The sequence below is a fragment of the Geminocystis sp. genome (assembly GCF_041753295.1).
In the GTDB taxonomy this organism is placed as follows: domain Bacteria; phylum Cyanobacteriota; class Cyanobacteriia; order Cyanobacteriales; family Cyanobacteriaceae; genus Geminocystis.
Window position 1 is genome coordinate 57,672 of sequence record NZ_JBGSUU010000064.1, and the last position, 41,886, is coordinate 99,557.

Genomic DNA, 41,886 nt, shown 5'->3' on the forward strand with positions numbered 1-41,886 from the left:
AATATAATTGTCAGTTTTTTGAGGTAGAATTTATCACAGAGGAAGAACCGCAAATTGTTAAGTTTAAGTCCGACAATGCTTTGTCTGTAGATTTTGGAATCAATAATTTAGCGACTTGCGTTAGTACCAATGGGGCATCGTTTATTATCGATGGCAGAAGATTAAAAAGTTATAACCAGTGGTACAACAAAGAAAATACTAGGTTGCAATCCATCAAAGATAAACAAGGGATAAAAGGATTAACCAAAAGACAAGTACAATTGCTCTTGAAGCGAGGTAATCAAGTTCGAGATTATCTAAACAAGACAGCTAAGTATATTGTTGATAATTGTCTAAGATTAGACATCGGCACTTTAATTGTAGGAGTTAACAAGGGTTGGAAACAAGAAGCCAATATCGGACGCAGAAACAATCAAAATTTTGTTCAGATTCCTCATTATTCTCTTAGAGAAAAGCTAAAGGCTTTATGTGAAAACTATGGGATTCAATATATAGAACAAGAAGAATCTTATACCAGCAAAGCGAGTGCCTTAGATAACGATGACATCCCTACCTATAATCCAGATATTTCTACTAAATACACTTTTAGTGGGAAAAGAATTAAGCGTGGTTTGTATCGCTCAAAAGATGGTACTGTTACTAATTCCGACAGCAATGGTGCATGGAATATAGGACGTAAAAGTAAGCACAAGGGTTTCTCCCAAGTGTCTAGTGGGCTTTTGACTAGCCCGTTGAGAATAAGTTACTTAAACGTAAGTTTAGGCTAATTTCTTAAGTATCCTCTCGCCTTTAGGCAGAGGAGTGTCAATGTTATTGTTGATTATAAATAGATTTATTCAATGTAGTTACATGGATATAGTGATAACGGTAGAGGAATTGAGTATCCACTATAAGCTAATACACTCCCGTCTGGATTATACCAAGTTGCACTAGAGTTACCAGCATTATGAGTCATTACTTGACCATTAGAATAATACCAAGTTGCACCAGGATTACCAGCACTATAAGTCATAACTTGACCATTTTCATAACGCAGACTTTGTCCATTTCCTTTTTGTGCAGAAAAGCACATTTTTTGAGATGGATTTAGTTTTGTTTTTTTATCGTCATGGGTGACTTTTGAACAGGCTTCCCGTGCATCTCTAGCGCGCATACCTTGATCAACTAAATAGTCTATACAATTATCAACATCAGCAGATACTTTGCTTGTTATACCGCTATTGATACTGAAAAAAATAAAAAAAACAATAGCTTTCCCAATTCCCGTTTTAGTAATTTTTATCATTGGTGAGAAGTTTCGCTCCCTAACCCCCAATTTTGGGGGAAATTTAACTTATTATTTTCTTAAGACTCAAATAGGATTACTATAATACTATTTATATATAAAAATTATCAAAATTGAATGCTTTTAATTTAACAGTTTTTATTTAACTGAGATCTTGCATCAGATCAAAAATACTTAATCAGCAAAAATCAATTTTAGAATCTAAAATGTAGGGTGGGTAATGCCCACAAACCACCATAAAGAGTATTTAAACCTGATAAAAATAGTTGTTTTTGGTAACTTCTATAATTATGATGTTTTTCTTAAAATACAAATGGAATCTCATAAAAAATAGCATAAGACAATAGCTATTAAAAAAACCATCCGTAGGAGTGCAAACCTTTACCGAGTAAATTGACTCCTAAATAACAAACCCAAACCACCACAAAACCACTAGCGGCTAAAATTGCAGGTTTTTTGCCTTGCCAACCTTTAGTAATTCTTGAGTGTAAATAAGCGGCAAATACTAACCATGTAATCAATGCCCATGTTTCTTTAGGATCCCAACTCCAGTATGATCCCCATGCTTCATTTGCCCATACACCTCCTGAAATAATACCGATGGTAAGCAAGGGAAAACCTAAACCGATAATACGATAACTGATATTGTCTAGGGTATCGATTAAACTCAGTCTTTCAGGAGATAAAGAAATAACTTCTGTGGTAGGTTGAGTTAAAACAGCAGTATTTCCTGAAGATTTATCCCTGTCGAAGGTTACAGACTCCACTTTATAGTTAAGATTCAGTTTTTTAACATTACGGTAAGCTCCTGTACCGACAGAACTTCCTCTCAATTGAATTTCTTTGCCTTGAGTTAGAATTAAAAATGCGATCGCCATTAAAGATCCTACCATCAAAGCTGAATAGCTAAACATCATTACGCTAACGTGCATCATCAACCAGTTAGATTTCAAAGCAGGTACAAGGGGTTCACTGTGTTGCATTTCAGGAGGTAAAGATAAGGCTGCAAAAGCAGTAATGCCCATAGCTACAGGAGCAGTAACCACCCCGACTAAACGACTACTACTCATATTCTCAGCGATTAAATGTACTGCGGTAATTCCCCATGTTAAGAAGAATAAAGATTCATAAAGATTACTTAAAGGAAAATATCCAGCTTCAATCCAACGGGCAATTAACAACGTAGCCATGGCTAAATTAGCGATAATCATACCAGAAGTGCCAATTTTAGGTAAAACGGTAAAATTAGGAAACGCCGTACCTATCCAGTAACATAACATCGTCAGGAAAAGGACAGCGAAAGAAAGATTATCTAAAGTACTTTGTAAATTAATTAAATCCATAAGTTTGAAATATTGAGATTATTAATAATTAGAAAATTTTTTACCTGACAAAGTCGAAAGGAATTAACTCACTAATCTAATGTAAATTATAGCTATTAAGAATTATTAAGGAATAGATTAATAAATATCATGGTCATTTATCTTGTCAAACGTACCATGCTTGTTTATGCTTATTTTAGATAGATTAAAAAATATCTTGAATCCTCGTCAATTTACGAATCAACAAAGTAAAAATACTCATTATTTACTGATTAACTAAGTTGATTTGTTAGTCTTGGAAGTTTATGAGTAGATAAAAACTTTTTAATCGTAGGTTCGGATTCAATTTTAAGTAGATTTAGTGTATCAAGGAAAAAACAAAATGTCAATTGCAGTAGGGATGATCGAAACCTTAGGGTTTCCAGCAGTAGTAGAAGCCGCCGATGCTATGGTAAAAGCCGCTCGTGTAACTCTTGTGGGTTATGAAAAAATCGGCAGTGGTCGTGTTACGGTTATTATTCGTGGTGACGTATCTGAAGTACAAGCCTCTATCTCCGCAGGAATCGATGCGGCAAACAGAGTAAGTGGTGGTGAAGTCTTATCAACTCACATCATTGCACGTCCTCATGAAAACCTCGAATACGTTTTACCCATTCGTTACACCGAAGAAGTAGAGCAATTTCGTAGCTATTAATAATTAGCTTATAGTTGACTAAATCGATGATCAAAATTAAAGACATAAAACTCTTAGTTATTGATTTATAAGTTTCCAAACATAAAATATCAAAAAAAAATATGTCAATTGCAGTAGGAATGGTAGAAACTTTAGGGTTTCCCGCCGTGGTAGAAGCCGCTGATGCTATGGTAAAAGCCGCTCGTGTAACCCGTGTGGGTTATGAAAAAATTGGAACAGGTCGTGTTACCGTTATTGTCAGAGGAGATGTCTCTGAAGTACAAGCATCTGTAGCCGCAGGAATTGAAAACGTCAAACGAGTAAAAGGTGGACAAGTTTTATCCCATCATATTATTGCTCGTCCTCACGAAAACCTTGAATATGTATTACCTATTCGTTATACCGAAGAAGTAGAACAATTCAGAGAAAGTATCAATCCTCGTCCTTTGCGCCGACCATAATCAGGAATTAAATTAATGCAAATGGCCAAAGTGTGTGGTACAGTTGTTAGTAATCACAAATCACGGACGTTAACTGGTGTCAAGTTACTTTTAGTACAATTTTTAGATGCTAGTGGTAATCTTCTCCCGAACTATGAAGTAGCAGGAGATATAGTAGGCGCTGGAATCAATGAGTGGGTTCTTGTAACTCGTGGCAGTTCAGCTAGAAAGGAAACTGGACAAGAAGAACGCCCGGTAGATGCGATGGTAATAGGCATTATAGATACTGTAACGGTGGCATCGGATAAGCTCTATAGTAAGAAAGATGCAGAAAGAATGTATTAAATACTTTATTTAGTATTTTAATTTTAATCTGTAACAACTAAAACAAAATCAATCTATCAGGACAAATTAGGACGAAAGTATTATTTACTAAAGATATTCTTAACATCCTAATCAGTGTCCTTGAGAGATTAAGTCAAAAAATTATAGTGGAGGTTTATTGTGAGCGTCCCGACAATGGCTGCTCCTCCTACTCCTTGGTCAAAAAATTTGGCACAACCAAGAGTAGATGATAGTGCTTATGTTCATTCCTTCTCTAATTTAATTGGAGATGTGAAAGTAGGAGCAAATGTTTTAATCGCCCCGGGTACTTCTATTCGTGCGGATGAAGGTACGCCTTTTTCTATTGGTGACAGTAGCAATATTCAAGACGGGGTGGTAATTCATGGACTAGAGCAAGGTAGAGTTAAAGGTGATGATGGTCAAGACTATTCCGTTTGGATTGGTGAAGATACTTGCATTACCCACTTAGCCTTAATTCATGGCCCAGCTTATGTAGGTAATCACTGTTTTATCGGTTTTCGCTCCACGGTATTTAATGCCAGAATTGGAGATGGTTGTATTGTCATGATGCACGTTCTGATTCAAGATGTAGAAATACCTGCTGGAAAATATGTGCCTTCTGGTTCGGTGATTACTAATCAACAACAAGCAGATCGCCTTCCTGATGTGCAACCTGAAGATCGAGAATTTGCCGCCCATGTAGTCCATATCAATGAAACATTAGCCGCTGGTTATCATTGTGCTGATAATCATGCTTGTATTAATTCTATTAAACAAAGTAATAACGGGGAAGTTAAAACCTCAACCCATAATAAAACTAATGGTTCTCAACCAGTAACTAATATGAGTTTAAATACAGATATTATCAATCAAGTCAAGTCTCTATTAAGACAAGGTTCTACCATTGGGGTGGAATACGCTAACACTCGTCGTTTTAAAAGTAAATCTTGGTTAAGTGCCTCTTTAAATGCGACTAATGAAAGCGGAATTTTAGCAGAATTAGGCAATATATTAAATGAACATCAAGGGGAATATGTCCGTTTAATTGGGGTTGATCCTCAAGCCAAACGTAGAATTGCTGAAACCATTATTCAACGTCCGGGAGATACCCCAGCACCAGTACAAGTAAGTAATGGTAACACGGCTAAAGTAAATGGTAATGGTAACGGTCATGTTAGTAAAGGCAATAGTGATTTAGCTCACGAAATTAAATCATTAATTCAAGGGGGTTATAATATCGGTGTGGAATATGCCGATACTCGTCGCTTTAAAACCAAGTCATGGTTAACTGCTCCTAGCATTAAAACTCATTCTGTTAACGAAGCTATTAACACCATTCAAGGTTATTTGACAGATTTGAGTGGTAATTATGTGCAATTAGTGGGAGTTGATCCTCAAGCTAAACGCCGTGTGTCTCAAGTGATTATTCAACGTCCGGGAGAAACTGCTACTATTTCTAGCAATGGTAATGGTGCAAGTTCTACTTATCAACCACCCGCAAATAACGGTAACGGTGTTAGTTTTGGTAATAGTACTTTAAGTGCTGAAGCCATTGCCCAAGTTCGTTCTTTATTATCTCAAGGGTATCAAGTAGGTACTGAACACGCAGATATACGTCGTTTTAAAAGCAAATCTTGGCAAAGCTGTTCCCCCATCAAAGGTACTAGCGAAGGTCAGGTTATCTCCGCTTTAAACGCTTGTGTGCAAGATCATGCAGGGGAGTATGTTCGTTTAATCGGTATCGATACTAAGGCAAAACGCCGAGTATTAGAGATGATTATTCAACGCCCAGGGCAAACTAATCAAGCTCAACCCGTCACCAGTAATGGTAATTCTACTAATCATAGCAACTTGAAGGGGCTATCTCTTGAGTCAGGAGGGTGGCCGAATAACAGTGCAAAAAGTAATGCTTATACCCAAACTCAAAATGGTAGTAGTTCTCTCGATGCTAATACTTTAGCTCAAGTGCGTTCTCTCTTATCTCAAGGGTATCGTATCGGCACTGAACACGCAGATATACGTCGTTTTAAAAGCAAATCTTGGCAAAGTTGTTCTCCCATCGAGAGTAAGAATGAAAGTCAGGTAATTTCAGCTTTAGAGGCTTGTGTAAAAGATCATAGTGGTGAATATGTCCGTTTAATTGGTATTGATACCCAAGCTAAACGTCGTGTTTTAGAAGCCATCATTCAAAGACCTTAATTTAATGAGGAATTAGGAATGAGGAATTAGGAATGACAAATCTTCTCCTCTCCTCTTTTTCCTTTTCTCCTCCCTTTTTCCTTATCAATAATTTATTGTTAATTGATTAAATGTCACTACCCATTCTTCAACCTAGTACTATTGATACAACCCAAATACGAGGCGATGTCACTATCGATCAAAGTGTTATTATTGCTAGGGGTGTAATTTTAAATGCTACCAACGGTAATAAAATTGTTCTGTGTGAGGGGGTCTGTGTGGGCATGGGGACAATCATTACGGCTTCTGAAGGAGATATTTATATTCAAGAAAATACTATTTTAGGTTCAGGAAGTTTGATTTTTGGTAGTTGTATTATTGGGCAACAAGTTTCTTTAGGGGCTTCGGTAACGGTTTATAATGCAAAAGTAGAAGCTATGAGCGTTATTCCAGCAGGTTCAATTATTGGCGATCGCTCTCGTCAAGTAGATTCAAAAGAAGAAGAAGTAAATTCTCAGACTCAGACGATTATTGACGATATTAAAAAAGGCTTTTCTCAAAATATAAAAACCGATAATCCATCAGTTACAGAAGAAAATAATAACCAAGGAAAAGATTATAAAAATGTCTTAGAAGAAAATGAGCAAAAATCTTCAACGGGCAAAGAAATAGAAACAGAAATTTTCAATACCGATGTTTGGGAAGAAAAAACACCTCAAGGGAATACTGTAGTCGGTCAAGTTTATATAAATAAATTATTATTTACTCTTTTCCCTGAAAAACAAAATAAACCTAAATAGGAGATAGGAGATAGGAGATAGGAAGAATATTGAATAATCTATAAACTCATTCTTTGAAACCTGAAACCTGAAACCTGAAACCTGAAACCTGAAACCTGAAACCTGAAACCTGAAACCGATATTCAAAGCATCAAACTGAGGTTAAATAAAGCATGAAAAAAGACAGGTTAAATAAATGAATAACCTGCCTCTATGGATTTTATAACTCTAAGAGAAAAAAATCATGGTGATGTTATTTAACAGATGCTTTTGCACCAGCTTCTTCTAACTGTTTCTTAATAGCTTCGGCTTCTTCTTTACCAACAGCTTCTTTAACAGCTTTAGGTGCAGCTTCTACTAATTCTTTGGTTTCTTTCAAGCCTAAACCAGTGATAGTACGAACGACTTTAAGAACGTCCATTTTCTTCTCACCGAAACTTTCTAAGATAACGTCGAACTCGGTTTGTTCTTCAACTTCTTCCACAGCAACAGGTGCAGCAGCCATCATCATGCCACCCACAGGAGCAGCCGCACTTACGCCGAATACGTCTTCGATTTGTTTAACTAATTCAGATGCTTCTAAGAGGGTTAAAGTTTTTAACTCTTCAACAATATTTAGTACTTTATCAGACATAATTAAGATGAATCTCCTTTGTAAAATTAATGAAATAAATTATATTGCCGAATGTAATTAAGCGGCTTCTTTTTGAGATTTGACAGCATCGATAGCACGAGCTAAAGAAGTAGGTACTTCGTTGATGCCACGAGCGACTTTTGCTGTAATAGCGTTGATTGAACCAGCAATTTGAGCAATGAGTTGTTCTTTTGTAGGTAAATCAGCTAAGGCTTTAACTTGTGCTTCACTGAGGATTTGTCCTTCCATGACACCGCCTCGTAATTCACTTTTTTTCAGCTCTTTTTGGAATGCTTGATAAGCGCGTACAGCACTACCAATATTTTCCTCATCAGCTAAGACAAAAGCAGAAGTACCTTTTAAGAGAGGATTAATGGCTTCCCATTTTTCGTTACCCTCTACGGCTTTACTCATTAAGGTATTTTTTGTTACCTTACAAAGATTTCCACCTTCTCTTAAACGAGTACGCAAATTGGTTAGATCTGCAACAGTAAGACCTTCATAATTAACGACAAAAGCCAGTTGAGACTTCTCAAGTAACTGTTTAATTTCAGCTACTTCTTGTTTTTTACTCTCTAGGGATTTAGATATTGTTCTCACCTCCTTAGGTGTTGAATTTTGTGATTTTCTAATTTGATTTTTCGTCAAACTAAAAGTTTTTATCGACCAACGGACACTAAAAAACCCTAGCTATATTGATTCAGCTGGGTTCTGGGGTTGATGAATTAAGATAATTTTTAATAATAAAAAGCGTACTAAGAAAAGATAAACTCTGTTCTAAATTACTTTTAATCAGTATCTGCATCAACCTCGGCAGGAAACATTAAGCTAATTATTAGCTCCCGCTGTCTTCGGCTTTTTGCCAAATTTTAATATATATTTTGACCTAAGTTAATTAATATAACTTAAAACTTCTTTTTTTGCAAGAATTTTGTCATTATTTTAACTTAAAATCTTTGCTTATTTTTTTTACTTAGAAGAAAAAAAATCAACCTTAAGAGTAACGGTGCAAACATAACTTATAATTAGTGATGAGCAAAATCAAAAAGTAATGACTAATTGTTCATTGTTAATTATTAATTGTTAATTATTATTTATGCCTTTCCAAGCTAATCCGATAAAATTTGGTACTGATGGTTGGCGTGGAGTTATTGCCGCCGATTTCACTTTTGAGCGTGTCGCTAAATTAGCACCTCTAGCCGCTACAGTTTTACAAGAATCGAACCCTAATTCTAACCTCATTATAGTGGGTTATGATCGCCGTTTTATGGCAGAAGATTTTGCACAAATTACCGCAGAAGCTCTACAAGATGCTGGTTTTGATGTGTTATTATCAGACAACTTCGCTCCTACTCCTGCTTTTAGTTGGGCGGCATTTGCTCAGAAGGCTTTAGGTGCATTAGTCTTAACCGCTAGTCATAATCCTGCTAAATATCTCGGTTTAAAAATCAAAGGTGGTTTTGGTGGTTCGGTTTCGGAAGATGTTACATCTAAAGTTGAATCCCGATTAGAAGAATATATCCCTAAAGCTGATAAAAAAGGTACTTTACAGTTATTTGATCCTTGGGAAAGTTATTGTAATCAACTGCGTTCTCAAGTCGATATTGAATTAATTAAAAATGCCATTACTTCGGGTAAGTTAAAGATTTTAGTGGATGTAATGCACGGTGCGGCTTCTACGGGTTTAAGTCGCTTATTAGGTTGTGATATTCCTGAAATTAATGCTCAAAGAGATCCTTTATTTGGTGGTGCTGCTCCTGAGCCTCTAGCCCGTTATATTCCTGAGTTATTTCGTCAGATCAAAGAAGCAGCAAAAAGTTATCCTGATGCTCTTAGAATCGGTTTAGTGTTTGATGGAGACTGCGATCGCATTGCTAGTATTGACGGTAACGGAAATTTTTGTAGTACTCAAATTTTAATTCCCATTTTAATCGAACATTTAGCCACAAGAAGAAACCTAGAAGGAGAAATAGTAAAAACAGTAAGCGGTTCAGATTTAATTCCAAAGATAGCACAATTATTTAAGATTCCTTTATCAGAAACCGCCATCGGATATAAATATATTGCAGAAAGAATGTTGACTCATCAGGTGTTAGTAGGAGGAGAAGAATCAGGAGGAGTGGGTTATAGTAACCATATTCCTGAGCGTGATGCCTTATTATCAGCGTTATATGTGTTAGAAGCGGTGGTAAAATCTGGAAAAGATATTACAGAACTTTACGAAAATTTACGACAACAAGTTAATTTTACTTCTGATTATGATCGTATTGATTTAACTTTAGCAAATATCGAGCAAAAAAATCAATTACAAGAAAGATTAGAAAATACTCCTTTAACAGAAATTGCGGGGAAAAAAGTAGTTAATTGTCTAGCTATAGATGGTTATAAATATCGTATGGAGGATGATAGTTGGTTGTTAATTCGTTTCAGTGGTACAGAGCCATTATTACGCTTATATTCCGAAGCACCTACTTTAAAAATTGTTCAAGAAAATTTAACTTGGGCAAAAAAATGGGCGACAGAATAATTAGTTATTAGTAGCCTTTAGTTTATTAAAGATTGTCATGTTTAAAATTTTCTGTTAAGATTACTTTTATTTATTAATTAATGCCAATTTTAGTTATTAAAAATTATAGTTTTAAGGTAAAAATTTATCTTCTAATTGAGTGTTTAATTCTGGTTTTATTTGAGTATTTTTATAGTTTCTAACGGAGCTCATTGTCTTCATTAATATTAATGCTTGGGTGGTAATTTCTCTTGAAGTATTTTGATTTAAGATACTAAATAATGCAATACCACTTAAAATGCTACCCATAATAAAAATAAGCAGAAGAATAATACTTTATTTTTGTCCTAGTCTCAATTTATCTTAAAATCTTAAGATGTTGTTATGAATAATATTCATTTTTATCATGATTATTAGTGTTTATTAATATTGAATATATGAAAAAATTAGTTGTTGCTACTGGTAATGAAAATAAGCTCAAAGAAATACTCGAATATTTAGAAGAATTTAACCTAGAATTAGCTTTAAAACCTCCTGAATTAGAGGTGGAAGAAACGGGCAAAACTTTTATGGAAAATGCCATTCTTAAAGCCTCACAAATTGCTAAAACTGTAAAACAATGGGCTATCGCTGATGATTCTGGTTTAATGGTAGATGCTTTAAATGGGCAACCCGGTATTTTTTCTTCTCGATATGGTAAAACAGATCATGATCGCATTAGTCGTTTATTACGAGAGTTAGAGGGAGAAACCAACCGTAATGCTCAATTTGTTTGTGCAGTGGCGATCGCCAATCCTGATGGAGAAATAATGATTAAGACTGAAGGAATTTGTCAGGGAGAAATATTGACACAAGTCATAGGGGACAATGGTTTTGGCTATGATCCCATTTTTTTTGTACCAGAAATTCAGCAAACTTTTGCTCAAATGTCACCACTATTGAAAGGTAAAATAAGCCATCGAGGAAAAGCCTTTGCTAACTTAACACCGTTATTAAAATCTTTTGACTTTACCTCCTAAGAGAGTAATATTATAAATATAATGGAGTAAATAAACGAAAATGACAGAAAAAGAAGTAATTGGGGTAGATTTAGGAGGAACTGCCATAAAATTAGGCAGATTTCTCGAAAATGGTACTTGTTTAGAATCCGTTACTATTCCTACCCCTCAACCTGCTACCCCTGAAGCCGTAATAGATGCGATCGCTAACACAGTATTACAATTAAACTCAAATAAAAAAGCTGTAGCATTAGGTATAGGTACACCAGGTCCTGCCGATGTTCATGGTAGAATTGCCTTAGTAGCCATTAACTTATCAGGTTGGCATAATGTAGCATTAGCCGATGAATTAGAGAAAAAAACAGGATTAAAAACTGTCATCGCCAATGATGCTAATTGTGCAGGGTTAGGAGAAGCATGGTTAGGTGCAGGAAAAAACTATCAAAATTTGATTATGTTAACTTTAGGTACAGGAGTAGGAGGTGCAATAATACTTGATGGTAAAGTATTTACAGGACGTTTAGGATCTGCTGCGGAATTAGGTTTAATCACCCTAAACCCTGAAGGACATCCGTGTAACAGTGGTAATCAAGGTTCATTAGAGCAATATGTATCAGCTACAGCAATTTATCGAGATACTAAAAAAACTCCTGCCGAATTAGGACAGTTAGCCGAAAATAATAACCATGAAGCCTTGACATTTTGGGAAAATTATGGTAAAAAATTAGCCTATGGATTAGCTAGTTTAATTTATATCCTGACACCCGAAGTTATTATTATTGGAGGAGGTGTCTGTGGGAGTAGTAAATTTTTTCTACCTTCAACGGAAGCGGAAATTAATCGTAGAGTGTTAGAAAGCTCTCGTATAGGATTAAAATTAATGGTAGCAGAGTTAGGTAATCAAGCAGGGATGGTAGGTGCGGCTAAATTAGCTTGGCAACAGTGGGTAAATTAAGTTAAGTCTTCCTATTTCCGCCCCCAATTTTGGGAATCGCCTCCCTCCCCCCAACTTTGGGGAGTAAAATAAGAAAAGTCCCCAGTATTGTGGATTTAGGGGATTATTGACTTACTTTTTTCTTGAAGATTGTACCGAATCCTAAAGCGATTGCTGTACCAAGGATGGTTAAAGGTTCAGGTACTGATTGAGCTTCCCCTAGCAAACGATAAGAAGCATTCAAAGTATTTGGTAGAGTATTATTAGTGAAACCGAAACTACCACCTGGGTTTACTTGGAATTGATTATTTGCAGTAGTATCAGCTAATGTACTAGAACTTACGAATACTTGATCAAATGGATCAAAATTCAAACTAGGGAAAATTCCTAGCCAATAAGTTCCAGCATTGTTTAAGCTAATATTAATGGGAATATTTACTAGAGTATCATTATTAGCATTAAATCCAGAGGTTAAAGAAACGTTATTAGTCGCTACAACTACGTTAGCTATGTCGCCGATAAGACTACTAGCACCAGCATTTACAGAACTAAAAATTCCTACATTCCACCCAGTTACATTAGCTAAAGCACCAACTTGTTGTGTTGAAAATACAGCACTAGCCTGAGAAAGATTAACCCCAGTGGTTGTTACGAAATCATCAATTACAGCTATATCAGCACCATTAAATATAGGTTCAAAATCTTGACTTGCAAAAGTACCATTACCTGAAGTGGGAGTACCGTCACCAATTTGATCAAAGATTATACCTATAGCTTGGGCTGAAGTTGTATTATAAAAAAAACAGACGTACTCAAGACCGTAGTGCTTAAGATTATATTGCGTTTTGTTTGTTTAATCATTTTAACTCTTTTATTTTCGCAAAATTTTCAATAATCATAGCAAAAATTAAGAAGTATGGATAAGATTTTTTCCATTATCTAACTCTAAACTTAGACGATTAAGGAAATCAAGTGGGTAACTTCTAATTAATTATTAATTTTTCCTTAACCTTAACCAAGCAATAAATTAGTTATGATCTTTATAACAACAAAAATTTAACCTTTATTTATGGTTTCAAATTTTAAATTAATTTTTCCTTTAATAATTACACCCTTATTAATTAGTGGATGTAATGGAGCGAATACTAATAATAATCAACCTTCTGGCATTCCCATTAAGTTTTTAGTGGGTAGTGGTTTTGAAGAATTTTGTCAACAAACTGCCACTAAGTTTAATGCCACGAAGCCAAAATTAAGTAGCGGTAAAGCCTTTTATTTAACTTGTGAAGCTAAAGGTAGTGGTGATGTCATCACTGAAGTTGTTTCTCTTAGTCAACAATTATCAACGGGGGGAATTACTGCCGATGATGCCAGATTTCCATCTTTAATCGCCGTAGATGGTGAAATTTATCATAGTCAATTAATTTATCAAATTGATAAGATTTTTCCTAGTAAAAACTATATTCCAGCTATTACCGATTCTCCTTTATTAGTCTTTAGCCCTATGGTATTTATGACTACAAAAGAGTTGGCTCCGACTTTGGAAAAAGCAGGAGATATTTATACGGCGTTATCGAAGTATGAAAACTATCAAAAATTAGATGCTAATGCGTCACCTTTACCTATTTATTTTGTACAAACGTCTCCTATTCGCTCTAATTCTGGGTTACAGACTTTAGTTGCTCAATTTTCCTCCGTAGCTAATAAACCGCCTCAAGATTTAACCATTGATGATATTAAGAAATATCAAGAGCAAGTTAAAGCTATTCAGAGTAAAGTAACTCGTTATGGTATTTCTACCGCTTCTTTAGCTGATTCCATGGTAAAAAATGGCGTATTTTGGGCAAATGTTGGCTCTGTTTATGAATCTTCTGTTATTCATGCCAATAGTCAAGGTGATGCAAACCAAACAAAATATCAAGCAGTATATCCGAAATCAACTTTTAGCTCAAATATTCGAGGAATTTTGCCTAACGCTTCTTGGGTATCTCCTGAAGAAAAAGAAGGTGCTGGGAAGGTGTTAGATTTTATGCTTACTCCTGAGTTGCAAACTTTTGCCAGTGAATTGGGATTACGCCCTGCTATTGCTGGTGTTTCTATTGAAAATAAATTTAACGCTCAATTTGGAGTAAATTCTAATCCACAATATGAATCTTATCGCCCTCCTAAACCTGAAGTTGTGGAAGCTATGCTTAAAAATTGGCAAAATTATGCCAAAAAACCTTCTCAAGTTGCAGTAGTTGTTGATGTTTCAGGTTCGATGGCAGGGCAAAAAATAACGGCGGTGCAAAATACTTTACTTAATTATGTCAATAATTTAGGTATAAAAGAGGAAATTATTTTAATTACTTTTAGTGATAGGATTAACGAGCCTGTGATTATAAAAGGTACTCCTGAAGGTAAAAATAAAGGTATTAAATATATCAGTAGTTTACAGGCAAAAGGTGGTACAAAATTATATGATAGTGCTTTATTTGCTCGTGATTGGTTACGCAAAAATTTGAAACCAAATGCTATTAATGCGGTGTTAATTCTCACTGATGGAGAAGATTCTGATAGTAAAATAACGATACAACAATTAGAGCAAGAATTAAAAAAAAGTGGTTTTAATAGTGATGAAAGAATTGCTTTTTTTACTGTAGGTTATGGTAAAGAAGGGGAATTTAATCCTCAAATTTTAGAACAAATTGCTAATATCAATAATGGTTATTATAAACAAGGTGATCCTAATACCATTGATAAATTAATGAATGATTTACAAGTAGAATTTTAACTAAAATTAGAAGTTTTAAAACATGAAAATAGTTAACCCTCTTAATTATCCTTTAGCCATTTTAATCGCTGGAATTTCTTTATTTTTAGGAGTAAAAATTGTTAAATTATCTAATTTTATTATATTACCTTCTAGTATAGCTATTGCTGTTATAGGATCAACTTTTTTAGCTTATAATAATCAACAAAATAATAGTAATATTGATTTAGATAATAAAGCCTTAGAAACTGAATTAAATCAAGCAAAAAAAGAAGCTCAATTATTAGTTAATAAAGCTGAAAATTTACGGTTAGAAGCGAAAAAATTATTACATGATTCATGGCAAATGGACTTATTAACGGCGGTAGAATATTCTTGCGATCGCGCCTTAGAATTACCTCAAAAAATAGAAGATTTAAGTCGTAAGTTATCGGGAGGAGATTCTTTATTATCAGTGGAAGAATTGCAGGAAAAATTAGCAAATATTAAAAAGAAAAAAAAATCTGCTGATGGAGTGGCTTTAGAGAAATTACAGCAAATAGAATTGAGTTTAATTCGTAATATTACTTTAGCAAAAGAAGGTCAATCCGCACGAGAAGCGCAAGTATTTTCTTTGACAAATATTATTACTGAATCTGCTGGAATTTTACAACAATTGCAGAATAAATTACGCACAGCAGATTTAACTAATTCTCAGGAATTAAATGCTTTACAAGTCTTAAGTCAAGAGTTAGTTATCTTACAAGAAAATGCTTATTTATTGTAAAAATAATTAGTAACAATATAAAAATCATAAAATGTCAGTAGTAAAGGTTTTAGTCTTAATTGTGTAAAAAAAATAACTCTAAAGAGTTTACTACAAACTTTATTAAATATTTCGATTAAAAAAAGTTATGGATAGGTTAACACAAAAATTTTTATCAATCTTGAAAATTCCTTCTTCATCGGAAGCAATTATCTCTAGTAATAATCAAGATAATTATTCTGCTAATAAAGCGATTTCTGTAGGGATTATTTTGGCTTCTTTAGGTATAACTTATTTACTGCCTATTTTTGGTTTAAAAAATACTGTTACTATTGTTAGTGGAAGTGAATTAAAAGAAGTATTAGAAGAGATAGAAAAAAAATTTGAGGAAGAAAATCCTAATATTAATTTAGATTTAAAATTTCAAGGTTCACAGGATATTATTAATAATTATACTGAGGAAAAAAATGACTTTCAACCAACTATTTTACTCCCCGCTAATAGTGAATTAATTACAGAATTAGAAACACAATTAAAAGCCCAAGGAGAAACTGATATTTTTTATGATACCCCAAAAGCCATCGCTAAAACTATGTTAGTTGCTATTGCATGGGAAGAAAGAGGAAAGGTTTTATTTCCCGATAATAAATTCAATTGGCAAAGATTAGAAACAGCTTTACAAACAAAAAATTGGGATAAATTAGGAGGTAAAAAAGAATGGGGTAGTTTTGATTTTATCACAACAGATCCCACTCGTTCAAATAGTGGTCAATTAACCCTAAATTTATGGGCAAAAAGTCAACTTAATCAAAATAATTTGACATTAAATGATGTTAATAATCCTAAAATAAGCACACTTTTTCAACTTATTAAAAATTCTGTTTATCAACCTCCAAGATCTACCGATATTTTACTACAAGAATTTATTGCTAGAGGGAAAAATGATGCTGATGTCGCTACAGTTTACGAAAGTATCGCTTTACATCGTTGGTTACAAGCAAAGGAAAATCAAAAACAAGGCTATCAAATTTATTATCCAAATCCTACCATTGAAACAACCATTATGGGTGCAATTGTGAAGAAAAATATAAGTAAATCAGAAGCAAAAGCAGGTAAAAAATTTATCGACTTTTTAACAGAAAATGAACAACAAATAATTTTCGCTAAATATGGTTTTCGTCCTATGATTAATTTAGACTTAAAATCTTTGCCAAATACTCCATGGAATCAAAATATTATGGGAGTAGAAATTAACCCTTCTATTAAAATTAATTCTAGCCCAAATCCAGAGATAATGAATGAAATTCAAAAAATTTGGTATCGCTCATAATTTAGAATCAATAACTATAATGAAATTCTATTTTAGTGAAAATAAAAACCATCACAACTATTTAATGAGGCTTATAATAAAATTAAGATGTTAATTATGGTGATAAATTATGACAGTAAGTGAAAAAATTAATTTACAAGATTTATACGAAATTGATGATTATTTATGGATACAAGAAACAGTAAAATTATTAAAAGAAAAAGAATTTAATGAATTAGATTTAGAGAATTTAATTGAGGAGTTAGAAGACTTCGGTAACGAAAAAAAACATCGAGTTGAAAGTTTATTAGAGCAAATTATTAGACATTTATTATTAGAGTATTGGCATAGTGAATATGAGAGAAATGCTAATCATTGGGAATCTGAAATTATCAGTTTTCGGATTCAATTAAGAAGGTATTTAACAACTAATTTATATAAACACCTAAATAACGAAATATTAAATCTTTATCAAGATGCGTTAAGGTTTGTCAAACGAAAAAGTAAACTTGATAATTTACCGTCAGAATGCCCTTATAATTTAGAACAATTATTAAATGAAGATTGGTTTCCAAAACACTAAATTTAATTAAATTATATTGAATTTGAAATAAAAAAACACAGCTATTTAATGAGGCTTATAATAAAATTAAGATGTTAATTATGGTGATAAATTATGACAGCAAAAACTAAAATTAATTTACAAGATTTATACGAAATTGATGATTATTTATGGATACAAGAAACGGTAAAATTACTAAAAGAAAAGCAATTTAATGAATTAGATTTAGAGAATTTAATTGAGGAGTTAGAAGACTTGGGTAACGAAAAAAAACATCGAGTTAGAAGTTTATTAGAGCAAATTATTAGGCATCTATTATTATTAGAGTATTGGGATAGTGAATATGAGAGAAATGCTAATCATTGGGAAGCGGAGGTTATCGGATTTCGCAATCAATTAAATGACAGAATGACAAGTAATTTTTACAAATATTTAGAAACAGATTTACATTCTATTTATCAAAATGCTTTACGATATGCTAAACGAAAAAGTAAACTTAATAATTTACCGTCAGAATGTCCTTATAATATAGATCAATTATTAGATGAAGATTGGTTTCCAAAACAATAAATTTTAATTTTACATAAATTTTATTCTAATATTGCAAAATTATCCTTATGGAGGGTATTGCTAAAGTTAATAGGATAATGATAATATAAAATATATTTTGTTAAATGTAGGATAAAATAATGTTTAAAAAATCTTTTTTAAAAGGGCTATTTATTTTTTTTTAGTATTATTAGGAATAATCTATTTTTCTTTTATAATAAGAGGAAATAATAATCCACAAATTTTAATAGGTGCGGCTACTAGTCTTCAACCAGCTTTAGAAGAATTTAGTAAAAAATATCCCCAAAATGTTGATTATAATTTTGCCGCTTCTGGTATTTTACAACAACAAATTGAACAAGGTGCACCCATTGATGTATTTATTTCTGCTTCATTTAAACAAATGAATACTTTAGAGAAAAAGAATTTATTAGTATTTAATACTAAAAAAAATTTATTACTTAATCAAATTGCTTTAATTACTCCTAAAAATAATCCTTTATCTTTAACTAATTTTCCTCAATTAGCACAACTAAAAATAAAATTAATTGCCATTGGTGAACCACGAAGTGTACCTGCTGGACAATACGCAGTAGAAGTGTTTAAAAATTTAGGAATTTTAGCCTCTTTAGAATCTAAATTTGTATATGGAAATAATGTCAGAGAAACTTTAACTTATGTCGAAACTGGCAATGCCGATGCTGGAATTGTCTATTTGACTGATGCTAAAAGCTCTGATAAAATAAAAGTAATTGCCCTCGCAGATAAAAAATTACATACACCAATTATTTATCCTGTAGCAGTTATTAAAAATAGTAAATCTCAACAAATAGCAAAAAAATATTTAGAATCTTTACAAAGTGAAACTGCTAAAAAAATTTTTCAAAAATATGGATTTGGCATAGCTAAATGACAATTAATTTATCTCCTTTATGGATTTCTTTAAAAGTATCATTATTAGCCACTATAATTACTTTTATTTTAGGGGTTATTATTGCTTATCAAGTATATCAATATAAAGGAAAATGGCGATCGCTTATTGAAACAATTTTACTTATTCCCCTTGTTTTACCACCAACAATAGTAGGTTTTTTAATATTAATATTACTAGGAAAAAACAGTCTTATTGGTAAAATATTATCACAATGGAATTTTAACATTATTTTTACATGGTATGGTGCTGTAATTGCCTGTATAATTATTGGTTTTCCCTTGATGTTTCGGGCAACTTTAGGCACATTTGAGCAAATTGATTCATTGTTATTAGATGCGGCGAGAATTGAAGGTGCATCAGAAATTGCGGTATTTTATTATATTAGTTTACCCTTAGCTTTTCGGGGTATTTTGGCAGGAATAATCTTGTCTTTTACCCGTGTTTTAGGAGAATTTGGGGCAACTTTAATGGTGGCAGGAAATATCCCGAATAAAACTCAAACAATTCCGATGGCAATTTATTTTGCAGTACAGGCTGGGGAATTTGAAGAAGGTTGGTTTTGGGTTATAATTCTTTTATTCTTTTCTTTTTTTACTATTTTTCTTCTCAATAATTTATCACGATAAAACTAACTTTAATTATGAATAACTATTGACAAAAATCTGTAAAATTATTACCTAACATTGACAATTTTGATAAAAACTTTTCTATGTTTGCCTCTTTACGAGAAAAAATAAATATTTAAAATATAATCTAATATTTTTATACAAAATTAAATGATAAATCATAGTAATTACTGGCTCAAAAATGCTCATATTCCTACTTGTTTAATAGTCGATAATCAATTTATTCCGCAAACTAAAGAAAATTTATGTTTATGTGATATACAAATTCAAGAAGGAAAAATAAATCAAATTATTCCTGCTAGTAATACCATTGGTATTGATTTACAAAAAGGAATAGTTTTGCCTTGTTTTGTTGATATTCATACTCATCTTGATAAAGGACATATTTTTGAGCGATCACCGAACTTACAAGGTGATTTCAAAACTGCTTTAGAAACAGTAAAAAAAGACTCTATTTTGTGGAATGAAGAAGACTTATATCAACGGATGGAATTTAGTTTGAAATGTAGTTATGCTCATGGTACAATTGCCATTAGAACCCATTTAGATTGTCATGAAAACCAAGCTGATACTAGCCTTAAAGTTTGGCAAAAATTACAACAAAAATGGCAAAATAAAATTAATTTACAAGCAGTTTCCTTAGTTAGTTTAGATTATTTTTTAACAGAAAATGGTGTGAAATTAGCCGATAAAATTGCAGAAATTGGCGGAATTTTAGGCGGTGTTGCTTATACAAATCCAGAGTTAGAAATTCAGTTAGAAAAAGTTTTTCAATTAGCAAAACAAAGAAATTTAGATTTAGATTTTCACGCCGACGAAAACGGCGAAATAGACTCAATTTGTTTGCAAAAAATCGCTGAAATTGCTATTAAAACTAATTTTACTGGTAATATTCTTTGCGGACATTGCTGTAGCTTATCTGTACAACCTGAAGGAGTAGTACAAAAAACAATTAACTTAGTAAAAGAAGCGAATATTAATATTGTCAGTTTGCCGATGTGTAATTTATATTTGCAGGATAGGCAAGAAAATATAACTCCTTTTTGGAGGGGAATAACTAAAGTTAAAGAATTAAAAAAAGCAGGAGTTAAAGTCACTTTTGCCAGTGATAATTGTCGAGATCCTTTTTTCGGTTTCGGAGATCATGATCTATTAGAAGTGTTTAACCAGTCTGTGAGAATTGCTCATTTAGATACACCTTACAGCGATTGGATTACCTCTATTTCTAAAATTCCTGCTGATTTGATGAAATTACCAGAATTAGGGCGAATAGGCGTAAATTTACCAGCTAATTTAGTTATTTTTAAAGCTCGTTATTTTAGTGAATTATTATCTCGAAATCAAAGCGATCGCCTTGTAATTAGAAATGGTAAAATAATTAAAAATAAATTGCCAAAATATAAACAATTAGATCAATTAAATCATTAATTATAGTTGTTTTTAAATAGTATTTTCTGGGAATAAATATATTCTAACCAAATTTAATGTTAGTGATTGATAATTTCAGAAATCGCCTTATTGATATATTTAGCTAAAATAACCCCATCGACACCCATTTGAGTATGTTTTTTTGCGGCTAAAATTGCTCCTTGTTGATGTAACCATGCCGCAGTAGCAACAACTTCTTCTATGGGATATTGAGTTAAGTTTCTTTGTGCTACTAAACCTCCGATAAATCCGCTTAAAACATCTCCGCTTCCTCCCCTAGCTAATGCGGGAGTACCCTCTTTAATAATCCAAGTGTTTTTTCCTTGATGACTAATCATGGTTTTTTCACCTTTTAGCAATATAGTACTATTAGTTCTTTTTGCTGCTTTTTGAAGTGCCATAAAACGATTTTTAGTTAAGTCTAAATCAGGAAATAATCGTTTAAATTCTCCTTCATGGGGCGTTAAAATAGTAGGTGATTTACGATTTGATAATATGTCCATAAAATTTTTGTTTAATAAATAGTTAAAACCATCAGCATCAATAATTAATGTTGTGTTTATTGTTAGTAATTTTTCAATAAACTTGTCTGTTAATAATAGATTATTTTTAGAAATTCCCATACCAAAAGCAATGACATCGTAATTATTTAAAGATAAACAATCAAGATCTTTTATTTCTGATAAACCAACAACTAAAGCAAAAGGAAAATGATTAATTATTGTTAATTTTAAAGATTCAGGCACGGCTAAAGTTACCATTCCCACACCGCTACTTTTTGCCCCATATCCTGATAATAAAGCAGCTCCTGCATATTGACAAGAACCACAAATAAGGAGTAAATTTCCTTGGTGATATTTATGGGTATTAATGGTACGAGGTAAAGGTAAAATTTCTTTAACTTTCTTCTTACTCATTAATGTAATAGGATTAGATTTATTAATGGTTTCTTCAATTAAATTATGAGGAATACCGATGTCAATTATCTCTATTTTTCCTGTATATTCTGTTACGGAAGATTGAAATAAACCTAATTTCCATAATCCTAAACATAAAGTTTTAGTTGCCTTAATTACTACTCCTAAAACTTCCCCTGTATCCGTATCTATTCCTGATGGTAAATCAATGCTTATTAAAGGTTTTTGCCAACTATTAACTCTTAAAATATTATCATATAAAAAATTATCAATAACCCGATTTAAACCGAAACCAAATAAACAATCAATAATTAAATTACAATACTTTAACTCATCAATATTATTAACAAAATTAAGAGTTAAAAACTTAGCATATTGTAAATGTTGAGCGGTTAAATCTTTCGATTTTTCAGCAAAAGGTGTATATACTTTTATTTGATAACCTTTGAAAAATAATTCCCTAGCAATAACTAAACCATCACCTCCATTATGACCATTTCCGATGATAATTCCTACAGTTAAATATTGATTTAAAGGATAATCTTGATTAATTTTTTGACTACATAAAAGTGCCGCTTTTTCCATTAAACTAGCCACAGGCATTCCTTGAGTAAACATTTGCTTTTCAATATCTTGCATCTGTTTTGTTGTCACAATCACGGTGTTTTGAATTTCGTCAATATTATTCATGATTACGTTTTAATCCTTGCAGTATATTATTGTTTTTTGTTAAGAAAACCAACAAATTAACCTTTTATGTTCTCTGTATCTTAAAATATTTATGATATAGCAGTTCTAAATCACTGTTAAATAATGATTCATCAACTTAAAATACATTTAAGTCAGATAGTGAAGGGGAAGAAATGATTAGTTCAGGAGTACTAAAAGAGAAACTACAATCCCTCCAAGGAAAAAAGTTTACAGGCAGAATAGATATAAAAAAGCCAAACGGAGAAGAATGGCGTTTATATTTCTGTCTCAGTCGTTTAATTTGGGCCGATGGAGGTTATCATCCTTATAGAGCATGGGAAAGATTATTAGCTAAATATTGTTCTAATTTAGATCCTCATCTGATTGATATTAACAAAGCTAAAGAATTTGAGTGTTGGAATTATTATTTAATTGTCTCTTTATTACAAAGATTTTTAATTACAAAAGAACAGGCTTTATTATTAGTAAATGAAAGAATTAAACAGATATTATTTGACATTTATCAAGGAGAAAATCAACAAAAATTAACCTATGATTTAGTTAATGTTGAAGATAATTTTCCTGAAGAATCAGGATTAAAAAACTCTATTACACTACTAAAAATAGAAACAGTATTAGAAGAAGTTGAATGTCAATGGCAACAGTGGGAAAATTTAGGTTTAACTTCTTGGAATCCTAACTTTGCACCTATCATTAAAAATCCTGTACTTTTACAACAAAAATTTAGAGGAAAAGAAAATACCTACCGAAAATTAATCTCTTTATTAAATGGTAAATATCCATTAATAGAGTTAGCTGATACCCTTAATTTAACAGTTTTAAAAATTACTGTATGGTTAAAACCTTATTTTCAACAAGGATTAATTGCTTTAATAGAAATCAAAGATAAACCTTTAGATATAACTTTAATTGGGGTTACTAATCAAAACTATAAACTCACAAAAACCACTCATCAACAACTAATTATTTGTGTCGATGATAGTTTACAAATTTGTCAAATCATGCAACATATTGTCTGTGAAGCTGGTTATCAATATATAGGCATACAAGATCCCCTTAAAGCATTACCACAAATTCTGAAAAAAAAACCAGATTTAATTTTTTTAGATTTAGTCATGCCTATTGTTAACGGTTATGAAATTTGTTCTCAAATTCGACGAGTTTCAGGCTTTAAAGATACTCCCATAATTATTTTGACCAGTAATGATGGTATGATAGATCGAGTAAGAAGTAAAATTGTCGGTGCTAGTGGTTTTTTAGGTAAACCAATAGATCAAGAAAAAGTTTTAGCTAAAATTAAGTCAAGTTTACGCTCCAATAAATCTCTCAAATCTCATAATTCATCTGTTTTTGAACTCAGTAGTGACACTGATACTTAATATGATCATATTTATCCTCTCAAGGTAAATAAGATTGCTATAGTCAGTTAACTATGGTTAAAATAGTAAAATTGTCCGATAATCAAATTATTATTTAAAGTTTATGGCAGTACCTAAAAAGAAAACATCAAAATCAAAAAGAGATCAACGTAAAGCTCATTGGATTAAAAAAGCTGAATTACAAGCTCAAAAAGCTCTATCTTTAGGCAAATCAGTCTTAACTGGTAAATCTAATAGCTTTGTTTATCCTGTTAAAGAGGAAGACGAGGAGTAATTGATACTTAACAGTTGACAGCAAAAAATGTTGTTAATTGTTAAATTCCTGTTAAAGCGGTGGAAATTGTCCAAATATCCATCAACCACAGGAAAAAAGTGAATACCAACAAAAAAAGATACATCCAAGGTTGTGCTAAAGGTTTAATATCTGTTGTATCAATGTTAGTTTTCTCTTGGACTTTTTTCACCATCAAGTTAAATCCAGCAATTCTCATGGGTAATAAATAGGCTTTATCTTTGGTTTTAGTTACAAAATAATATACTAATCCCCCTTGACCTGTAGTACGCATTCTTAAGCTATCAATTTCTGTCCATTTCAAACTCCATTCTTTGCGCCACAACCATGATACCCATTGAGGATAAGAAACTTTAATTCCCTCTTCATTAACCGTTACTCTTTCACTCAAAATCCCCACAATAGCCATCGCCCCTATAAATAAAAATAGGAAAAAAACCTCCATAGAAATATTTACCGAAGCAAATTTAGCTAGAAAAGGAAGAGGTATTGTTAAGGCAAAATAAAGATTAAGAAGAGTAATTTTAATCAGAGGAGAAATAGGAAAAATAGACTCAGAAATCGAAGGATTATTCATATAATATGACTCATAGGTAAAATAAAAGAATTATTTGTATAATAAAAAACTTTTTTTAGCATTTGATGACATCACAAATTGTACAATTAAATAGATTAAAAAAATTGAGAATATCCCATGAAAATAGCTATTTTATCTCAAGATAGTAGCCTTTATTCCACTACAAGATTAAAAGAAGCTGGAGAAAAACGAGGACATCAAATGAAGGTAGTAAACTATCTTAGATGCTATATGAATATAACTTCCCATAAACCAACGGTAGTGTATGGGGGAAAAACCTTAGAAAACTTTGACGCTATAATACCTCGCATTGGTGCTTCAAAAACTTTTTATGGTTTAGCAGTAGTCCGACAGTTTGAAGTCATGGGAGTGTTTAGTGCCAATGAATCTCAAGCCATTTCTCGCTCTCGGGATAAATTGCGTTGCGTTCAAATTTTAGCTAAAGAAGGTATAGGATTACCCGTGACAGGTTTTGCCCATGATACAGAGGATATAGACGGTTTAATTGAAACTGTAGGAGGAGCCCCTCTGGTGATTAAATTATTAGAAGGCACTCAGGGGATAGGTGTAGTTTTAGCAGAAACCTATCAAGCCGCAAAATCTGTAATTCAAGCATTTAAAGGACTAAATGCCAATATTTTAGTACAAGAATTCATCAAAGAAGCAGGAGGAGCTGATATTCGTTGTTTTGTTGTAGGTAACAAAGTTGTAGCCGCTATGAAAAGACAAGGCCCTGAAGGTGATTTTCGCTCTAATCTTCATCGAGGTGGTATCGCAGAGAAAATTAAGTTAACCCCTGAAGAGAGGAGTACAGCTATTCGCTCCGCTAAGGCTATGGGGTTGAGGGTAGCAGGAGTTGATTTATTGCGCTCAAATCATGGCCCTGTAGTCATGGAGGTTAATTCTTCCCCCGGATTAGAAGGCATCGAAAAAGCTAGTCAAGTAGATGTTGCCGACAAAATTATTGATTTTCTGGAAAAAAATGTAGAATTAGGAAATAGTAATCGAGATCGTATTCAATTTTAATTACTGATGTTACGCAAAAGAGAATTAATTGTTGATTTGAGGTGGCAGTTGTCGGGTTTTAGGTTTTAAATAATAAGTTTAGGGTGAAACCAATTCACCCCTACAATAATCCCTGTTTAAATTTTAGCGAAGAAAAATAATTAAATAAAGGTAAATAATTGCCAAAAATTAATTTTGTATAAGTTTAAATCAATTCTTCTTTACTATCCCCTCTCTCATCTCTCCTATCTCCTAACCTTGAAGAATTAAAAATTAGAAATTAGAAATTAGGAATTAATTACTCATTACTCATTACTCATTACTCCTATTCCACTAAAAATGTTATGACTCACTGAGGTGTAATTAACTTCGCCAGTCACTGCCAGAGTTTTCGCCACCAAGGAGTATTTTCCGTTTGAGTTTCTAAAAAATTAATTCTCTTTTCAATGTCAATTAATTTCCAATTTGTTAAATTAGCTAAAGTTTGCGCTTCTTTTTGCTGTCTTTGTCTTACCTGTTGGGGATAATTTTTTCCTGCATCGCAACTAATATTCCCCCGAAAAGGACGACGAATAACGTAACGCCCTTGAAATAATTGTTGATTAGCTGTATTTTGAAACTTCAAATCTTCAGGGAAATGAGCTTTATCGTATCTGATATGTAATCTAGTTATAAATAAATTATTGTCATAGGGTGAATTTTGCCAAAAAACTCCTGCTTGTCTTAATTCATCAGGGTTTAAAGGTTCAGCAGAACAAGGATCACAGTTTGCCATATTCCAAGCATATTCTAAAAATGCCACTTTACGCCCTTCTTTTTCATGACTACGACTAAACATAGATTTATAAAAACCACTAAATTCTTGTTGCACAAATTCGGGTATATCCACATCAGAAGGCACTTTCACGGTACGATAATTAGTTAATTCCGTTTCACCTTTAGAAGATAGTAGATAAACTATCAAATCTTGCTCTTTTTGGCTGTTTACCATGCCTAAACGTATGGGTAACATGAACTTTGGCGATTCATAGGCTATCATTAACGGGCGCAAAGACTGAAAATCTGATTTTGCTAACTCCGTTAAATTTACTTTCGCTACAAAAAACTTCATCTGTTGTTTAATATATGGCTGTAACAATTCACTAGCTCCTTTAGGAATGTTATAACCTTCTCGAATCAACCATTTTTCTAAGCCGTTAGATTCTTTCGCACTTAAAATTAAAATGTCATATTCCCCCACCGTAAATTTACTCTCCACCGTGACACCAAAAGACTGATTTTTTTCTTGTCTTCTTCCCTGTGTCATTTCATTACTTCGGGCAGCACTGGGTATGGCATCCATGTAACCAATTGGCTGACAAGGATCACTATCAAAATATTCTACTAATCTTGGCGCACTAAATGCGTCTAATCTTTCCAAAATTTTCGGATTGCCAACGTTTACCTGATCTTCTTTAATCGGTACTGGTACTGGTACAATTAAGGCAAAATCTTTGACATTTCCTTGATAATCATTAGCCATGGTTAAAACAGTTTTTTCTCCATTTCTGGCTAAAATTACTTGAGAGGCTTGGTTATATAATTTACTATCTGCTTTCGCTACATAAAAGCCACAAAATGCTAAGGCTGACGCTTGAAAACAAAATAAAAATGTTAGAAAACAAGCAATTATTATTAGGTATTTTTTCATGATTTTTTATGTTATTAATAACTCTTTTAGGAGTGAAGGAATTAAGAGAAACTACTCAACAAAACTAGAATGTTACATTGTTTTTTTTGCCAACAAAAACGATTTTCTTTCCAGATTAAATCTAGTAAAATTGTTAAGGGTGACATCATAAATAACGCTAGAAATATTCCACTATTTATATAAAAAACTTCCTTTAAAATAAAGCTCAAAAAAGCAATAGCGATCGCCCACAGAATGCGACTATTTTTAGCATTAGGAATAGAACGAGGATCCGTTAACATAAAGAAGGTAAAAACTAATAAACTTCCACTGGTTAATTGATGGGTTAAAACCTCAAAATTCCAACCTAAATAATAGTTATAAATTCCTTCTAAAGCAATAAAAACACTAAGAAAAATAGCACTGGTTTCCCATCTTCCCACCTTATTTAATACCATCGCACCTACACAAATAAATAAGAGTAAATACCACCAATCACTGCCCCATTGCCCAGGAGATACCCATGCTGATTTAGTTAAAAATATTGTAATTATAATACCAAAATTAGCAGGATTAAAAAAGTGTTTTTGATGATAGTTAAAAATGAATTTAGAACTGATGGCTAAAAACCCAGCTAACATTAAAATATTAGAACTATTTGCTCTTAATAATAAACTCAAACCTAACCCCGTAATTAAAGCACTTTTTACCCCAGAAAAATCTAATAAATTGTTTAGATAAAACCCTTGCTTTTTTTTGAAATTTATGTTAATAAATTCTGAGTTAAATTTAAGAAAAGAACTTAAAATAATTTGAGTAACTAAACAAGTAATAATAATGAGCAAAATGCTATTAATTTGTAAAGTCCAATCTCGCAGAAAAATACCTAAAACTAGAAATAAACCCAGACAGATAATTTGATAATCCCGTGCATCCTTAAATAAATTCATCATAATTACCTTATTGGTTGAGTTAAAGAATAAAATTTAATCATCAAAATCATTACGATTTAGTTAGGTTACATTGTCCGTAACTCAAGGAATTTTTACTACAAAAAAAGACTATTGATTTTTTAATGATGTTCCATAAATCAGGTTTGAGATTTTTTACTGTAACAATTCTTTACGTTTTCTAAGATTAGATGCCGTTGTCGATTATGCTAATGATTGTAGAAAAAACATTTAAAATAATTTTAAGATACGGAGGTCTTAACGTTGGCTATTCCTCTTTTAAATTACGCACCTAACTCTCAAAATACCCGTGTAGCTGGTTATGAAGTAGGTGGCGATGAACAAGCAAGAATCTATAATGCTGAATGTCTTTATAGTGCATCTGATATGGATGTATTAATTGAAGCAGCTTATCGTCAAATCTTTTTCCATGCTTTTAAATCTGATCGTGAACCTGCTTTAGAATCACAATTACGCAACAAACAAATTACTGTGCGTGATTTCATTCGTGGCTTATTATTATCAGAAACTTTTAGAAATAGTTTTTACGAAAAAAATAGTAACTATCGTTTTGTAGAACATTGTATTCAAAAAGTGTTGGGTCGTGTGCCTTACAGCGAAAAAGAAAAAATTGCTTGGTCTATCGTTGTAGTAAACAAAGGTATCAAAGGCTTCGTTGATGAGTTATTAAACTCCGATGAATACTTAGAAAACTTTGGTTATGACATCGTACCCTATCAACGCCGTCGTAATTTACCTTCTCGTGAACTAGGAGAAAGACCATTTAATATTACTTCTCCTCGTTATGATGCTTATCATCGTGGCATTCTTGGTTTCCCTCAAATTATTTGGCAAAATCAAGTTCGTCGCTTTATACCTCAAGACAAACAAGCCAAAGCTGGAGATCCTTCTCTCTATCTAAATATGGCTCGTAGTATTAATGCTAAACCTGCGGCTACACCTCGTGTATCGGCTGGAAACATCGGTTTAGATAAAGTTCCCTACCGTAAATAATTAACCATCATACAAAGTTGATAAATTTAAACCCCTTCTCTTTTTTTATTAGAGGGGGTTTTTTTGAAAATCCGTAATTTACTTTTCTGTAAAAGGCAGTGAGGAATGATGCACAATAATCCTCAATTTACCATTATCATCTTTGAAAAATTGCCAAGTTTTGTCCACGGTGGTGATATTCCCATCTTTATCCGTAAGAATCACATTCCCCATAGTTGTAGCGGTGTTACCCGCAATGAAAATACCAGCGTTTTTAATCTCCACTTTACGCCAACCTTTCAACGCAAAACCATCGTCATTGGGAAATGCTGGATCATTACCGACAAAATAAGCTAAAGCCCCTTCACGAGTAGTACGAAAAGTTTGAGGACGAACCGTAAGGGTAGGGTTAAAAAGTACAATACCAAATTGATAGCCATAGGCTTCGTCAATTACTTTTCCTGCTAAGGCTTTAGCCCCTTCGATACCTTTATTTTCATAGGTTGTAGCAATAGCTATTAATGCTTCACCCCAAGCCTTTTGAGCTGCTAATACTTCACTTTCCGTAATCGCTCTATTGACAATGGGGGTTTTGACATCATTTATTATATTTACGGGTGTCTGAGCAAAAATAATTCGAGGAATAGATACAAATGTTACTGTAGCAAATAATACTGAAATACTTGTTCTTAAAAGTTTCATCGGTAGTAATTTTTTTTACTTGTTGGTCTTTTTACAAATTGTAATTGCTAATTGCTAATGGCTAATTTCTAATTATTTTTCCAGATTTGTTCTAAAATTTTGTCCGTAGGTATATCTGCAATTTGATCACTTAAAGATTGAATACCAATATAGCGATCGCTATTAGGGGGTAATAACTTTTTAGCTCTAGTTGGTCCAAAAAGAGCGATAGTATAAGTACCTACAGCAACAGCTAACTGCATAGGCGCGCTATCAGTACATAACATCAGATTTGCACCAGCAATAATTCCTGCTAACTTTCCAATATCAGGGGGGCTAACCACTTTTACGGTAGGACACAAATTTAATACATCTGTAGTCCATTTAAGATCATCAGGACCACATAGTAAAACTACTGGTAAATTAGGCTGTTTTTTTTGTATATCTTCAATAATTCTTTGCCATTGAGGTACAGGATAAATTTTATAAATACCTTGACTAGCAGTTAAAGGACTAGCTCCACCATGAATTAAAATATAACCAGTATTTTTTATGTTAAGGCGTTTTTGTTCTGATTCTGCCCAATCAATATCTTCTTTAGGTACATTTATACTTAACTCAGGAGCAGAAGAATGAATATTTAAAGCTTTAAGCAAGTCATGATACATAGAAACAGTATATTGTTCGGTTTTTTGCTCTACAACATTGCTCAAAAACCATGAATTTTTGGTTTTATAACCGATACGAGTAGGAATGCCATCAAGCCATAATAAAAAGGATACTATCCAATTTTTTTCCCCCGTGATAACTAATTCATATTCTCTATCTCTAATAATGCCTAGTAAGTTGAGATAGTCAGCTAAACCGTTATTATCTTGAAAATCAAACATTAACACTTCATTAACAGACTTACATACTCGATAAGTGTTTTTTGAGCGTGGTTCAACAATAACATCAATAATCGCCTCTGGATATTCTTCTTTCAAGGTTTTCAGAGTAGGGAAAAAAAGAATTTGATCACTAATACCGCCCGGAATAAGAGTTAAAATGCGCATGGTAATAACTTTATTAAATTACTTATATTCAGCTTAATTTTAAAGGATCAATTGTTTATCACAACGTTTTTGTAAAGTTTGTTTAGAGAATATTTAAAGCAGACAACACTTTACCAAAGTTTTTTTTATGGGTTTCAGGTTTCAGGTGTCAGGTGTCAGGTTTCAGGTGTCAGGTTTTAAATAATGACTTTATAAATTATTCAACTTCTTCCCCGTTTCCTAACTCCTAACTCCTAACTCCTATCTCCTCTCTCCTCTCTCCTTTCTCCTAATTCCTTGATTTGATTGATTTTATGGAGGAATTTAGAGCATCATAACGAATACCAGCACGGTGAGTCACCATAACTCCTAATGCTTCTAAATAGGATTTTACTCGAATAACTTTCATTCCTAATAATTCAGGAGGAATATTCAATACTGTTTTATTATCTTCCACGGCGATAATCTGGGTATTTAAACCACTAAAACTCAACATCCCACTACCACCACCAGCAGAGGCAGGTATGACTAAAGTATCTATATCTTTTGCCCAAAGAGTATGATAATTTTGATTAAGGGTGAATTGAGGTGCTTTATTTAAACCCACCAACACGCAGGGTAAAAATGTATATCCTAATTCTTCCGCCGCAGATCGAGGTGATACACTAACATCTAACGGTAAAGGAGATAATGCTGGAGCGTGGGCGCAAGGTATTTGAAACTCTCTTACTAACAGATGAGATATGACTGCTTCTGCACCCCCAAGGGCATCTACACCACTACCATGACGATAATCTTCTAAGGCTTGACTATCACTATCATCAGGAAATCTGGCAACTACCGCTAAAGCATTAATTCCGTTATTAATTAATTTTTCTCCAGCGCGTAATAAACTCTCAGGATTCCCTATTGTACCCCAACTCGTTCCACTTTCTGCCATTCTTAGCTCAACATTTAAAGGTTCGTCAGTGATAATATATTCTTGAACATTTATCCCTAAAGTTGTCCTCACTGCGTCAGTCGCTTGTAAATGTCTGTATATTAATTCCGTTTCAATACTTTTGTCTAAAATTAACCCGATTTTATTTTGAGTTACCGATTCTAAACCCCATTCTCCCCCCGCAAATTTATCTAAAGCATAACCCTCAACATAATCAATATTTGGACATTGCCAATATAAACTTGCACCATTCATGACGTTAGGATGAGTTATAAGGCGATCGCAAATTTGAGCCATAGCCTTAGCTACAGGTAAAGCATCCCCAGCATAACCGCCGATAGATGCACCAATACCAGTGGGAATAATTAAAACAGCAGAATACGGTTTTTGTGTCATGAAAAAATGTATCAAAATAAATTGTTAATTGTGAATTATTAATTACTAATTATTTAGTAACAATTGCCTCTACTTTAACTTTTTGTTTACTTTGATCAACATCAGTAATTGCCCAACGTAAAGGTTTACCAGATGAAGTTAATTTATTTTCTATGTCTTGTTTTAACTTAAGAGGATTTTGTTGTAAATCAATTTCGGCGGCGATAAAGTGAGTTGTCATAATTTTTTGATAAATTTTAAGTATATTTTACTAGATTTTAAATGGTGAGTTACAACTTAATTTATTTTTCCATGATCAATTGTTAATGATTATATTTACTTATTTAAGATATTTTTCTCAACGAAATTTGTATAAACATTTCCTGCCAAAAATTCAGGATTTTCTAAAATTTTACGGTGAAAATTAATAGTTGTCGGCACACCAGTTATAGCACATTCTCTTAACGCTCGTTTCATGCGTTTTATCGCAGTATCTCTATCTTTAGCCCAAACGATCAATTTTCCGATGAGAGAATCATAATAGGGCGGAATAACGTAATCTGGATAAACAAATGAATCCATCCTCACCCCTGGACCACCCGGTGGTAAATAAGCGATAATTTTACCCGGACTCGGACGAAAATCATGATCAGGATCTTCTGCATTGATTCTACACTCAATGGCATGACCTCGAATTTCTATATCCTGTTGACGGAAAGATAATTTCTCCCCTTGGGCGATGGCAATTTGTTCTCGAATTAAATCTAAACCTGTAATCATTTCTGTGACAGGATGCTCTACTTGAATACGAGTATTCATCTCCATGAAATAATAATTACCGTATTTATCCAATAAAAATTCTACCGTACCAGCACCCACATAATTAATCGATTTTGCGGCTTTTACGGCAGCTTGTCCCATTTTTTGGCGAATTTTAGGATTTAAAGCAGGAGAAGGAGCTTCTTCTAATAATTTCTGATGTCTTCTTTGAATAGAACAATCACGCTCTCCTAAATGAACCACATTACCATAACTATCCGCTAAAATTTGAAACTCAATATGACGAGGTAATTCAATAAATTTCTCAATGTAAACTCCAGCATTACCAAAAGCCGCCTCTGCTTCTCCTTGAGCTGCCGCTAATAATCGACTTAAATCGCATTCTTCTTTGACAAAACGCATCCCTCTACCACCACCTCCTGCAGTAGCTTTAATCATTACAGGATAGCCTATTGCCGACGCTATTCTAGCCGCTTCTTGCTCATCAGTAATTAAACCCTTACTACCCGGTACTGTTGGTACTCCAGCATTTTCCATGGTTTTTTTAGCGGTAGATTTATCCCCCATGGCAATCATAGCTTCAGGACTAGGCCCGATAAACTTAATTTGATGATCTGCACAAATCTGGGCAAAACGGGCATTTTCTGCTAAAAATCCATAACCGGGGTGAATCGCATCCGCACCTCTAGTTAAAGCAGCAGAGATAATATTAGGTATATTTAAGTAACTTTTATTGCTCGGGGGAGCTCCGATACAGACACTTTCATCAGCTAACTTTACATGAAGGGCATTGCGATCAATCGTTGAATGAACAGCAACTGTAGGGATACCCATTTCTTCACAACTATGAATGATCCGCAGAGCGATTTCTCCTCGATTAGCAATTAAAATTTTGGCAAACGGCATTTTTAAACATTAAATCTAATATCTTCTGTATCATATTTTGTTTTTGCACTCGTGGCAATTGTTCTCTCATTGTCCATAAAAAAATTTGCCATCTTTCAAGATCTTCGTTGAAGATTATTTTTAAACCATGTTTGTAACAACTCTCGACAAGGTGACTCTTGAATACCTGCAAATACTTGTAAATGATGATTAGAAGCGAAACTATCAGGAAGATTCATTACCGTACGAATTGCCCCTGTTTTAAAGTCATCTACCCCATAAACTAAAGTTTTGAGCCGAGAGTTAATTATTGCTCCAGCACACATCATACAAGGTTCGAGAGTAACATATAATGTACAGTGATTTAAACGCCAACTACCTAAATTTTTACAAGCCTGACGAATCGCAATAATTTCAGCATGAGCAGTACAATCTTGATCTGTTTCTTTACAATTATGAGCAGAAGCCATTAAATTATTATTATCATCTACAATCACAACACCTACAGGAATTTCTCCCTGATTTCCCCCCTTTTGCCCCATAATTAAAGCCTGATTCATCCAATATTGATGACGTTGCAATTCCATAAACTTAGCTTAACTGCTAATGCGATTAATTAAAATTAAAGAAGTTACTATCCCAGCAAAATGAGCCCCGATGGTGTTAGTATTTGCCTGAATAATTAATAAATCCAGAGAATTAACAAATTGTTGAGGATTTGAGCCGATAAACTGAGGTGATAAAGTTAACAGTTTCGCTAAAGATAAACCAACTAAAGTTTCTGCACCGATAATAGCAAAAAGCATTCCTACCAAATTAAAAATTAATCCAAATTTAATTAATCCAATAGTTTCCGACTTTTTCGGGCGCATTGCTGGATCTCTATTTTCGATTTTTTTGCCAATTTTGTTGTAACGAAAAGATGTATAAATGGCTACAATTAAAAGAACAATACTAATAAAAGCCGAAAAAATACCAAATTGAATATTTTGTACATTTTGTTCTGTTTTAAATAAAGCAGGAGTAGCAAATAATAACGTAACCGTAGAAATAATACCTAAAATTAATTGTAACCAAAAACTCCAAAACCCCCAGCGTTGCAAATTTTTAGATACTTTTTGTACCGATGGCGGTAAGGATTGAGCAAGTTCGGAATCTCTAGTCATAATGTCAGTTAATAATTGATTGCTAATTGATTTGACACTCCACTGCCGTTGATGTTAGTGGATTCTTGCTTAAACCAGCTTACTTACTTAACAAATTTTCATTTGCCACAAAAAAGGTTAATCTGTCCACAAGAGTTCAAAGACGTGGATTAAAGTCAGAGTGAAAGTTTTTCACTTACACGAACAACAAGTTGTCAAGGTACATGATTATAAACTTTACCTAGCTTACGTTTCCACCGAAGGGCTTAGACTTTTGCTAGAACGAATCGCACTTTGACCCATTAATTGCTACAATATCAATCTAGCATATTGAGTCAAAAATAGACTTTAAAATCTAGGATTTAATAGCAAATTAGACCGTTAATTTATGAGTGTTAGCCAAAAATTAAGACAAATTAGTAACTATTTTCCTTAACTTATTTAGAAGTAAAAAAATATACTATAAATAATTTTTAATCACTTTTACCGTTTCTTTCCCCGTTTTCGCCCAACTAAAATTCATCGCTCTTTTTAATCCTAATTCTCTTAATTCTTCTCGCATTTTTTCATCTTTTGCCATTAAATTCATCCCTTCAGTAATACTATTAATATCTTCAGGATTAACTAACAACGCAGCTTCTCCGGCTACTTCTGGTAAAGAGGAAATATTAGAAGTAATAACTGGCGTACCACAGGCCATAGCTTCCAAAACAGGAAAACCAAACCCTTCCCAAAGAGTAGGGAAAATTAAGGCTTGAGCTTGATTAATTATCACAGGTAAATCATCCCTAGATACATAATCTAAGAATTTAACTTGAGAAGTAATACCTAATTCTTCGGCTATTTGTGTTAACAATGGAGTATAACGAATATCGGAAGGACCAGCTAACCATAATTCATAGTTTTTAAACTCTTTAAAATTAGCAAAAGCGGAGATAATTCTAGTAACATTTTTATGAGGATCATGTCTGCCGATATAAAGAAAATAAGGATTTTTTGTTTGATTATTTAACCCGTCAATAACTCTAAAATTTTCTCGATTATAACCTAAATAAATAGGCGTAATTTTACTAGCAGAAATACCAAAATAGTTAATAATATCATCCGCCGTAGCTTGAGAATTACAGATAATATGTTGAGCTTGACGGCAAACTTGAGGAATATAATAACGAAAATACGGATTAAGAGGAGACTTTTTTTTTGGATAACGAATGGGGATTAAATCATGGACCATTATGACTGCTTTAGTTTCGGTAAATAAAGGCATTTCAGGCACAGGAGAAAACAATAAACCAACCTTTAAATTATGATAAATTTTTGATAACTCAAATTGTGTCCATTTTAACCGTAAAAAATGACCTTGACTACCATTATCTGGGCTTAATTTTTCACTAATAAAATAAGGATTTTGATAATTATTCTGATTATATTTTTGTGCTAATAAACTATGATATTTAACCCTAGAAAAATAAGGTAAAATATTGTGTATATAATTAGTTATACCCGTAGGTTTTTCTACCAACATTGATAAATTAATGAGTAATTCTTGCTCCATTTTCAGCTTCTATTTTATGTACAAAAAAAATTAGCCCATAAAAAAATTTACAGACTAATTATTAATTATTAATTGCCTATTCCTAATTAGGCATTAGCAAAATTTTCAGCAACAAAATCCCAGTTAACTAACTTACCAAGAAAATCACTAATATAATCAGGACGTTTATTTTGGTAATCTAAATAGTAAGCGTGTTCCCATACATCCATCGTCAATAAAGGAATTTGCCCTACAGTTAAGGGATTGTCAGCATTACCAGTTTTAGTAACTTTTAAAGTACCATTGTCTAATACTAACCATGCCCAACCACTACCAAATTGAGTAGCACCTGCAGTTTTGAAAGCCTCTACAAATTTGTCAAAACTACCAAAATCCGCAACTATTTTATCAGCTAACGCACCGCTAGGAATACCACCACCTTCAGGTTTAATACATTGCCAGTAAAAACTATGATTCCATGCTTGGGCAGCATTATTGAAAATACCTGCTTGACTGGGATTAGTAGCCGTGATTGTAATGACTTCTTCAAGGGATTTAGAGTCTAAATCTGTACCTGCTACTGCATTATTGAAGTTATTTACATAGGCAGCATGATGTTTGTCGTGATGAAATTCTAAGGTACTTTTAGAGATACAAGGCTCTAATGCTGTGTAATCGAAAGGAAGAGTTGGTAATTGATAAGCCATATTATTAATCATATTATCGGTTACTGTGCTTATCCTATCTGAATTATGAATCAACTGTCAATGGTTTTCCTTCAGGGAATTGAGAATACGTCATTTTCACGGTTTTTTGATTCTTTTTCACAAACTGTGAGTTATAAAAAATTTTTAATTTTCTTCTTGACTTTTTCTTTTTTATTGGTAATAATAGAAGTATATATAATAATGTTAATTTTTGCATTTATAATAAAATAAAATATCTCTATTATCTAAATAATAACATAAAAAGCAACCACTGACAAGAAAATTTCTGATTTTTTTTAAAATTTATTCCCAAGTGATTTCTTGTCGTTGATGTAAAATTAAGCCGTAAACAGCAACGGTTTGTTCAGCTAACTTTGCCCATTGAAAGCGTTTGCTTAAATCTTCATAGGCATTATGAACAAGTAATTGTGCATAGTCTGGATTTTTTAACACTTCTAATATTCCCCACGCTAAAGATTCGGGATCATTAGTTTTTGTAACCATCCCTGTTTGACCATGTCTTACAACTTCAGGTAATCCTCCAGTATCAGAAACGACTACGGGAACTCTCGACGCAAAACTTTCAAGGGCTACAATGCCAAAAGGTTCGTATAAACTAGGAAAAACTGCACAATCAGCCACCGTCTGAAATTTGTTGAGATCTTCCTCGGACATAAATCCAGTAAAATAACATCGATCCCAGATTCCTAAATTTTGGGCTAGATCTTTGATATAGTTAGTATTGCCACCGCCAATAATCACAAATTTTACTTTTCTTTCTAAGGCATCTATTATTTTTGGTGCGGCATTTAATAATATATGAATCCCTTTTTCATAAGTCATTCTACCGACATAATAAATAATTTTTTCCTCATCTCCCGCAAATTTACGCCTAAATTCCCAACAATTGAAACTTGGCGATCGCAGTTTTTTTTCGGCGCGAATACCATTATAGACTACGTCAATTTTATCCCAAGGACAAGCTAAAGCTCGATTTAACTCATGACGCATATAACCACTACAGACAATAACTCGCCATGATTCATAAACAAGAGTACCTTCTTTACTGGAGACATAAGCATGAGTTTCGTTATGAATACCGTTATGTCTGCCGTATTCGGTGGCGTGAATAGTAGCAACTAGAGGAATTTTAAAACGATGTTTCAGAAAAATAGCACTATCGGCTACTAACCAATCATGGCCATGAATTAAATCAAAAGTACCAATTTGAGAGATTAAATTTTCCCCAGCAATAATGATACTTTCATTGAGATGAGCTATCCACTGAAAAAAGTTATCATTGTGAGGTATTGAAAGACGATATATTTTAATACCTTCAACAATCTCGAATTTAGTAGCGTTGCCACATTCGAGGGTAATTAAATGTACGTCATGACCTAATTTGACAATTTCAGGATATAATTCTGCTACATGACGTGCGATACCTCCCACGATTCTAGGCGGAAATTCCCATGATAGCACCAGTATTTTCACTTTCCTTATTCCTAAACAATTTACTATTAATCAATTATTAGTTATAGATGAAGAATAATCAATTTTTATTTTTTATTTAATTTATGTTGGCAAATTGGCTATCTACGTTACAAAATTATCGTCTAATTGCTGTTATTAGATATGATCACATTGAACAAGGGGAAAAAATGGCTTGTATCTTAGCCCATAGTGGTGTTAAACTCATCGAAATTACTTGGAATAGTGAGCAACCAGCAAAATTAATTACTATTCTTAGGGAAAAATTACCCCATTGTTATATTGGTGTTGGTACAATTTTTCATCATCAAGATTTGGTTACTGCGATGGAAGCGGGAAGTCAGTTTTGTTTTAGTCCTCATTTTGATGTAAATTTACTCAAGTTAGCACATAATAACAATATTCCATACATTCCGGGTGCGTTATCTCCCACAGAAATTATTAATGCTTTTAATGAAGGTGCAAAAACGGTGAAAGTCTTTCCTATTCAAACCGTAGGAGGAGTTAATTATCTTAAAGCTATTCGCTCTCCTATTAGTCATATTCCTTTGATTCCCACTGGTGGAGTTACAATACAGTCTGCCCCTGATTATATCAAAGCAGGTGCCATCGCCGTGGGATTATCAACAGATTTATTTCCCCAAGATTTATTATTAGGAGAAAATTGGAAAATGATTTCTAATAGAGTGACTAAAATTCAACAAGAATTACAGAGTATTAAAACCACTAAAGATTTACAATTTTAAATAAGTTTTATAAAAATTTTGTGAGGTAGAATAAATGACTTCTAATGTGCCGTTAAAGAGAGTAAGATCAACATCAGTCAATAATAATCATCATAGTAATTCAGTATTAGCTAATCGAGCGTTAAAAAAAGAACAAATACAACAAAAAAGAGCTAATTTTGAAAAAGCCATAGAAACCAGTTTAAAGATTTCTGTTAATTTAGGTATTTCTATTTTAGCTATTTTTAGTATTAAACAACTTTTACCTTACCATTTAGAACAACAGGGAAAATTAAAAGAAATTGATGCAGAAATAGGAAAAATTCAACCGAGGGTAGAAAAATTAGAAGAAGATTTTGGGAATACTTTTGATCCTAAATTAACTCGTAAAGTGATGGAAAAAAATACTTATAAAGTTGATCCTAATTTAAGTCCTATCTTTTTTATTGATAAGAAATAAATTGAGTTAAATGGAAGTTATAATATTTTTAAGAAATTAATTGATTACCTCTGACTAAATAAAAATCTTAATGGTGAAATTCTAATCTAAATTTCGGGTGTAGATTTTTCTTTATAGGGTTTTGATTCAAAGGGTTGTACTCCAATGTCAGGAGGTAATTCTTCAGAAGGACTAAAAATGCGAGTGAATGCTTCGGTTAAATATTTTGTCATATTTTCTAGCTTTTTGATGATATTCATAACTCAATACCTCTTAATATCTGATTAAAATTAAAGTCAATTTTGATAAAATTTTGATCTTTAAATGTGATTTTATTTCCTTAGTTTTATTATCCCTTAAAAAATAATCAATTATAGATAATCTTAATATTTTTTATAGATTTTTAGCATTGCTTAATATTAATTTACCTCAAAAAAGATTAGTTTAAAGTTGATCCCCTTAATTTTTAAGGAATAAATAAATTATTTATTTTATTAGTAATTAGTTTAAAAAAGATGAGTAAAAAAATAGCGGTTATCGGTGCTGGAATGGCTGGTTTAACGGTGGCGAAAAACTTAATTAATAAAGGGTTTTTAGTGGATATTTTTGATAAAGGTAGGGGCGTTGGCGGTAGAATGTCTAGCAGAAGAACACAATGGGGTTATCTTGATCATGGGACACAATATTTTACGGTTAAAAATCCTCTTTTTCAAAATTACACAGCACAAAATAAAGAAAATGTCAAGGAATGGACTGGTAATTTTGCTCGTTGGCAGGAAGAAAAATTAACCAAAATTGAGCCTGAAAATCCCCGTTATGTGCCGATTTTAGCCATGAATAATTTATGTAAAACTATCGGGTTAAATGTAACATTACAAACTCGGATTATCTCTTTAGAAAAAAGTCAAACATGGACATTAATGGATGAAAATGGGCAAAAATACTGTGATTATGATTATGTAATTATTACTGCACCTCCTCAACAAACTATGGATTTATTAGGAAATCATAGTGACATCACTGAATCTATTAGGGAATTAAAAATGTTTGCCTGTTATAGTTTAATGTTAATACCAGAAAAAAAGTTAAATTTAGATTTTGATGGCATTGAATTTCAACACCCGATATTAGGTTGGATTGCGGTAAATGATAGTAAACCTTTACGGGGAGAAAAAGGTAGTATCATCATTCAATCTAATTTTAGTTGGACAGAGAATAATTTAGAACAAACTAGGGAAAATGTGGGAAAAATTTTAAAAAAAGCCATGGAGGAGACTTTAAATATTAAGTTTAATCAAAGTCTTTATGAGTCTGTACATTTATGGCGTTATGCTATACCTCAACAAACTAATGATCAAGGTTATTATTTCGATACATTAAATAATATTGGTGTTTGCGGTGATTGGTGTTTAAAAGGGAATGTGGAGTCAGCTTTTTTAAGTGGTTATTCTTTAGCTGAAAAAATAATTGAGAGTTTCTCTTAAAGGACAAAAAAAATATAGACTATAATTACTTTTTACTCAGATCTTGCACCTCGTTAAAAATTAACTGGTGATGCTAGGGCAAAGGGCAAGGGGCAAAGGACAAAGGGATTAAAATTGACTCAAACTATACTAAAATTGATTTTTTGACTTTTGTTTATTAAGTATTTTTGATCT

Annotated in this window: 45 protein-coding genes and 1 other annotated feature (1 of these 46 cut by a window edge); of the genes, 24 read left to right on the forward strand and 21 right to left on the reverse strand. The window is 32.7% G+C overall.

What is annotated here, in order from left to right:
- Positions 1 to 767, forward strand: the 3' portion of a protein-coding gene (locus ACEW8E_RS06650; RefSeq protein WP_373479555.1) for an RNA-guided endonuclease InsQ/TnpB family protein. Its footprint begins 493 nt before the window's first position; 767 of the gene's 1,260 nt are visible here — the last part of the coding sequence; its start codon lies off the left edge, out of view; its stop codon occupies positions 765 to 767.
- 65 nt (positions 768 to 832) lie between these two features.
- On the opposite strand, the gene ACEW8E_RS06655 is transcribed toward ACEW8E_RS06650, so the two are convergent.
- Positions 833 to 1,285, reverse strand: coding sequence for a hypothetical protein (locus tag ACEW8E_RS06655; RefSeq protein WP_373479556.1), 453 nt, complete (start codon positions 1,283 to 1,285; stop codon positions 833 to 835).
- Positions 1,286 to 1,635: 350 nt separating this feature from the next.
- Positions 1,636 to 2,628: a c-type cytochrome biogenesis protein CcsB gene (ccsB, locus tag ACEW8E_RS06660; protein ID WP_373479557.1), complete on the reverse strand. Its 993-nt coding sequence runs from the start codon at positions 2,626 to 2,628 to the stop codon at positions 1,636 to 1,638.
- A gap of 361 nt (positions 2,629 to 2,989) precedes the next feature.
- On the opposite strand from ccsB, the gene ACEW8E_RS06665 reads away from it, so the two are divergent.
- The 5 genes from ACEW8E_RS06665 to ACEW8E_RS06685 all read left to right on the forward strand — a co-directional run bounded on the left by ACEW8E_RS06665 (position 2,990) and on the right by ACEW8E_RS06685 (position 7,043).
- Complete coding sequence (locus ACEW8E_RS06665; protein WP_373479558.1) at positions 2,990 to 3,301, forward strand: carbon dioxide-concentrating mechanism protein CcmK; 312 nt, start codon at positions 2,990 to 2,992, stop codon at positions 3,299 to 3,301.
- A gap of 101 nt (positions 3,302 to 3,402) precedes the next feature.
- Complete coding sequence (locus tag ACEW8E_RS06670; protein WP_373479559.1) at positions 3,403 to 3,741, forward strand: carbon dioxide-concentrating mechanism protein CcmK; 339 nt, start codon at positions 3,403 to 3,405, stop codon at positions 3,739 to 3,741.
- A gap of 15 nt (positions 3,742 to 3,756) precedes the next feature.
- Positions 3,757 to 4,065 carry a EutN/CcmL family microcompartment protein gene (locus ACEW8E_RS06675; protein ID WP_373479560.1) on the forward strand — a complete coding sequence of 103 codons (309 nt, stop codon included), beginning with the start codon at positions 3,757 to 3,759 and terminating at the stop codon, positions 4,063 to 4,065.
- Between the two features lie 174 nt (positions 4,066 to 4,239).
- On the forward strand, positions 4,240 to 6,264 hold the full coding sequence (locus ACEW8E_RS06680) for a ribulose bisphosphate carboxylase small subunit (protein ID WP_373479596.1): 2,025 nt from the start codon (positions 4,240 to 4,242) through the stop codon (positions 6,262 to 6,264).
- A 110-nt stretch (positions 6,265 to 6,374) separates the two neighbouring features.
- Positions 6,375 to 7,043 (forward strand): hypothetical protein, encoded by a 669-nt coding sequence (locus ACEW8E_RS06685; protein WP_373479561.1) that lies wholly within the window; start codon positions 6,375 to 6,377, stop codon positions 7,041 to 7,043.
- A gap of 232 nt (positions 7,044 to 7,275) precedes the next feature.
- On the opposite strand, the gene rplL is transcribed toward ACEW8E_RS06685, so the two are convergent.
- The gene (gene rplL, locus ACEW8E_RS06690; RefSeq protein WP_373479562.1) at positions 7,276 to 7,656 is read right to left on the reverse strand and encodes a 50S ribosomal protein L7/L12; all 381 of its coding nucleotides are present in this window, start codon (positions 7,654 to 7,656) and stop codon (positions 7,276 to 7,278) included.
- Between the two features lie 57 nt (positions 7,657 to 7,713).
- Positions 7,714 to 8,247, reverse strand: a complete 534-nt coding sequence (gene rplJ, locus ACEW8E_RS06695) for a 50S ribosomal protein L10 (RefSeq protein WP_373479597.1) — start codon at positions 8,245 to 8,247, stop codon at positions 7,714 to 7,716.
- A 144-nt stretch (positions 8,248 to 8,391) separates the two neighbouring features.
- Positions 8,392 to 8,529 (reverse strand) — a sequence feature (ribosomal protein L10 leader region).
- A 223-nt stretch (positions 8,530 to 8,752) separates the two neighbouring features.
- Between rplJ and ACEW8E_RS06700 the strand changes: the two genes are divergently transcribed.
- Positions 8,753 to 10,183, forward strand: coding sequence for a phosphoglucomutase/phosphomannomutase family protein (locus ACEW8E_RS06700; RefSeq protein WP_373479563.1), 1,431 nt, complete (start codon positions 8,753 to 8,755; stop codon positions 10,181 to 10,183).
- Between the two features lie 111 nt (positions 10,184 to 10,294).
- Here the strand turns inward: ACEW8E_RS06700 and ACEW8E_RS06705 are convergent, their stop codons facing one another.
- Complete coding sequence (locus ACEW8E_RS06705) at positions 10,295 to 10,471, reverse strand: hypothetical protein (protein WP_373479564.1); 177 nt, start codon at positions 10,469 to 10,471, stop codon at positions 10,295 to 10,297.
- A gap of 128 nt (positions 10,472 to 10,599) precedes the next feature.
- On the opposite strand from ACEW8E_RS06705, the gene rdgB reads away from it, so the two are divergent.
- The gene (gene rdgB / locus ACEW8E_RS06710) at positions 10,600 to 11,181 is read left to right on the forward strand and encodes an RdgB/HAM1 family non-canonical purine NTP pyrophosphatase (protein ID WP_373479565.1); all 582 of its coding nucleotides are present in this window, start codon (positions 10,600 to 10,602) and stop codon (positions 11,179 to 11,181) included.
- 40 nt (positions 11,182 to 11,221) lie between these two features.
- Positions 11,222 to 12,115 (forward strand): ROK family protein, encoded by an 894-nt coding sequence (locus tag ACEW8E_RS06715; RefSeq protein ID WP_373479566.1) that lies wholly within the window; start codon positions 11,222 to 11,224, stop codon positions 12,113 to 12,115.
- Between the two features lie 103 nt (positions 12,116 to 12,218).
- Here ACEW8E_RS06715 and ACEW8E_RS06720 read toward each other — a convergent pair whose 3' ends face one another.
- Positions 12,219 to 12,467: a PEP-CTERM sorting domain-containing protein gene (locus ACEW8E_RS06720; RefSeq protein ID WP_373479567.1), complete on the reverse strand. Its 249-nt coding sequence runs from the start codon at positions 12,465 to 12,467 to the stop codon at positions 12,219 to 12,221.
- A 696-nt stretch (positions 12,468 to 13,163) separates the two neighbouring features.
- Between ACEW8E_RS06720 and ACEW8E_RS06725 the strand changes: the two genes are divergently transcribed.
- The 8 genes from ACEW8E_RS06725 to ACEW8E_RS06760 all read left to right on the forward strand — a co-directional run bounded on the left by ACEW8E_RS06725 (position 13,164) and on the right by ACEW8E_RS06760 (position 20,999).
- A complete protein-coding gene (locus ACEW8E_RS06725; RefSeq protein ID WP_373479568.1) occupies positions 13,164 to 14,867 on the forward strand; it encodes an extracellular solute-binding protein in 1,704 nt (567 codons plus the stop codon).
- Positions 14,868 to 14,889: 22 nt separating this feature from the next.
- Positions 14,890 to 15,612: a hypothetical protein gene (locus ACEW8E_RS06730; protein WP_373479569.1), complete on the forward strand. Its 723-nt coding sequence runs from the start codon at positions 14,890 to 14,892 to the stop codon at positions 15,610 to 15,612.
- A 127-nt stretch (positions 15,613 to 15,739) separates the two neighbouring features.
- Positions 15,740 to 16,921 (forward strand): substrate-binding domain-containing protein, encoded by a 1,182-nt coding sequence (locus ACEW8E_RS06735; protein ID WP_373479570.1) that lies wholly within the window; start codon positions 15,740 to 15,742, stop codon positions 16,919 to 16,921.
- A gap of 109 nt (positions 16,922 to 17,030) precedes the next feature.
- Positions 17,031 to 17,483, forward strand: coding sequence for a DUF29 domain-containing protein (locus tag ACEW8E_RS06740; RefSeq protein ID WP_373479571.1), 453 nt, complete (start codon positions 17,031 to 17,033; stop codon positions 17,481 to 17,483).
- A gap of 93 nt (positions 17,484 to 17,576) precedes the next feature.
- Positions 17,577 to 18,032, forward strand: coding sequence for a DUF29 domain-containing protein (locus ACEW8E_RS06745; RefSeq protein ID WP_373479572.1), 456 nt, complete (start codon positions 17,577 to 17,579; stop codon positions 18,030 to 18,032).
- A 226-nt stretch (positions 18,033 to 18,258) separates the two neighbouring features.
- Positions 18,259 to 18,924 carry a molybdate ABC transporter substrate-binding protein gene (gene modA, locus ACEW8E_RS06750; protein WP_373479598.1) on the forward strand — a complete coding sequence of 222 codons (666 nt, stop codon included), beginning with the start codon at positions 18,259 to 18,261 and terminating at the stop codon, positions 18,922 to 18,924.
- Entirely contained in the window at positions 18,921 to 19,571 is a 651-nt protein-coding gene (modB, locus tag ACEW8E_RS06755; RefSeq protein ID WP_373479573.1) for a molybdate ABC transporter permease subunit, read from the forward strand. The genes modA and modB overlap by 4 nt, the downstream gene beginning before the upstream one ends.
- Before the next feature lie 150 nt (positions 19,572 to 19,721).
- Entirely contained in the window at positions 19,722 to 20,999 is a 1,278-nt protein-coding gene (locus tag ACEW8E_RS06760; RefSeq protein WP_373479574.1) for a cytosine deaminase, read from the forward strand.
- A 59-nt stretch (positions 21,000 to 21,058) separates the two neighbouring features.
- Here the strand turns inward: ACEW8E_RS06760 and ACEW8E_RS06765 are convergent, their stop codons facing one another.
- Positions 21,059 to 22,606, reverse strand: coding sequence for an NAD(P)H-hydrate dehydratase (locus tag ACEW8E_RS06765; RefSeq protein ID WP_373479575.1), 1,548 nt, complete (start codon positions 22,604 to 22,606; stop codon positions 21,059 to 21,061).
- Positions 22,607 to 22,779: 173 nt separating this feature from the next.
- Between ACEW8E_RS06765 and ACEW8E_RS06770 the strand changes: the two genes are divergently transcribed.
- Both ACEW8E_RS06770 and rpmF read left to right on the forward strand, forming a co-directional pair.
- Positions 22,780 to 24,006, forward strand: coding sequence for a response regulator (locus tag ACEW8E_RS06770; RefSeq protein WP_373479576.1), 1,227 nt, complete (start codon positions 22,780 to 22,782; stop codon positions 24,004 to 24,006).
- A gap of 103 nt (positions 24,007 to 24,109) precedes the next feature.
- Entirely contained in the window at positions 24,110 to 24,280 is a 171-nt protein-coding gene (gene rpmF, locus ACEW8E_RS06775; RefSeq protein ID WP_373479577.1) for a 50S ribosomal protein L32, read from the forward strand.
- A gap of 40 nt (positions 24,281 to 24,320) precedes the next feature.
- Here the strand turns inward: rpmF and ACEW8E_RS06780 are convergent, their stop codons facing one another.
- Positions 24,321 to 24,875, reverse strand: a complete 555-nt coding sequence (locus ACEW8E_RS06780) for a hypothetical protein (RefSeq protein WP_373479578.1) — start codon at positions 24,873 to 24,875, stop codon at positions 24,321 to 24,323.
- Positions 24,876 to 24,992: 117 nt separating this feature from the next.
- Between ACEW8E_RS06780 and rimK the strand changes: the two genes are divergently transcribed.
- The gene (rimK, locus tag ACEW8E_RS06785) at positions 24,993 to 25,901 is read left to right on the forward strand and encodes a 30S ribosomal protein S6--L-glutamate ligase (protein WP_373479579.1); all 909 of its coding nucleotides are present in this window, start codon (positions 24,993 to 24,995) and stop codon (positions 25,899 to 25,901) included.
- A gap of 355 nt (positions 25,902 to 26,256) precedes the next feature.
- Here rimK and ACEW8E_RS06790 read toward each other — a convergent pair whose 3' ends face one another.
- The gene (locus tag ACEW8E_RS06790) at positions 26,257 to 27,570 is read right to left on the reverse strand and encodes a DUF2330 domain-containing protein (protein ID WP_373479580.1); all 1,314 of its coding nucleotides are present in this window, start codon (positions 27,568 to 27,570) and stop codon (positions 26,257 to 26,259) included.
- Between the two features lie 41 nt (positions 27,571 to 27,611).
- Positions 27,612 to 28,502, reverse strand: coding sequence for an RnfABCDGE type electron transport complex subunit D (locus ACEW8E_RS06795; RefSeq protein ID WP_373479581.1), 891 nt, complete (start codon positions 28,500 to 28,502; stop codon positions 27,612 to 27,614).
- Between the two features lie 261 nt (positions 28,503 to 28,763).
- On the opposite strand from ACEW8E_RS06795, the gene ACEW8E_RS06800 reads away from it, so the two are divergent.
- Entirely contained in the window at positions 28,764 to 29,513 is a 750-nt protein-coding gene (locus ACEW8E_RS06800; protein WP_373479582.1) for a phycobilisome rod-core linker polypeptide, read from the forward strand.
- Between the two features lie 78 nt (positions 29,514 to 29,591).
- Here ACEW8E_RS06800 and ACEW8E_RS06805 read toward each other — a convergent pair whose 3' ends face one another.
- From ACEW8E_RS06805 to ACEW8E_RS06850, 10 genes are all read right to left on the reverse strand, one after another.
- Positions 29,592 to 30,194: a hypothetical protein gene (locus tag ACEW8E_RS06805; RefSeq protein ID WP_373479583.1), complete on the reverse strand. Its 603-nt coding sequence runs from the start codon at positions 30,192 to 30,194 to the stop codon at positions 29,592 to 29,594.
- 68 nt (positions 30,195 to 30,262) lie between these two features.
- Positions 30,263 to 31,228 (reverse strand): glycosyltransferase family 9 protein, encoded by a 966-nt coding sequence (locus tag ACEW8E_RS06810; RefSeq protein WP_373479584.1) that lies wholly within the window; start codon positions 31,226 to 31,228, stop codon positions 30,263 to 30,265.
- A 268-nt stretch (positions 31,229 to 31,496) separates the two neighbouring features.
- On the reverse strand, positions 31,497 to 32,543 hold the full coding sequence (locus ACEW8E_RS06815; RefSeq protein WP_373479585.1) for a DUF3326 domain-containing protein: 1,047 nt from the start codon (positions 32,541 to 32,543) through the stop codon (positions 31,497 to 31,499).
- Positions 32,544 to 32,592: 49 nt separating this feature from the next.
- On the reverse strand, positions 32,593 to 32,763 hold the full coding sequence (locus ACEW8E_RS06820) for a hypothetical protein (protein ID WP_373479586.1): 171 nt from the start codon (positions 32,761 to 32,763) through the stop codon (positions 32,593 to 32,595).
- Positions 32,764 to 32,858: 95 nt separating this feature from the next.
- Positions 32,859 to 34,208, reverse strand: a complete 1,350-nt coding sequence (accC, locus tag ACEW8E_RS06825) for an acetyl-CoA carboxylase biotin carboxylase subunit (protein WP_373479587.1) — start codon at positions 34,206 to 34,208, stop codon at positions 32,859 to 32,861.
- A gap of 95 nt (positions 34,209 to 34,303) precedes the next feature.
- Positions 34,304 to 34,774 carry a tRNA adenosine(34) deaminase TadA gene (gene tadA / locus ACEW8E_RS06830; RefSeq protein WP_373479588.1) on the reverse strand — a complete coding sequence of 157 codons (471 nt, stop codon included), beginning with the start codon at positions 34,772 to 34,774 and terminating at the stop codon, positions 34,304 to 34,306.
- Positions 34,775 to 34,783: 9 nt separating this feature from the next.
- Entirely contained in the window at positions 34,784 to 35,353 is a 570-nt protein-coding gene (locus ACEW8E_RS06835) for a DUF3611 family protein (protein WP_373479589.1), read from the reverse strand.
- 439 nt (positions 35,354 to 35,792) lie between these two features.
- Positions 35,793 to 36,887, reverse strand: coding sequence for a glycosyltransferase family 4 protein (locus tag ACEW8E_RS06840; RefSeq protein ID WP_373479590.1), 1,095 nt, complete (start codon positions 36,885 to 36,887; stop codon positions 35,793 to 35,795).
- Positions 36,888 to 36,973: 86 nt separating this feature from the next.
- Entirely contained in the window at positions 36,974 to 37,573 is a 600-nt protein-coding gene (locus ACEW8E_RS06845) for a superoxide dismutase (RefSeq protein WP_373479599.1), read from the reverse strand.
- A 303-nt stretch (positions 37,574 to 37,876) separates the two neighbouring features.
- Entirely contained in the window at positions 37,877 to 39,067 is a 1,191-nt protein-coding gene (locus ACEW8E_RS06850) for a glycosyltransferase family 4 protein (protein WP_373479591.1), read from the reverse strand.
- 83 nt (positions 39,068 to 39,150) lie between these two features.
- On the opposite strand from ACEW8E_RS06850, the gene ACEW8E_RS06855 reads away from it, so the two are divergent.
- Both ACEW8E_RS06855 and ACEW8E_RS06860 read left to right on the forward strand, forming a co-directional pair.
- Positions 39,151 to 39,810: a bifunctional 4-hydroxy-2-oxoglutarate aldolase/2-dehydro-3-deoxy-phosphogluconate aldolase gene (locus tag ACEW8E_RS06855; RefSeq protein WP_373479592.1), complete on the forward strand. Its 660-nt coding sequence runs from the start codon at positions 39,151 to 39,153 to the stop codon at positions 39,808 to 39,810.
- Positions 39,811 to 39,844: 34 nt separating this feature from the next.
- Complete coding sequence (locus ACEW8E_RS06860; RefSeq protein ID WP_373479593.1) at positions 39,845 to 40,249, forward strand: hypothetical protein; 405 nt, start codon at positions 39,845 to 39,847, stop codon at positions 40,247 to 40,249.
- Positions 40,250 to 40,335: 86 nt separating this feature from the next.
- Here the strand turns inward: ACEW8E_RS06860 and ACEW8E_RS06865 are convergent, their stop codons facing one another.
- A complete protein-coding gene (locus tag ACEW8E_RS06865) occupies positions 40,336 to 40,488 on the reverse strand; it encodes a hypothetical protein (RefSeq protein WP_373479594.1) in 153 nt (50 codons plus the stop codon).
- A gap of 255 nt (positions 40,489 to 40,743) precedes the next feature.
- On the opposite strand from ACEW8E_RS06865, the gene ACEW8E_RS06870 reads away from it, so the two are divergent.
- Positions 40,744 to 41,712: an NAD(P)/FAD-dependent oxidoreductase gene (locus ACEW8E_RS06870; RefSeq protein WP_373479595.1), complete on the forward strand. Its 969-nt coding sequence runs from the start codon at positions 40,744 to 40,746 to the stop codon at positions 41,710 to 41,712.
- Positions 41,713 to 41,886: the final 174 nt, after the last annotated feature.

Excerpts from the sequence above, each read along its gene's own strand:
- ACEW8E_RS06665 (WP_373479558.1), top strand. The coding sequence starts at position 2,990 with ATGTCAATTGCAGTAGGGATGATCGAAACCTTAGGGTTTCCAGCAGTA.
- modB (WP_373479573.1), top strand. The coding sequence starts at position 18,921 with ATGACAATTAATTTATCTCCTTTATGGATTTCTTTAAAAGTATCATTA.
- rplL (WP_373479562.1), bottom strand. The coding sequence starts at position 7,656 with ATGTCTGATAAAGTACTAAATATTGTTGAAGAGTTAAAAACTTTAACC.
- rimK (WP_373479579.1), top strand. The coding sequence starts at position 24,993 with ATGAAAATAGCTATTTTATCTCAAGATAGTAGCCTTTATTCCACTACA.
- ACEW8E_RS06790 (WP_373479580.1), bottom strand. The coding sequence starts at position 27,570 with ATGAAAAAATACCTAATAATAATTGCTTGTTTTCTAACATTTTTATTT.
- rdgB (WP_373479565.1), top strand. The coding sequence starts at position 10,600 with ATGAAAAAATTAGTTGTTGCTACTGGTAATGAAAATAAGCTCAAAGAA.
- ACEW8E_RS06735 (WP_373479570.1), top strand. The coding sequence starts at position 15,740 with ATGGATAGGTTAACACAAAAATTTTTATCAATCTTGAAAATTCCTTCT.
- ACEW8E_RS06865 (WP_373479594.1), bottom strand. The coding sequence starts at position 40,488 with ATGAATATCATCAAAAAGCTAGAAAATATGACAAAATATTTAACCGAA.
- ACEW8E_RS06655 (WP_373479556.1), bottom strand. The coding sequence starts at position 1,285 with ATGATAAAAATTACTAAAACGGGAATTGGGAAAGCTATTGTTTTTTTT.
- ACEW8E_RS06765 (WP_373479575.1), bottom strand. The coding sequence starts at position 22,606 with ATGAATAATATTGACGAAATTCAAAACACCGTGATTGTGACAACAAAA.
- ACEW8E_RS06670 (WP_373479559.1), top strand. The coding sequence starts at position 3,403 with ATGTCAATTGCAGTAGGAATGGTAGAAACTTTAGGGTTTCCCGCCGTG.
- ACEW8E_RS06740 (WP_373479571.1), top strand. The coding sequence starts at position 17,031 with ATGACAGTAAGTGAAAAAATTAATTTACAAGATTTATACGAAATTGAT.
- ACEW8E_RS06845 (WP_373479599.1), bottom strand. The coding sequence starts at position 37,573 with ATGGCTTATCAATTACCAACTCTTCCTTTCGATTACACAGCATTAGAG.
- ACEW8E_RS06820 (WP_373479586.1), bottom strand. The coding sequence starts at position 32,763 with ATGACAACTCACTTTATCGCCGCCGAAATTGATTTACAACAAAATCCT.
- tadA (WP_373479588.1), bottom strand. The coding sequence starts at position 34,774 with ATGGAATTGCAACGTCATCAATATTGGATGAATCAGGCTTTAATTATG.
- ACEW8E_RS06855 (WP_373479592.1), top strand. The coding sequence starts at position 39,151 with ATGTTGGCAAATTGGCTATCTACGTTACAAAATTATCGTCTAATTGCT.
- ACEW8E_RS06840 (WP_373479590.1), bottom strand. The coding sequence starts at position 36,887 with ATGGAGCAAGAATTACTCATTAATTTATCAATGTTGGTAGAAAAACCT.
- ACEW8E_RS06730 (WP_373479569.1), top strand. The coding sequence starts at position 14,890 with ATGAAAATAGTTAACCCTCTTAATTATCCTTTAGCCATTTTAATCGCT.
- ccsB (WP_373479557.1), bottom strand. The coding sequence starts at position 2,628 with ATGGATTTAATTAATTTACAAAGTACTTTAGATAATCTTTCTTTCGCT.
- ACEW8E_RS06685 (WP_373479561.1), top strand. The coding sequence starts at position 6,375 with ATGTCACTACCCATTCTTCAACCTAGTACTATTGATACAACCCAAATA.
- ACEW8E_RS06780 (WP_373479578.1), bottom strand. The coding sequence starts at position 24,875 with ATGAATAATCCTTCGATTTCTGAGTCTATTTTTCCTATTTCTCCTCTG.
- ACEW8E_RS06810 (WP_373479584.1), bottom strand. The coding sequence starts at position 31,228 with ATGCGCATTTTAACTCTTATTCCGGGCGGTATTAGTGATCAAATTCTT.
- ACEW8E_RS06860 (WP_373479593.1), top strand. The coding sequence starts at position 39,845 with ATGACTTCTAATGTGCCGTTAAAGAGAGTAAGATCAACATCAGTCAAT.
- ACEW8E_RS06680 (WP_373479596.1), top strand. The coding sequence starts at position 4,240 with ATGGCTGCTCCTCCTACTCCTTGGTCAAAAAATTTGGCACAACCAAGA.
- accC (WP_373479587.1), bottom strand. The coding sequence starts at position 34,208 with ATGCCGTTTGCCAAAATTTTAATTGCTAATCGAGGAGAAATCGCTCTG.
- ACEW8E_RS06870 (WP_373479595.1), top strand. The coding sequence starts at position 40,744 with ATGAGTAAAAAAATAGCGGTTATCGGTGCTGGAATGGCTGGTTTAACG.
- ACEW8E_RS06770 (WP_373479576.1), top strand. The coding sequence starts at position 22,780 with ATGATTAGTTCAGGAGTACTAAAAGAGAAACTACAATCCCTCCAAGGA.
- ACEW8E_RS06705 (WP_373479564.1), bottom strand. The coding sequence starts at position 10,471 with ATGGGTAGCATTTTAAGTGGTATTGCATTATTTAGTATCTTAAATCAA.
- ACEW8E_RS06745 (WP_373479572.1), top strand. The coding sequence starts at position 17,577 with ATGACAGCAAAAACTAAAATTAATTTACAAGATTTATACGAAATTGAT.
- ACEW8E_RS06675 (WP_373479560.1), top strand. The coding sequence starts at position 3,757 with ATGCAAATGGCCAAAGTGTGTGGTACAGTTGTTAGTAATCACAAATCA.
- ACEW8E_RS06725 (WP_373479568.1), top strand. The coding sequence starts at position 13,164 with ATGGTTTCAAATTTTAAATTAATTTTTCCTTTAATAATTACACCCTTA.
- ACEW8E_RS06715 (WP_373479566.1), top strand. The coding sequence starts at position 11,222 with ATGACAGAAAAAGAAGTAATTGGGGTAGATTTAGGAGGAACTGCCATA.
- ACEW8E_RS06815 (WP_373479585.1), bottom strand. The coding sequence starts at position 32,543 with ATGACACAAAAACCGTATTCTGCTGTTTTAATTATTCCCACTGGTATT.
- ACEW8E_RS06700 (WP_373479563.1), top strand. The coding sequence starts at position 8,753 with ATGCCTTTCCAAGCTAATCCGATAAAATTTGGTACTGATGGTTGGCGT.
- ACEW8E_RS06835 (WP_373479589.1), bottom strand. The coding sequence starts at position 35,353 with ATGACTAGAGATTCCGAACTTGCTCAATCCTTACCGCCATCGGTACAA.
- rpmF (WP_373479577.1), top strand. The coding sequence starts at position 24,110 with ATGGCAGTACCTAAAAAGAAAACATCAAAATCAAAAAGAGATCAACGT.
- ACEW8E_RS06795 (WP_373479581.1), bottom strand. The coding sequence starts at position 28,502 with ATGATGAATTTATTTAAGGATGCACGGGATTATCAAATTATCTGTCTG.
- ACEW8E_RS06805 (WP_373479583.1), bottom strand. The coding sequence starts at position 30,194 with ATGAAACTTTTAAGAACAAGTATTTCAGTATTATTTGCTACAGTAACA.
- ACEW8E_RS06760 (WP_373479574.1), top strand. The coding sequence starts at position 19,722 with ATGATAAATCATAGTAATTACTGGCTCAAAAATGCTCATATTCCTACT.